The 57,671-nt window shown below is 68.1% G+C and carries 50 protein-coding genes, 2 pseudogenes and 2 CRISPR repeat arrays (1 of these 54 running past the window's edge); of the genes and pseudogenes, 32 read left to right on the top strand and 20 right to left on the bottom strand.

Features of this window, described 5'->3' with window-relative positions:
- The 4 genes from JQN83_RS27025 to JQN83_RS27010 form a co-directional block, all read left to right on the top strand.
- On the top strand, positions 1–237 hold the final stretch of the coding sequence (locus tag JQN83_RS27025) for a Gfo/Idh/MocA family protein (RefSeq protein ID WP_208569973.1). It extends 879 nt beyond the left edge of the window; only the last 237 of its 1,116 coding nucleotides appear in the window; its start codon lies off the left edge, out of view; its stop codon occupies positions 235–237.
- Entirely contained in the window at positions 234–1,160 is a 927-nt protein-coding gene (locus JQN83_RS27020) for a DUF6807 domain-containing protein (RefSeq protein ID WP_208569972.1), read from the top strand. The genes JQN83_RS27025 and JQN83_RS27020 overlap by 4 nt, the downstream gene beginning before the upstream one ends.
- Positions 1,154–1,867, top strand: a complete 714-nt coding sequence (locus JQN83_RS27015) for a cupin domain-containing protein (RefSeq protein ID WP_208569971.1) — start codon at positions 1,154–1,156, stop codon at positions 1,865–1,867. The genes JQN83_RS27020 and JQN83_RS27015 overlap by 7 nt, the downstream gene beginning before the upstream one ends.
- A gap of 199 nt (positions 1,868–2,066) precedes the next feature.
- Positions 2,067–3,812, top strand: a complete 1,746-nt coding sequence (locus tag JQN83_RS27010; protein WP_208569970.1) for a hypothetical protein — start codon at positions 2,067–2,069, stop codon at positions 3,810–3,812.
- 330 nt (positions 3,813–4,142) lie between these two features.
- Here JQN83_RS27010 and JQN83_RS27005 read toward each other — a convergent pair whose 3' ends face one another.
- The 3 genes from JQN83_RS27005 to JQN83_RS26995 form a co-directional block, all read right to left on the bottom strand.
- On the bottom strand, positions 4,143–4,493 hold the full coding sequence (locus JQN83_RS27005; protein WP_208569969.1) for a hypothetical protein: 351 nt from the start codon (positions 4,491–4,493) through the stop codon (positions 4,143–4,145).
- Between the two features lie 215 nt (positions 4,494–4,708).
- Positions 4,709–5,551: an ABC transporter permease gene (locus JQN83_RS27000; RefSeq protein ID WP_244253306.1), complete on the bottom strand. Its 843-nt coding sequence runs from the start codon at positions 5,549–5,551 to the stop codon at positions 4,709–4,711.
- Positions 5,548–6,459 (bottom strand): ABC transporter ATP-binding protein, encoded by a 912-nt coding sequence (locus tag JQN83_RS26995; protein WP_208569968.1) that lies wholly within the window; start codon positions 6,457–6,459, stop codon positions 5,548–5,550. Before JQN83_RS26995 ends, JQN83_RS27000 begins: the two co-directional genes overlap by 4 nt.
- Before the next feature lie 131 nt (positions 6,460–6,590).
- Here JQN83_RS26995 and JQN83_RS26990 point away from each other — a divergent pair, with 131 nt between their 5' ends.
- From JQN83_RS26990 to JQN83_RS26965, 6 genes are all read left to right on the top strand, one after another.
- A complete protein-coding gene (locus JQN83_RS26990) occupies positions 6,591–7,802 on the top strand; it encodes a sensor histidine kinase (RefSeq protein ID WP_208569967.1) in 1,212 nt (403 codons plus the stop codon).
- The gene (locus tag JQN83_RS26985; RefSeq protein WP_208569966.1) at positions 7,799–8,455 is read left to right on the top strand and encodes a response regulator transcription factor; all 657 of its coding nucleotides are present in this window, start codon (positions 7,799–7,801) and stop codon (positions 8,453–8,455) included. The genes JQN83_RS26990 and JQN83_RS26985 overlap by 4 nt, the downstream gene beginning before the upstream one ends.
- A gap of 306 nt (positions 8,456–8,761) precedes the next feature.
- Positions 8,762–9,930 (top strand): IS3 family transposase gene (locus tag JQN83_RS26980; protein WP_208569994.1). Its coding sequence is split into 2 segments (ribosomal slippage): positions 8,762–9,046 and positions 9,049–9,930, totalling 1,167 coding nucleotides; the frame shifts between segments, so codons are not numbered across the junction.
- Positions 9,931–10,099: 169 nt separating this feature from the next.
- On the top strand, positions 10,100–10,666 hold the full coding sequence (locus JQN83_RS26975) for a hypothetical protein (protein ID WP_244253305.1): 567 nt from the start codon (positions 10,100–10,102) through the stop codon (positions 10,664–10,666).
- Between the two features lie 136 nt (positions 10,667–10,802).
- Entirely contained in the window at positions 10,803–11,210 is a 408-nt protein-coding gene (locus tag JQN83_RS26970; protein WP_208569965.1) for a hypothetical protein, read from the top strand.
- A complete protein-coding gene (locus tag JQN83_RS26965; RefSeq protein ID WP_208569964.1) occupies positions 11,207–12,721 on the top strand; it encodes a hypothetical protein in 1,515 nt (504 codons plus the stop codon). Before JQN83_RS26970 ends, JQN83_RS26965 begins: the two co-directional genes overlap by 4 nt.
- A gap of 68 nt (positions 12,722–12,789) precedes the next feature.
- Here the strand turns inward: JQN83_RS26965 and JQN83_RS26960 are convergent, their stop codons facing one another.
- A complete protein-coding gene (locus tag JQN83_RS26960; RefSeq protein WP_208569963.1) occupies positions 12,790–13,620 on the bottom strand; it encodes an SAM-dependent methyltransferase in 831 nt (276 codons plus the stop codon).
- A 180-nt stretch (positions 13,621–13,800) separates the two neighbouring features.
- Between JQN83_RS26960 and JQN83_RS26955 the strand changes: the two genes are divergently transcribed.
- Positions 13,801–14,721, top strand: coding sequence for a DUF6545 domain-containing protein (locus tag JQN83_RS26955; protein WP_208569962.1), 921 nt, complete (start codon positions 13,801–13,803; stop codon positions 14,719–14,721).
- Positions 14,722–14,766: 45 nt separating this feature from the next.
- On the opposite strand, the gene JQN83_RS26950 is transcribed toward JQN83_RS26955, so the two are convergent.
- The 5 genes from JQN83_RS26950 to JQN83_RS33920 all read right to left on the bottom strand — a co-directional run bounded on the left by JQN83_RS26950 (position 14,767) and on the right by JQN83_RS33920 (position 21,520).
- Positions 14,767–17,220 carry an EAL domain-containing protein gene (locus JQN83_RS26950; RefSeq protein WP_208569961.1) on the bottom strand — a complete coding sequence of 818 codons (2,454 nt, stop codon included), beginning with the start codon at positions 17,218–17,220 and terminating at the stop codon, positions 14,767–14,769.
- A gap of 728 nt (positions 17,221–17,948) precedes the next feature.
- On the bottom strand, positions 17,949–18,146 hold the full coding sequence (locus JQN83_RS26945; RefSeq protein WP_208569960.1) for a hypothetical protein: 198 nt from the start codon (positions 18,144–18,146) through the stop codon (positions 17,949–17,951).
- A gap of 290 nt (positions 18,147–18,436) precedes the next feature.
- Positions 18,437–20,887 carry a tetratricopeptide repeat protein gene (locus JQN83_RS26940; RefSeq protein ID WP_208569959.1) on the bottom strand — a complete coding sequence of 817 codons (2,451 nt, stop codon included), beginning with the start codon at positions 20,885–20,887 and terminating at the stop codon, positions 18,437–18,439.
- On the bottom strand, positions 20,884–21,279 hold the full coding sequence (locus tag JQN83_RS26935; protein ID WP_208569958.1) for a hypothetical protein: 396 nt from the start codon (positions 21,277–21,279) through the stop codon (positions 20,884–20,886). Before JQN83_RS26935 ends, JQN83_RS26940 begins: the two co-directional genes overlap by 4 nt.
- Before the next feature lie 112 nt (positions 21,280–21,391).
- Positions 21,392–21,520, bottom strand: a complete 129-nt coding sequence (locus tag JQN83_RS33920; protein ID WP_279632884.1) for a hypothetical protein — start codon at positions 21,518–21,520, stop codon at positions 21,392–21,394.
- 152 nt (positions 21,521–21,672) lie between these two features.
- Here JQN83_RS33920 and JQN83_RS26930 point away from each other — a divergent pair, with 152 nt between their 5' ends.
- Entirely contained in the window at positions 21,673–22,023 is a 351-nt protein-coding gene (locus JQN83_RS26930) for an RNA polymerase sigma factor (protein ID WP_208569957.1), read from the top strand.
- Positions 22,020–22,997: a hypothetical protein gene (locus JQN83_RS26925; RefSeq protein WP_208569956.1), complete on the top strand. Its 978-nt coding sequence runs from the start codon at positions 22,020–22,022 to the stop codon at positions 22,995–22,997. The genes JQN83_RS26930 and JQN83_RS26925 overlap by 4 nt, the downstream gene beginning before the upstream one ends.
- 127 nt (positions 22,998–23,124) lie before the next feature.
- On the opposite strand, the gene JQN83_RS26920 is transcribed toward JQN83_RS26925, so the two are convergent.
- From JQN83_RS26920 to JQN83_RS26910, 3 genes are all read right to left on the bottom strand, one after another.
- Positions 23,125–23,799, bottom strand: coding sequence for an HNH endonuclease family protein (locus tag JQN83_RS26920; protein ID WP_208569955.1), 675 nt, complete (start codon positions 23,797–23,799; stop codon positions 23,125–23,127).
- 298 nt (positions 23,800–24,097) lie between these two features.
- Positions 24,098–24,551: direct repeats of the CRISPR family, unit length 28 nt; unit sequence CTGCTCCCCGCGCATGCGGGGGTGATCC.
- Positions 24,552–24,840: 289 nt separating this feature from the next.
- The gene (locus JQN83_RS26915; protein WP_208569954.1) at positions 24,841–25,380 is read right to left on the bottom strand and encodes an NUDIX hydrolase; all 540 of its coding nucleotides are present in this window, start codon (positions 25,378–25,380) and stop codon (positions 24,841–24,843) included.
- Complete coding sequence (locus JQN83_RS26910; protein WP_208569953.1) at positions 25,380–26,717, bottom strand: NsdA family TPR-like regulatory protein; 1,338 nt, start codon at positions 26,715–26,717, stop codon at positions 25,380–25,382. The genes JQN83_RS26915 and JQN83_RS26910 overlap by 1 nt, the downstream gene beginning before the upstream one ends.
- A 209-nt stretch (positions 26,718–26,926) precedes the next feature.
- On the opposite strand from JQN83_RS26910, the gene JQN83_RS26905 reads away from it, so the two are divergent.
- On the top strand, positions 26,927–27,529 hold the full coding sequence (locus tag JQN83_RS26905; protein WP_244253304.1) for a hypothetical protein: 603 nt from the start codon (positions 26,927–26,929) through the stop codon (positions 27,527–27,529).
- Between the two features lie 7 nt (positions 27,530–27,536).
- Here the strand turns inward: JQN83_RS26905 and JQN83_RS26900 are convergent, their stop codons facing one another.
- Positions 27,537–27,986: a hypothetical protein gene (locus JQN83_RS26900; protein ID WP_208569952.1), complete on the bottom strand. Its 450-nt coding sequence runs from the start codon at positions 27,984–27,986 to the stop codon at positions 27,537–27,539.
- A gap of 33 nt (positions 27,987–28,019) precedes the next feature.
- Between JQN83_RS26900 and JQN83_RS26895 the strand changes: the two genes are divergently transcribed.
- The 6 genes and pseudogenes from JQN83_RS26895 (at position 28,020) to JQN83_RS26870 (ending at position 37,015) form a co-directional block, all read left to right on the top strand.
- A complete protein-coding gene (locus JQN83_RS26895) occupies positions 28,020–28,616 on the top strand; it encodes a metal-dependent phosphohydrolase (RefSeq protein WP_208569951.1) in 597 nt (198 codons plus the stop codon).
- Positions 28,613–29,557 (top strand): protein kinase family protein, encoded by a 945-nt coding sequence (locus JQN83_RS26890; protein WP_208569950.1) that lies wholly within the window; start codon positions 28,613–28,615, stop codon positions 29,555–29,557. Before JQN83_RS26895 ends, JQN83_RS26890 begins: the two co-directional genes overlap by 4 nt.
- A gap of 907 nt (positions 29,558–30,464) precedes the next feature.
- Positions 30,465–34,301: an NACHT domain-containing protein gene (locus JQN83_RS26885; RefSeq protein ID WP_208569949.1), complete on the top strand. Its 3,837-nt coding sequence runs from the start codon at positions 30,465–30,467 to the stop codon at positions 34,299–34,301.
- A gap of 1,321 nt (positions 34,302–35,622) precedes the next feature.
- A pseudogene (locus JQN83_RS34405) lies at positions 35,623–36,078 on the top strand (DUF6244 family protein); the annotation flags it as partial.
- A 119-nt stretch (positions 36,079–36,197) separates the two neighbouring features.
- Positions 36,198–36,608, top strand: a pseudogene (locus tag JQN83_RS34400) (DddA-like double-stranded DNA deaminase toxin); the annotation flags it as partial.
- Positions 36,605–37,015: an Imm1 family immunity protein gene (locus JQN83_RS26870; RefSeq protein ID WP_208569947.1), complete on the top strand. Its 411-nt coding sequence runs from the start codon at positions 36,605–36,607 to the stop codon at positions 37,013–37,015. The pseudogene JQN83_RS34400 and the gene JQN83_RS26870, both read left to right, overlap by 4 nt.
- 366 nt (positions 37,016–37,381) lie before the next feature.
- Positions 37,382–37,775: a CRISPR direct-repeat array (repeat unit 28 nt; unit sequence CTGCTCCCCGCGCACGCGGGGGTGATCC).
- A gap of 162 nt (positions 37,776–37,937) precedes the next feature.
- On the opposite strand, the gene JQN83_RS26865 is transcribed toward JQN83_RS26870, so the two are convergent.
- From JQN83_RS26865 to JQN83_RS26840, 7 genes are all read right to left on the bottom strand, one after another.
- Positions 37,938–38,330, bottom strand: a complete 393-nt coding sequence (locus JQN83_RS26865; protein WP_372444145.1) for an Imm1 family immunity protein — start codon at positions 38,328–38,330, stop codon at positions 37,938–37,940.
- A gap of 913 nt (positions 38,331–39,243) precedes the next feature.
- Positions 39,244–39,759 (bottom strand): Pycsar system effector family protein, encoded by a 516-nt coding sequence (locus JQN83_RS26860; protein WP_208569945.1) that lies wholly within the window; start codon positions 39,757–39,759, stop codon positions 39,244–39,246.
- Entirely contained in the window at positions 39,752–40,117 is a 366-nt protein-coding gene (locus JQN83_RS34480; RefSeq protein WP_504739809.1) for a type II CBASS E2 protein, read from the bottom strand. Before JQN83_RS34480 ends, JQN83_RS26860 begins: the two co-directional genes overlap by 8 nt.
- Before the next feature lie 246 nt (positions 40,118–40,363).
- Entirely contained in the window at positions 40,364–41,041 is a 678-nt protein-coding gene (locus tag JQN83_RS26855) for an adenylate/guanylate cyclase domain-containing protein (RefSeq protein WP_208569944.1), read from the bottom strand.
- Between the two features lie 266 nt (positions 41,042–41,307).
- Positions 41,308–42,000: a hypothetical protein gene (locus JQN83_RS26850; RefSeq protein WP_244253303.1), complete on the bottom strand. Its 693-nt coding sequence runs from the start codon at positions 41,998–42,000 to the stop codon at positions 41,308–41,310.
- A 158-nt stretch (positions 42,001–42,158) separates the two neighbouring features.
- The gene (locus JQN83_RS26845; protein WP_208569943.1) at positions 42,159–43,100 is read right to left on the bottom strand and encodes an inositol monophosphatase family protein; all 942 of its coding nucleotides are present in this window, start codon (positions 43,098–43,100) and stop codon (positions 42,159–42,161) included.
- A gap of 14 nt (positions 43,101–43,114) precedes the next feature.
- A complete protein-coding gene (locus JQN83_RS26840; RefSeq protein WP_208569942.1) occupies positions 43,115–44,242 on the bottom strand; it encodes a hypothetical protein in 1,128 nt (375 codons plus the stop codon).
- A gap of 336 nt (positions 44,243–44,578) precedes the next feature.
- Here JQN83_RS26840 and JQN83_RS26835 point away from each other — a divergent pair, with 336 nt between their 5' ends.
- The 12 genes from JQN83_RS26835 to JQN83_RS26780 all read left to right on the top strand — a co-directional run bounded on the left by JQN83_RS26835 (position 44,579) and on the right by JQN83_RS26780 (position 57,635).
- Positions 44,579–46,858 (top strand): sensor histidine kinase, encoded by a 2,280-nt coding sequence (locus tag JQN83_RS26835; protein ID WP_208569941.1) that lies wholly within the window; start codon positions 44,579–44,581, stop codon positions 46,856–46,858.
- The gene (locus JQN83_RS26830; RefSeq protein ID WP_208569940.1) at positions 46,858–47,262 is read left to right on the top strand and encodes a roadblock/LC7 domain-containing protein; all 405 of its coding nucleotides are present in this window, start codon (positions 46,858–46,860) and stop codon (positions 47,260–47,262) included. Before JQN83_RS26835 ends, JQN83_RS26830 begins: the two co-directional genes overlap by 1 nt.
- Positions 47,259–47,864, top strand: a complete 606-nt coding sequence (locus JQN83_RS26825; protein WP_208569939.1) for a GTP-binding protein — start codon at positions 47,259–47,261, stop codon at positions 47,862–47,864. The genes JQN83_RS26830 and JQN83_RS26825 overlap by 4 nt, the downstream gene beginning before the upstream one ends.
- Positions 47,861–49,075 carry an ABC transporter substrate-binding protein gene (locus tag JQN83_RS26820; RefSeq protein ID WP_208569938.1) on the top strand — a complete coding sequence of 405 codons (1,215 nt, stop codon included), beginning with the start codon at positions 47,861–47,863 and terminating at the stop codon, positions 49,073–49,075. The genes JQN83_RS26825 and JQN83_RS26820 overlap by 4 nt, the downstream gene beginning before the upstream one ends.
- A gap of 14 nt (positions 49,076–49,089) precedes the next feature.
- Positions 49,090–49,950 carry a branched-chain amino acid ABC transporter permease gene (locus JQN83_RS26815; RefSeq protein WP_244253302.1) on the top strand — a complete coding sequence of 287 codons (861 nt, stop codon included), beginning with the start codon at positions 49,090–49,092 and terminating at the stop codon, positions 49,948–49,950.
- Positions 49,947–50,975 carry a branched-chain amino acid ABC transporter permease gene (locus tag JQN83_RS26810; protein ID WP_208569936.1) on the top strand — a complete coding sequence of 343 codons (1,029 nt, stop codon included), beginning with the start codon at positions 49,947–49,949 and terminating at the stop codon, positions 50,973–50,975. Before JQN83_RS26815 ends, JQN83_RS26810 begins: the two co-directional genes overlap by 4 nt.
- A complete protein-coding gene (locus JQN83_RS26805) occupies positions 50,972–51,772 on the top strand; it encodes an ABC transporter ATP-binding protein (protein WP_208569935.1) in 801 nt (266 codons plus the stop codon). Before JQN83_RS26810 ends, JQN83_RS26805 begins: the two co-directional genes overlap by 4 nt.
- The gene (locus JQN83_RS26800; protein WP_208569934.1) at positions 51,756–52,466 is read left to right on the top strand and encodes an ABC transporter ATP-binding protein; all 711 of its coding nucleotides are present in this window, start codon (positions 51,756–51,758) and stop codon (positions 52,464–52,466) included. The genes JQN83_RS26805 and JQN83_RS26800 overlap by 17 nt, the downstream gene beginning before the upstream one ends.
- 155 nt (positions 52,467–52,621) lie before the next feature.
- On the top strand, positions 52,622–53,425 hold the full coding sequence (locus tag JQN83_RS26795; protein WP_208569933.1) for a class I SAM-dependent methyltransferase: 804 nt from the start codon (positions 52,622–52,624) through the stop codon (positions 53,423–53,425).
- A gap of 135 nt (positions 53,426–53,560) precedes the next feature.
- Positions 53,561–54,646, top strand: a complete 1,086-nt coding sequence (locus tag JQN83_RS26790; RefSeq protein WP_208569932.1) for a hypothetical protein — start codon at positions 53,561–53,563, stop codon at positions 54,644–54,646.
- Positions 54,647–54,849: 203 nt separating this feature from the next.
- On the top strand, positions 54,850–55,950 hold the full coding sequence (locus JQN83_RS26785; protein ID WP_208569931.1) for a transposase: 1,101 nt from the start codon (positions 54,850–54,852) through the stop codon (positions 55,948–55,950).
- A 26-nt stretch (positions 55,951–55,976) separates the two neighbouring features.
- Positions 55,977–57,635, top strand: coding sequence for a DEAD/DEAH box helicase (locus tag JQN83_RS26780; RefSeq protein WP_208569930.1), 1,659 nt, complete (start codon positions 55,977–55,979; stop codon positions 57,633–57,635).
- Positions 57,636–57,671: the final 36 nt, after the last annotated feature.

Genomic DNA, 57,671 nt, shown 5'->3' with positions numbered 1-57,671 from the left:
GTGCCCAGTTCGCACGCCGCCCAGTTTCCGCTGCTCCTGGCGGCGTTGCGGGCCGGTACGCGTCCACCGGCCAGCGGAGCCGGTGTCCGGAGCACCCTCGAACTCGTCACCGCCCTGTACCAGTCGGCCCTGACCGGTCGGGCGGTACGGCGCACCGAACTCGTCCCGCAGAGCCCCTTCTACCACGCCCTGCATGGCGACACGGCCGGCTGGGCGCCGGCAAGGAGCAACGCATGAACCGCAACATCCCGGCCGACGTGGCTCTGCGGGTCCGGCACGACGTCGGTACGGCCGTCACCGTCAGCATCCGCGACCAGGAACTGGTGTCCTACGTGTACGGGGCCGAGACCGACCCGTGGGAATGCCCGGCGCCCTTCTTCCACCCGGTACGCACCACCGCCGGCAATCTCGTCTCGGCACACCGCCCGCACGACCACCGCTGGCACAAGGGTGTCGCCATGACGATCTCCCATCTGTCGGGGGAGAACTTCTGGGGCGGCTACAGCTACGTGCGTGACGAGGGCTACCAGCGGCTCGACAACGTCGGGTCACTACGCCACCAGGCGTTCTCCCGGTTCGACGTCGGCGTCGACCGACTCGACCTCACCGAGCAGGTGCACTGGCACAACGCCCGGGGCCGGCCCTGGATCGAGGAACACCGGGACATCGCCGTACACGGCGTAGACGAGGTGGCGGGCATCTGGGAGCTCACCATCGCCAGCGCGCTGACCAACGTGAGCGGGGACGCGCTGGAGATCGGCAGCCCCACCGTCCTCGGCCGGGAGGCGGCCGGCTACAGCGGCCTGTTCTGGCGTGGGCCACGGGATCTGACCGGCGGCACCATCCTCGCCGCCGGTGGTCTGGAGGGACCCAGTGTGATGGGACAGCGGGCGGCGTGGCTCGCGTACACCGGCCCGCACGATGTCGTGGACGCGGCCTCGACCCTGGTCGTTGTTCCCGACCCGTCCGCCGAGGACAGCCCGCCCGTCTGGTTCGTGCGCAACGAGCCCTTCGCGGCGGTCAATCCGTCGTTGGCGTTCGCGGAGGAGGTGGTCCTGCCGGCCGGGACGACCCTGTGGCGTCGGTACCGCGTCGTCATCGCCGACGGCGTCTGGACTGCCGGTCGCGTCGAGCGGTACCTGGAGGACCACCCGTGGTGAACCTACCCAACGGCATCGGTGTCTCCGGGCTCGAGGTCTATCCCTGGGCGGCATCCGACGGCTGCCACGGCGGCTCACCACACCTGCACACGGCGTGCACCGAGGCGTACGTGGTGGTCGGTGGGCGCGGCGAGTTGCACACCCTGACCCTCGCCGGCCCCGCCACCACACCGCTGCTGCCGGGGACCGTCGTCTGCTTCACGCCGGGCACCGTGCACCGGGCGGTCAATCTCGGCGACCTCAGGGTGGTGGTCATCATGGAGAACTGCGGGCTACCGGAGGCCGGAGACGCCGTACTCACGTTTCCGCCGGAGGTCCTCGCGGACCCGGCCGCATACGCCGAGGCTGCCGATCTCGGACCGGAACCCACCCACTCCCCCGCGGCGGGGCGTCGCGCCCGCCGTCGCCGCGATCTCGCAGTGCAGGGCTACCTCGCGATCCAGCGGGACCTGGCTAGCGGTGACACCTCCTCGCTGCGGGCCCTGTACGACGCCGCAGTGTCCCTGACCAGTGCCCGGACCACCCAGTGGCATCGCATTCTCGACGCCGGTCCGGCCGCCTCCCTCGCTGAGGTACGACGCCGCCTGCGCTCGCTGGCCGAGGGCTCCGGCACCCATCTGGCCGAGGCCAAGGTCCACTCGCAGGCGGCGCCCGAGCCCGACCGGCGTCCGTTCGGCATGTGTGGCCGGCTCAGCCCCTACCGGTGACGTGAACGCCGGGCCGGTCAGCCACTCCACCACCGGTGCAGGCTTCCCGCCCGAACCACGCACCGCGCACCGCCGCACCACGCACCGCGCACCGCCGCACGGTGCGCGCTCCGACCGCCCGTCGACCTCCGACGGGCACCTCCCGTCCCCGGATCTCTCCAGGAGGAGACCGATGTTCTTTTCCCGTACAGGACGACCGGTGACCGCTGCGGCCGTCGGTGTCCTGGTGGCCGCCGGCATGGTCACGGTCACCACCGACGCCGCCTCGGCGGCAGCCACCACCACGATCACCGTCGACTACGGTTCCGACCGGGGAGCGGCCACCCAGATCGCCAGCGGCTTCCTGCACGGCATCTCGGCGTCCGCGCCCGCGCAGTATCTCGTCGACGGTGTCAGGGTCAGGTCGCAGCGCGGTGCCGACCACCACCCGAACCTGCCGAGCCTCTACGACCCCGCCACCTACCGACGGGTCTCGGCAACCGGCGCGAACCTGCGGGTCGGCCTCTACTACTACTCGGCGAACCCGAACAGTCCGTACCGCAACTACCGCCCCGGTGACAACGGCAACTTCAGCACGTGGACGACCATCGTCAACGGGGTGATGTCCGAAGCGGAGCAGAAAGGCTACCGGGTCAACGCCTGGATCCCCTGGAACGAGCCGGAAGCGCAGTGGGGAAACCTCTACACCACCACCTACTTCCAGGCACACAAGGTGGCCTACGACGCGGTGAAGGCACGCAACTCGTCGTACCGGGTCGAGGCACCGGAGCTCAGCGCCTACAACTTCACCAAGCTCCAGCAGTTCCTCACCTACTGCCGCGACAACCGCTGCCTGCCCGACGTCCTGTCCTGGCACGAGCTGAGCCCGGCCCCGACGGACGTGCCCGGACACACGGCGCAGATCAGAAGCTGGATGCAGGCCAACGGCATCACCCCGATGCCGATCGCGATCACCGAATACCAGGGCAGCAGCTACGGCAACGCGGACGCCTGGGCGGCGGGGCCGAACGTCCGCTGGCTGGCACAGTTCGAGCGCAGCGTCCCCAACGGTCTGGAAGACGCGTTGGCCTCGGACTGGGACTACATCGGCAGCGACGGCAACTTCATCGCCACCCTGGGAAACTCCGCCGACAAGGCGACCGGCACGCTACCCAAGGGTGTCTGGTGGAGCTACAACACCTACAAGACGATGACCGGCCGGATGGTCACCGTCACCTCGTCGTCCGCGACCACTGTCGACGCGCTGGGGTCGTTGGACACCGGCCAGCGCCGCGGTGTCCTGCTCATCGGCAACCAGACCACCGGTGACCAGGGGGTCTCGCTACGGCTGAACAACGCGTCGGCGCTGGCGTTGTCCAACGTCGTGCACGTACGGGCGGAGCGGGTGGCCAACACGCCGACGCTGTCCACACCGACGGTCGTGCTCGACGCGGACGTGGCCCTGTCCTCGGGCGGCGTCACCCTCGCGCTCGGCACGCTGCCCACCAACGCCGTGTACAAGGTGCTCGTCACCCCGGCCACGGCGAGCGCGCCGGTCACCAGGTACGAGGCGGAGTCGCTGTCGACCGCCGCCTCGCCCGGCCTGACCAGCCGGGTCTTCACCGAGGCCGGCGCCAGCGGTGGCGCGGCCACCGCCCTGGACGGGACCGCAGGGGGTCAGTATCTCCAGTTCACGCTCCCGGTGAGCACGTCCGGGGTGTACGACCTGCGTGCAATCCTCAAGAGCAACGCCAACCGGGCGTTCCAGGCCCTCTACCTCGACGGCGTCATGGTCGGTCCGCCGCAGGACGAGTACGGGAACGCCGCCTACTATGCGGCCGACTACGGCACGCTGTCGTTGTCCGCGGGCAACCACACCCTGCGGGCCGTGGCGGTGGGCAGGAACCCGGCATCCAGCGGTTACAGCATGGTCTACGACCGGTTCGACCTGGTGCGGGTCGGCTGACACCGCAACGGCGGGCGGAGTGCCGCGCCGTCGGTGGCGGCAGGTCCGGGCCTGGTGTCGGCGGTGTCCGCGTCGTCGGGACCAGGCTCGTTCCGTGCTGGGCCGTGGTCCGTGGTCCGTCGTGCGGTGGGTGTGGTGGAGAGGCTCGGGACCGGTCGGGGTACACCTGGTTCCGGCCGGTCGGGTAGGTCGTCCGGTTCATGCCGCCGCACGACCCGGGCCAGGATCGCCGGACCGCTCAACGTGGCCGGCCCTGCGCCTGGCTGTCGGTGTCGCAGGCGAGTTCCACGAGGCCGCCGAGCTCGGCCGGCAGCTTCGGTTAGAGCGGGGTCAGATCGAAGCCGGAGGCGCTGGTGCGCAGCAGTTCCTGCTCATCGGCGATCGCTTGGGCGAACCGCAGCACGTCGGCCGGTCGCGGTTGATCGAGTCGAGCAGGTACCGCAGCTCGCCGGCCCTGTCCTCCCGGATGTTGATGAAGTAGCCGCCGCGCAGGTCCGGGTTCGCGCTTGCCTCGACGTGAGGCTGCGGCGACTGCAGATATGACTCCAGAAGCGGCTTGTGCAGGAATGCGAGACTCATCGCCGCCTGCACCGGTGAGATTGTGTGCGGCTGGGCGACGAAACGGTCGACCAGACCCTCGATGATTATCTTCGGACGGAGAACGAGATTCTCATCAGCCATCCGCAACCCTTCCGTCAAGAGCTCATACGTTGATCGTTCGCCGGAAAGCAGGGCGACAGTGCCGTGTAGCGAAAAACTGGCTCATCGGACAGCGCCCGAAACAGAGGCTGTCCCGAAAGCAACTTGCGACCAATAGAAACGACCGCGCCGGCCCGGAAAGCCGCGGGCCGGCGCGGTCAAGTGGGTAGTTCCAGCAGTTGTACGGTGCTCGCCGGTCAGTGGTCCCGGCGCTTCACGACCACCACCGTGAGGATCACCGCGACGATCGCCCAGACGGCGCAGACGGTCCACGCGCCGGAGACCGGCCACGGGTGGGGCTGACTGCCGAACTCGATGTCGGCGATGCGCATCCACGCACGGTAGGGCGTCAGGTGGCCGAGCACGGCGGTGGCGTATGTCTGCCCGCTGAGCGAGATCGGTACGAGCAGGTAAGCGACCACGAACACGCTGATCGTAGCGATGCTGTGCCGCAGGAGGACACCGACGGCCATGGCCACCAGCGGGGCGAGCGGCGCCATCAGCACGGAGGCGAGCACCCGTTCCGCCACGCCCGGATCGGTGATCGACAGACCCACGTCCTTCCGATCGAGGATCGCCTGGGTGGCGAAGAAGGACCCACCGATGACCACCAGGCCGTACGACGACGACACCGCGGTGACGACGACCAGCTTCGCCGCCATCACCGCGCCACGCGCCGGTACCGCCGTGAAGGTGGACCGGATCAGCCCGGTGCTGTACTCACCGACCACGACGTTCACGCCCAGTGCGCCGAGCGCCAGCATGAGCGCGAGGAACGACGAGGGGGTGAAGGCGTCGGACATCGCATACCTGGTGAAGTCCGCGCGGGCGGCTGCCGAGAAGCCCTCCAGATTGGCATAGTCTCCGTACGCCGCGTAACCGTTGAAGGCGAGAATTGCAACGCCGCTCATCACCAGCGTCCAGGTCGTCGAACGCAACGACCAGAACTTGATCCACTCGGCTGCCAGCAGATCCCGGAAACTCGCCAGAGCACCGGTGTTGGCACTGCCCGGCACCGCTGCGGTCGTCGACCCGGTCATTGCCTCCTTCCCGCCCGGTACTCGACGCTGCCACCGGTCATCTTCATGAATGCCTCCTCGAGGGAAGGGACCTGCGGACTCAGTTCGTGCAGTGGTATGAATCTCGCCAGAGCCAGGTCGCCGATGTCACGGGCGCTCATCTGCTGCACCGCAAGCGCCCCGTCGGCCTGGGTGGTGACCTTCGCACCGGCCTCGGCCAGCGCCGCGGACAGCGCCGTAGGGTCGGGAGTCCGCACCGTCACCGACGGCATCCTGCCGCGGGCGGCGAACTCGACAAGCGTTTCGGCCGCGATCAGCCGCCCTCGGCCGACGACGACCAGGTCGATCGCGGTGTGTTCCATCTCCGACATGAGATGGCTGGAGACCAGTACCGTGCGGCCTTCGTGGGCCTTCCGGTGGAAGAGCCCACGCACCCACCGCACGCCCTCGGGATCGAGACCGTTGAGAGGCTCGTCGAACAGCAGCACGGGCGGGTCTCCGAGCAGGGCGGCGGCGATTCCCAGGCGCTGTTTCATGCCCAGCGAGTAGGTCCCCACGCGCCGCGCCGCGACGTCGGCCAGGCCCACCTCCTCCAGCACCTGCCGCACCCGGTTGCAGCCGAGGCCGTTGCTGCGGGCGAGCGCGGTGAGGTGGTCATGCCCGGTGCGGCCGCCGTGCACGTCACGGGCGTCCAGCAAGGCTCCCACGTACCGCAGGCCCCGAGGGTGGGTGTCGAACGGCACCCCGTCGATGGTGGCCGTGCCGCGGGTCGGCCTGCTCAGCCCGACCAGGAGGCTCAGGGTAGTCGTCTTGCCCGCACCGTTGGGACCGAGGAATCCGGTCACCCGCCCCGGCCGTACGGTGAAGGACAGGTCATCGACGGCCGTGGTCTCGCCGTAGCGTTTCGTCAGTTGCTTCACTTCGATCACGAGAACTACCGTGCCGATTCGGGCGGCCCGACGCGTCCGTCCGGGGCTGACACTTCGGCCAGTGCATGTCATCCCAGGTTGTACAGCCGTGGTCCGATGTCCCCGGAAAGCCCGGCGGCTAGATTTGCGTCGTGCATGCGGTGCCGAACGTCATCCTCACCCGGCTCGGATCGTTGCAACTGGTCGCCCCGCTGATCTTCCTTTCATGGCTGTTGACGGCATACCCGTGGGCCTGGTTCCTGACTGACCCACCCGAGGAACGCTGGTCGTCGCTGTTCCCGCCGGGCATCCTCGCCGCCACCGTGGCCCAGGTGGTCCTACTGGTGGCCACCGCCGCAGCGCTGGCCGGCAGCACCCGGTTGTGCCGGTTGCCCCTGCCCGCCTTCGGGCTACTACTGGTCAGTATCGCAATCCCCACCCTGGCGTGGCAGCGGCCGGAGATCTGGGCGCCGCAGATCATCCCGATCGACATCGCCCTGGCGGCCCTCACGCTGTACTCCACACCCCGGGTGACGCTGACCGCGGCCAGCCTGGCGCTGGGTCTGCTCGTCACCTGCCTGATCACACGCTGGGTACTGCTCGGGGAAGGCGGCACCCCGTCGGAACCGGGCATGGCACTCACGTTGGGAACGGCCGTCCTCATCGGAACGGTGATCCGGCAGCGACGGGCCCACGCCGCAGCCACGCTCAGACAGGCCTCCGCCGAGGCGGTCAACGCGGAACGGCTCCGCATCGCCCGCGATCTTCACGACATGGTGGCGCACAGCCTCGGCGTCATCGCACTGCAGGCAGGGGCGGCGCGCCGGGTCATGCGCACGCAACCGGAAGCCGCCCGGGAAGCGGTCCACAACATCGAGAAGGTCGGCCAGGAGACGCTGTCCGGCCTGCGCCGGGTCGTCTCCTCGCTGCGCGACGTCGACCCCGACCGGCCGGACCTCCCCACGGCGCTGCCCTCGCTGACCACCCTCGACGAACTCGTCGCCACCACCCGGGCGGCAGGTGTCGACATCGACGTGAGCCGGCAGGGCGAGCCGCAGGCCCTGCCCATGGAGATCGATGCTGCCGCGTATCGCATCGTTCAGGAGGCTGTGGCCAACGTGATCCGTCATGCCGAGACCGACGCCTGCCGGATCATGATCAGTTTCCGCGAAGGCGGGTTGTTCGTGGAGGTGGTCGACGACGGAACCGGTCGCGGCCGGCGGCCCAGGGCCGGGTTCGGGTTCGGGCTGACCGGTATGCGGGAGCGGGTCGAGATGCTCAACGGCACGATCGTCACCGGCCCACGTCCGGAGGGCGGCTTCCGGGTGGCGGCCCACCTACCCATCCCGGCGGACGCCCGATGACCATCGGGGTTCTGCTCGTCGACGACCAGCCGCTGGTCCGGTCAGCCCTGCGCATGGTGGTGGCGGAGGTCGACGACATGGCGATCGCCGGTGAGGCGGAAACCGGCGAGGAAGCAGTCCGGCTGACCCGCGAACTGCAACCGGACGTCGTCCTGATGGATCTGCGGATGCCCGGGATGGGCGGCATCGAGGCCACCGGACAGATCGTCAGCCTGTCACCCGAGACACGGGTGCTGATCCTGACCACCTTCGACGAGGACGACCACGTGTTCGGGGCGTTACAGGCCGGCGCCGCCGGGTTCTTGATCAAGGACATGCCGCTGGACGACATCCTCGACGCCATCCGCACCGTGGCGCACGGCGACGGCCTTCTCTCCCCGAGCGTCACCCGTCGCCTGATCAAGCATGTCGTCGACACCCCCACCGCGCCCGCTGTCCCCCGCCGACTGCTCTCCGGCATCACCGGACGAGAACGAGAAGTGCTCACCCTGGTGGGGCGGGGCATGTCCAACTCCGAGATCGCCGACGAGCTACGGCTGAGCCACGCCACCGTCAAGACCTACATCACCCGACTGCTGAGCAAGCTGGGTGCCCGCGACCGGGTTCATCTGGTCATCGCCGCCTACGAGGCGGGCCTGATCACGGTGGCCTGATCGGAGGACCCGGCATTGAGTATGCAGCTCTCGATGGCCAGGAAGGGATACGAGCCCTTCACGCAACGTAGGCCCGCCGGGACTGCAAGGAGTTGATGGGGCAGGGCTGGTGTCCGCAGAGCCGGTTGGGCGCGAGCGCACGCAGCCGGCCACGTCATCACGGCGAGCTACGGCGTGGTGCAGATTGTTGACGGCCAGCCTCGAATTCATACGCGAGTCGAGGCAGGAGCCGACGATCGGGTCTGCTGCACCGATAGGTGACATCTGAGATGGCTTGCCCTGGTGGCGGGCTGGAAGGATGTCGCTGTGCCCAAGCCTTACCCCCGAGAGTTCCGTGATGACGTCGTGCGGGTGGCCCGCGACCGCGAGCCAGGTGTGACGGTCGAGCAGATCGCGAAGGACTTCGGGGTCCACCCGATGACGTTGTTCAAGTGGCTGCGCCAAGCCGACGTTGATGCTGGCGCGAAGCCCGGCACGACCGGTGGCGAGTCAGCCGAGCTGCGCGAGGCCCGCAAGCGGATCCGGTTGTTGGAGCAGGAGAACGAGGTCCTGCGGCGGGCCGCGGCGTACTTGTCGCAGGCGCATCTGCCGGGAAAAGGCTCTACCCGCTCGTGAGCGAGCTGGCCGCCGACGGCATCCCCGTCGCGGTGACGTGCCGGGTACTGAACATCGCTCGTCAGCCCTACTACCGGTGGCTCGCCCGGCCTGTCCGCGACGCCGAACTCGTCGCTGCTTACCGCGCGAATGCCCTGGTCGACGCCCACCGCGATGACCCGGAGTTCGGCTACCGGTTCCTGATCGATGAGGCCCGCGCCGCCGGAGAGTCGATGGCAGAGCGCACCGGATGGAAGATCTGCTCGGACAACGGCTGGTGGAGCGCCTTCAGCAAGCGCAGGAAGCCCGGCAAGGGCGGCAAGGCCGGTCCACCGGTTCACGACGACCTCGTCAAGCGAGACTTCACCGCCGACGGCCCGAACCGGTTGTGGCTGGCCGACATCACCGAGCACCGCGCCGGTGAGGGCAAGCTCTACCTGTGCGCGATCAAGGACGTGTGGTCGAACCGGATCGTCGGCTACTCCATCGACTCACGGATGAAGTCCCGCCTGGCCGTCACCGCGTTGCACAACGCCGCAGCCCGCCGTGGTGACGTGGCCGGCTGCGTGCTGCACACCGACCGCGGGTCGCAATTCCGCAGCCGAAAATTCGTCCACGCCCTAAACCAGCACGACGTGACCGGGTCGATGGGCAGAGTCGGCGCCGCCGGCGACAACGCCGCCATGGAATCGTTCTTCGGCCTGCTGCAGAACAACGTCCTCGACCGCCGAACCTGGACGACCCGGCAGCAGCTCAGGACCGCGATCGTGACCTGGATCGAACGGACCTACCACCGCCGCCGACGCCAACGATCCCTGTCCCGGTTGACCCCTATCGAGTACGAGACCATCATGACCCCACCGGCCAGTCAGGCCGCGTGACTGAAACTGTCACCTATCGGTGCAGCAGACCCCCTCGTCCAGCGCTGGGCGAGTTGCGGGGAGGTCGAGGCTACGGCCTCGCTTGGCCTACCTCGGCCTTACGCTGGCGGCGGTTGTCGCGCTCGTAGCTGGTGCTGCGCTTGTCAGAGTCGCGTGGCCGGGCGATTCAGTGCCCCATCGGACGGCACCCGCTCCGATCTCTTCGAGTGCAGAACACACCACCAAGGCCGGCGGGGCGTTCGGGCAGCGCCAGGCTGCCGCCAACCGGTCCCGGTTCCGGGATCAGGCGGCCAGCGAGTTCGCCGGGCCCTGGTTGAGCCGAGTCGGCGACTGCACCGCCGTCACCGGTGTCGGCGGGCCGCGACCCGGGGCGGGCGAGGCGAGCCGCACCCGCTGCGCAGCCGGCATCATCACCACCTACTGGATCTCGTACCGCAGCATCGCCGACCGCGAGCACGCATTGGCTCACTACCGGAAGCAGTCTGCCGAGGCATGGCGGTTGACGCCCGGCGCCGGCTCGTCCCCCGACGGGGAAACCTCGGGCGCCTCCGCTGGTACGCACTACGTGGAGTACGCCTACGTGGTTCCGAGTGGTCAGCGGGCGGGTCAGGTCGTCGCTGCCATCTGGTACAGCGATCCCGTCCAGCCTGTCGCCGGGATTTTCCTGGCCTACTGGTCCGACGGTCTGGGCTCCTCGTGGGAGCCGCTGCGCGACTTCTGGAGGCAGCGAGGTTGAGACGACCGAGCGTGCCAACCGCTGCCCTACCACGCGCACCAGCCTCGACAACCGCCGCCTGTGGACAGGGGATCGACGTCCACAGCTGCTACCCGTTGACCGATCCGCCCGCTGAAGACGAGGCAGGGTAACCACCATGACCGAAGACGTTCTCCGTGCCGCTCATCGGGTCCTCTCGCTGGGACCGGATCCGGACGGCGTCGAAGCCCGTGCGGCTCTGCGTCTCGCCTGTCGTACGGCGGATGCCGCCGCCGACGACGCGACGACCAATCAGGACCGGTGGACCTTCGCCAGCCTGAGCATCGCCGAAGGCATCGACCGCCTCGCCGAGGGCCTTCCTGACGAACCGCTCCCTGACACCGACCCACCGGATCTGGCAGGGGTTGCCGAAGCTGCCGTCCGCGAACCACTCCGAGCGCTTCTCACGAGCCTTTCCGCCCTCTATGCCACCGCCGCCGATCGTCCCGGCGGGCCGCCGTGGCGGCAACTGGCCTGGGCTGCCGTCACACAGCATCTGGACCGTGCCCTGCGGGAACTGCCGTGACCTACGGTCACCACCTCACCCGGGCGGCTACCGCGCTCGCCGCCGCGCACCTCGCGCTCCGCCAGCCCGAGGCGGGCAGGATCACCGACCATGCCGCAGCGGCAGTAGCGCGCACGCACATTTACCGGGCACTTCAGCGGCAGGTGGCGCGGCTCGGCGGTGGAAGCGATCAGGAGGGGGATCGGCTGCTCGGACGCGCCACCGAGAAGACCACGTCTGATCTTCCGCTGCCGCCACCGTCCCACCACCCCGTCGCCGTGGCGTTACGACGGGCCGCCGATGCGCTCCGCGCTGCCGGTGAGATCGTGGACAGCCAGTTCGACCCGTCAAGCGGACGTCCCCGGTCTTCGCAGGGTTACGCGATCCTCGCCGGAGTCGACAGGTCCCAGAACCTCATGCAACTCGCCCGGCTCGCCCGCGCGGCCGGCGAGGTTGATCGTCCGCTCGCCCGGTGGCTGGCAGTCGGATATGGCCAAGGCAGCCAGCAGTCCGTCGTCCGGACGACGATCGAGGACGCGCGCACCGCTCGCGCCGTTCTCTATCCCGCTGTGCGTGCCGTCAGTGCCGGGCCGCTCGCGCAGAGCCCTCTGCGTGATCTTGAGCCGCCGCTGCTCACTGACAGTGCCGGCCGCTGGACCACTATCAGTTCACCCGTCGATTGCGTCATCGCCCTGGATGTCACGCGCACCTGGCTCGTGCAACACCCACGCGACCTCACCGCCGCCGACCTGAGGGTGCTCACCCGCAGCAGCCTGGCGTTGACCTATGAGACCGGGTACCTGCTCACCCAAACTGCTGGCCGGGATGTGCCAGCCGGCGCGATCGATTCTCTCGCCGCGGGGTGGCGGATCGCCTCGCGAGCAGCAACCGATTTGCAGAGCCTCACCACCTCCGTACCGGGAGTGGGGCCGGCCGTGCTCGCTGCCGCCGAACTCTGGCTCCGCGAGCAACTCCGACCCGACGGCGGGTGGCGTGACCCCGATCAACTCCGTGTCAGCGCCGATGCCGACGGTTGGCGAGGCATCGGCGTCGCACTTGCCGGACGGTTGCCGGATCTCGTCACCCTGGTGCATCGCGCCGCGAGGGCCGCCCTGCACCGCGGTGATCTCCTCGAGCCCACATCCCACCGACTCGCCGAGGCCAGCGCGGCCGTCGGGCGGTCACGATGGATCAGGGCCACCATCGGCAGTCCCCGGGGCGTTCAGCTTCTCAGCGCCACCAGCCAGTTACGTCGCAGCGCCGGCAGGATCGCCCGTGAGGCCGGCATCAGGGTTTTGCCAGGCATCCATGAGTACGACCCGCAGAACACGACGAACCGCGCACGCCGTCACCCTGCGGCTGCCCCGGTGGCCTCCGTTGTTCCTCAGCAGGAGCTACCAGCCACGTCGTACCGCAATCCGCTGCAGACCCGGCAGCCAGGGAATCATCAGCAGGCCCGAGGTAGGCGCCAGCCTGAAGAAGCGCAGGAGGCTGCTGCTCCAGTCCGGGATCGGGAGATCCTCAGCCCGTAGGGACGGGCGGTGAAGCTGGCTCGCCGGCACGAACACCGGAGGCCGGGTGCTCGGGTCTGCGACCGCCGTCAGCGGGTGGCCACGCCGCCGAGCATCGGGGAGCTGGTCCCGGCGATGGCGTAAGGGTCGGGTTCGCTGAGTTCCGCGCGCCAATGGGTGAGCGAAACCAGGCCCGGCGGCAGCAGTGTGAGGTCACCGAACAGGGCGGCGAGCTGGTCGCTGGTGCGAGGGATGATCTCGGTGGCGGCTTGGGTGCGGTAGACGTTCTTGGCCTTCGCGACACCGGTCGCGCCGTAGGCCTCGGTGACCGTCGTGCTCAGGTGCGAGATGACCATCGCGCTACCGGGGGCGAGTCGGTCGCGGATGGGGGCGATGACGGCGTCGATCTGCTCGTCGGGGACCTGCTGCAGGACGGAGCAGTACAGCAGGGCGGTGGGCTGGTCGAGATCGATCACCGTGGCGAGGTCGCTGTCATCGAGCGCGCCGACGATCTGTGTGGGACGGGTGAAGTCCCCCTCGATGGCCCGGCACCCCGGGCTGCCCATGAGAATCTCGTTGGAGGCGACGACCGCCACGGGGTCGATGTCGACGTAGAGCACTCGGGTGGCGGGATTGATGGCCTGCGCGATCTCGTGGACGTTGCCCTGGGTGGGGATGCCGGAGCCCAGGTCGAGGAACTGCGTGATGCCCGCTTCAGCGAGCACTCGGACCACCCGACGCAGGAACAGGCGGTTTGACAGGGCCACGTTGGCGGCGTCCGGCACGACCTGGAGGAGCTGCCGGGCGGCCTCGCGGTCGGCGGGGAAGTTCTGCTTGCCGCCGAGGAGGTAGTCATAGATCCGGGCGACGGTAGCTCGCCCTCCGCCTGCGCCGTCCCCATCGTGCTTCTGGTCGACCATTGCTCACCCCGTCCCGGTGGATGCACTGCCAGCCATCGGTGGCGTCCATTGAAGAGAGGCAGCCTAGTCGATCAGGCGTTCCGGCGAGGTCCCCAAGATTTCGGGCATCCACGGCCGACCATTCGGACGCTACACTCTGATCTTTAGTCGGGCACTGACCGTAGTGTCGCGGAGGTGGGGATGCCCTGGGCTCGGCTTCGTCTCGCGCGACGGCTCCGCAAGCTCGGTGTGCCGCCGCCGCCCGCTCCGTACACCGTGGACGCCTGGTGCGAGGCGATCGGCCAACGTCGAGGCACTCCCCTGGAGATCCGCGAGTTGCAGCTCGAGGCAGAGATGCCGCCCAGCCTGCTCGTCCAGGCCGAGTGGGCCGACTTCATCATCGTCGACGCCGCCCTACCGACACTGGCGCGTACGCAGGCGGTGCTGCACGAGGTCGCGCACCTGGTGCTCGATCACAGCGGCGACGTGCTGCACCAGGACGTCGAGGTCGATGCCGCGATCGAGGCGGAGGCCGAGCTCGCCGCCGACCTGCTGTACGAGCAGATGAACCGTGCCGCCGCCTCCGCCAGCCGCGGTGCACCCGAGGCGAGGGCGACCAGGCGGTCGGACATGTGGTGGAGGGATCGCAGCGCCGACTGGCACGTCAACCAGCTGTGGCTGACCCTGCGGGAGGGAATGCCCGACGCGAAGATCGTCAGCATCAACGCCGGAGGTCAGGTGCCGGTGGAGGTCGGTGGCCGCCGGCACCGGCACCGCCGGGTCGTCGAGGTCCACGATGCGCTGCGGCGGTTACGCCCCTGGTACAGCGAGCCGGTGTACGCCAGCGCGGAGCGGCGGGCCGTACGCTATCGGCTCGATCCTGGTTCCGTGGCCGCCGTCGCTGAGGCCGCCGCTGTCGCCGTCGCCCTACGCCGCCGCCAGGCCAACCTGTTTCACGCCGAGGAGGAGACGCAACACTCAGCCCAGTCCCCCGATCTGCCGGACGTGCGCGCAGAGACCCGCCGCCTCGCCCGGATCTCCCGGGCCCTGCACGACTCGCCCCTCGTCCGCGCCGAGGTCGCCCGCTGGGTCCCCGTCACCGTCGTGGGCGACGCCGGGTAGCCCGTCCCGCCAGCAGGGCTTGCCGTTGGCCCGCCCACCGTGTCGTCAGCGGGGCGGGCCGGCAGTCGTGCCGGCCCGGTGTAGCCGCGGGATCGGCGCCCGGATGGGCAGCACGTCCGGCTGCCACAGCGTGGCGTGGCCACGGACCTGGCTGGGGAACATCTCTCCGCCGAACAGCGGGCCGCTACCCAGCGGGCAGCCGAGGGCTGCCAACTCCCGTCGCTCGTCCTCGACGGTGATGCCCGGGGCGATGACCGACAGCTCCAGGTCGATGGCGAGGTCGATCGCCGCGCGGATGACCGATCGCGCCGGTCGCCATCCCGCGTCCAGCGCGTACGCCGGATGCAGACGCAGGAAGCTCCAGTTGGCGGCGTTGAGCGATTCGATGCTGCCCTGGATGCTGCCGTAGTTGTCCAGCAGCAGGCGTACGCCGTGCCGCTGGAGCACGTCCGTGGTTCCCCGGCTGGGCAGGCCGGTGGGTTCCGCAATCCCCAGCACCAACGACGAGCCTGTCACCCCGTGCGTAAGCAGCAGGTCCTGCAGCGCCGCGACGAAGTCGGGTGTGATGGCGCGGCCGGGCACCGGCACGATCAGCCCGGCCCGGGGAAGCACCTCTCGCCAGGTTGCCGCAGCCGTCAATGATCGAAAAATGATCTTGTGGGCGAGAGCCTCCAGGCCACCCTGGTCGGCCACGAGCTGATAGACATGCTCGTCGGCGACCAGCACGTCATGCCGGGAGTAGAGCACGCGCGGGACGGACTGCACCATTATGATCTGGCCGGTGGTCAGGTCCACGATCGGCTCGACCGAGATCGACATCCGCGCTTCCACCAGCTCGTCGACGAGCGAGCTGCTGTGCACGGGGGCGGGTTGGTAGGAGACCAGACGGTCGTGACCGCCCCGGATGGCCTGCCACATCACCCGCTCCGCAGCAGCGAGCAGATTCGCGACGTCGTCGGCGCTGCCGGAGGTCATTCCTGCGCTCGCCCGCACGCCCAGAGCCTGTCCGTTGACGGTGACCGGCCGGCGTAACGCCGCCACCGCCCAGCACGCTCGCTGATAGGCGGCTTCCTTCGGGACTCCCCGCAGGACGAGGGTGAATTCGGCGTCGCCGACGCGTCCGACCACCGAGGCCCGGTCCCTTGCGGCATAGCAGAGCCGCGCGGCGAGCTCGTTGATCAGTAGCAGGGCGCGGTCCCGGCCGATGGAGTCGGCTACGAGGTGGTAGTTCTCCAGGCGGATGGCGACCACGTGACACACCGTGTCGTCGTTCGTCTCGACGATGTGCGAGAGCAGCGCGGGTCGATTGCGCAGGCCGGTCTCGGGGTCCTGGGTGGCCGCCAGCTGATGCCGCCGCGCCTCCTGCGCCAGCAGGTCGTACGCGCGGGCGTTGTCGACGCTCGTCGACAGCGTCGCCGCAAAGGCCCGCAAGGTGGCCTGCTCCCGCACCGACAGGACGTCGCTCCTCCCGGCCAGGTGTAGCCGCATGGCGCCTTGCAGCCCGGCCGCGTCTCCCCCGATCTCGTGCCGCACCACGCTCCGCGAGCCGGCAGCATCGCCGACACCGTCGGCCGGACCGTCGTAGACGACCCGGGTATCACCGACGGCGCCAACTGCGCGCACCAGCCGCCTTCCACCATCGATCTCGATGTCCGCCGCGCGGGCGCTGAACAGGTCGACCGCGCCGGCGGCAGCGGTACGCAGGACTACATCCAGGTCGCGGGCGGACAGGGCGTCGCTCAGCGCCGCCAGGTGCTCCCAGGCACGCCGTTCCTCCCGAATCCGCAACCGGTGGGTCACTGTGAAGTACAGGATGAGCATCACCACGGGCAGTGCGATCAGCGCCCGCCTGTCGATCACGGCGATGACCGCGACGATTCCGGCAGTGACGATCTCCCCGACAGCGACGATCAGGCGGATCCGCCACAGGTACCGCGCTACGACGCTGAACGGTCGCCTCGTCTCCAGGGTCACCGCTGCAGCGGTCGTCAACTCCTCCAGAACCAGCACCGTCACGGCGGCCAGGAGGAAGGCGACCAACTGGCGGAGCAGACCCGGACCGTCCAGGTCGGGCTCGGTCAGGACGGGCCGGAGACCGAAGGCGAACATCACCAGCCCCGCCACCGCTGAGGTGACGACGTCCATGCTCGTGTTGTGGACGGCCTTGTGCAGGCCCGAGGAACGTGGATAGCGCGTCACGAGCCGCGCCAGGGTGACTCCGACCGCCGTGCAGAGGATCAACCAGGGCACTGGCAACGCGGAGGCGCAGACCAGGCAGGCGGTGGGTGTCAGCGTGATCCGCACCGGCATGCGCGAGGGCAGCGGGGCCGGAAGCACCGCGCCCAGCGCCATGAGCGCCACGCCCATCAACGGATACAGGGGATGGAGAGGCGCCGGCTGCCCGACATGGACCACGGCCCACACCAGGCATGCCAGCGCCGCAGCGAAGATCACGGAGGTCAACAGGCCCAGCGCCCATTTGTCACGCTGGATTGGCATTGATCAGGCCCCCGCTGTCATCGGCTCCAGCCCTTCCGAAGAGATCGACCACAGTAGCAGCCCAGAACGATCATTCAGTTCCACTCGATGCCCTTGCGCATGGCGACACCTCCCCGACGTATCGACATCACACTGAACTTATTGCCGCGCATAGTCGGCTATCAACCATAAAGTGTCGTTTTGGCCTTCCAGTGCGCACTGCGACGCATCACCATGACCGAACGTAGGCGAACGCGGCGCAAGAAGAATGACAGAGGTGCACGCGCAGCAGCGATGACCCACTGGAGATCATCCAGTGACTGAATGTGCCAACACAGCAACCCACGGCACTTCCCTCGCCTCGACGAGTAGCCGCTATGCCGACTACACAGCAGCCCCACCCGGCAGCAGGCTGGACACGGAGGACGGCACTCCGCACACAAACCGAGAAGCAGCCAACATCAATCACGAGACGAGTGCTCGCGCCATCATCCGGGCGAGGGTGCCCGGAGGAGACGGTCAACCATCGCCTGAGCCTGAGACCGAGAGTCGAACTCCCCGCGGAGGACTCGGCCGGCGTCGCTGTCGCCGCCGACCCGGGCGACCACCTTCCAGCGGGTCTGGCGAACCAGCCAGACGTCGCGACGCGCCAGGTGCCCCCAGACGCCGTTCCACCACCCAACCACCTCGTTCACGACCGGAGTCGTAAACACGTCCAATCGTGCTGAACCTTTGAGCAGGAGAACCGATCATTCGCAACGATCCTCAGCGCCACGGCCGTGAACCTCGCAGCAGTCGGCGCGGTGCCGGTACACCCGCAGGTCCACTCCCTGCCGGCAGGAACGCTCGGTCGTCAGCTCGTACAGGCAGGCCCGCCAGGCGACGGTTTCCCCACCGCCGGACACCACCTGCCCGTCACCGGGCCCACCGCGCAGCAGCACCCTCATGATGACGACGCTACGCACCACTCCACGCGCCCGTCACCGCATCGCGCTTCAGGACCGCCACCTCACCCGACGCGGCCCGCCTGGGCCCTGGCGTAGATGACGGCACCGGGAGCGACCCCCTATCTCACGGCGGAGGGCGAGGAGCCAGGATCTTCCGTGACCGCCGACAGTGAAACAAAAACACTGGTAACCCATTACATGATCGACCCCACACTTCGTTCGACCAGCAATTCCTTCATATCTCGGTACGAGAGGTTAAACCGCTGCTGTGCCCCGGACGTCGAGGAGCATCAGCGTGAACGACGCCTACTCTCGCCCCGCCAATGGGCGAGAGTGATTCGGGTGGCCGCAGTGATCGGGTGGTCGGAACCGAGGATCCGCAGACAGTCCACGAGGAGTTCCTCGCAGGCGGCAGCGGCACCGGCCGGATCGCCGGCTAGGCCGCGCCAAACGGCGAGATTGTTGCGGGTGCCCAAGGTGTTCCGGTGGTCGGGGCCGAGGATCCGCACTGCGTCCGCGAGGAGCTCTTCGTAGGCGGCAGCGGCACCGGCCGGATCGCCGGCCTCGCCGCGCCGGCGGGCAATTTTGCTACGGGTAGCCAGGATGTCCCCGGCCTCATCGCGCCAGTGGGCGAGGTTGCTGCGGGTTTGCAGAGTAACGGGGTGCTCGGGGCCAAGGATCCGCTCAATGTCCCCGAGGGCGTCCTTCAATGCGGTGGCGGCACCGATTACGTCCCCGGCCTCGCCGCGCCGCAGGGCGAGGTTGTTGCGGGTTTGCAGGGTGAGGGGGTGCTCGGGGCCGAGGATCCGCTGCATGTCCCCGAGGGCGTCCTTCAATGCGGTGGCGGCACCGATTACGTCCCCGGCCTCGCCGCGCCAGTGGGCGAGGTTGTTGCGGGTGCCGAGAGTATGGGGGTGCTCGGGGCCGAGGATCCGCTGCATGTCCTCGAGGAGTTCCTTGAACGCGGTGGCGGCACCGGCCGGATCGCCGGCGTCCCCCTGTGCGGCGGCGAGGTTGCTGCGGATGGCTAGGCGGGCTTGGTCATCGAGGCCGACGGTCGCCAGCGAATCCGCGAGGAGTTCCTCCAGGACAGCGGCAGTGTGGGCTCCGTCCCCGGCCTCGCGGCGCCAGATGGCGAGGTTGCCGCGGATGCTCAGCGTCTGAGGGTGGTCGGGGCCGAGGATTCGCACGGCGTCCACGAGGAGTTCTTCATAGGCGTCAGCGGCGCCGGCGTAGTCCCCGGCCTCGCCACGCCAGTGGGCGAGTCTGTCGCGCAGACTAAGGATCAACGGGTGGTCGGGACCGACGTGCTCGATAGCGGTGGTGTGCAGGGTGTGGAAATGGTCGATGGCTGCGGTGACCTGGCCGGTTGCGCCGAGACTGTTGCCGGCGGTGAACAGGACCTGGTGGTTTCCGAGGGTGCGATCCCATAGCAGTGGTTCGGCATGGGAGCGCAGGACGGCGGTGTTGGCGCGGAGAGCCTGGGCGTGTTCTTGGCCGCGTTCGATCTGTGGCCAGATGTGGTTCAGTGCGTCGGCGGCGGTAAGCGCCAGCCAGAGGGCGTGGTCGGTGAAAGTGGCCTCCCGGACCACGCGTTGCAGGAGGCCGTGCACCGCGACAGTGCCGCTGGCAGGGTCGATGATGACGAGACTGAGTCGGGCGAGGTTGTCCAGTGCATCGGTGACATCGTCGTCTTCGACATGCCTGCCGGTGCGGGTGCCTAGGTACAACAGGACGGTAGGGGTGGTGAACACCGTCAAGGGCATGCCGTTTGGGTCGAGCAGGGCGGCTAGTTCCAGTACCGGCCGGGCCAAGCCCGCAGGGAGAAACGTGTCGGCGCGGTCGATGGACAACGACCAGGTCACGGCGACCGGATACGGGTAGTCGTCCGGTAGCACCCGGGGAGCCAGGGCCGCCAACTGCCGCCGCCGGTCAGCCAACCGGCGGCGGTAGCTGGCGCATGTCATGTTCGCGCGGTCGAGAATGTAGGCGGCAGCTTGAGACAATGCCAGAGGAAGATGCCCGAGATCCTCAGCCAGATCGGAGGCCTGGTCTAGCCGGTCCCGATCACCACCGAGTTTCGCAGTCAGGTAGGCGAGCGACTCGGCCGAGGTGAACACGCTTACGTTGATGCGTTGCCTGCCGGCGGTCAGGGCGTTGTCCGTGCTGCGGGTGGTGACCACCGTCCGCCCTGTCCCAGTCGCCGGCGGCCACAGGCGTTGCAGGTCGTTGGGGTCGGTCACATCGTCGAAGACGACCAGCCAACGTCGGGTCGTGGTAGCGAGCCAGGCCAGGAACCGTCCGGAAGCCTGGTCCGCGTCGGTGTCCTCGACGCCAGTGACGTCCAGGGAGGCCTGAGCAAAAGCGGTGACCACCGCCGAACGGGAAGTCGCCGACACCCAAACCAGCAGATCCAGCTCCCTGCGGTTCCACAGCCGGTGCGTCAGAGCTGCGGCGAGTTGGGTCTTGCCGACCCCACCGAGCCCAGCCGTCACCTGACACAGCACCACACCGCCCCCGGCTACCGCAGCATCGAGAGCCTGGTCAGCAGCGCGTTCCTGCCGACAGTGAGCCAGCGGTGGTACTACACCGACCTGATGCGGCCAGGTCACTTGCCGTGGCTGATGGAGATGAACCGTCGCGTTGACTGGACCGCGCGCGTCGCCGCCGATGGCAATGGAGGCCGGAGCGGAGGCGTTTACCGGCCTGGGCTGGTCGGGCTTTCGGCGGCCGAAGATCATGCGGTATCGCCCCTGCCGGAAACAGAGGTACGGATCGGTGCGGTGCTGTCGCCGCCGATCGCCACCGACCCGGCACCACTAGCGCACACCCCATACGGAACTGGCGGATAAACTGGGGGAACATCTGATACATCCAACACATTGACCTCTATCTCGCCACGACTGTCGCCGCCGATCGCCACCGCCCCGGAACCGCTGGCGTTTACCGGCTGCAGCGCGGCCCCGGTCTGGCTCTGACGCCAGGTAAGCCAGCCCAGCACAAGCCCCGCTGCGGAAAGGACTACCGACCCGGATCCCACGACCACAGACACCCACTTCTCCGCCCGGTCCAACCCCTGCCCTGCCAACACCACGACGATCCCGGCCGCACCGACCCCGACCGCTACGGCCATCATGATCACCCTTAGCCGGAGCACCCACACATGATCACCACTAGGACTCACACTCCCAGTATCGATGCTTGGCCCTAACTCATCCAGAAACAGGCCGAAGAACTCCCACGGCTCATCCGTCGCAGGTGAAGCGGAAGCGGGTGGTGGGCCGGAGCTTCGCGCGGATGTCGAACCAGCGCCACAGCCAGCGCTCGGCGGTCCATCCGTCGGCAATGCGGTCCGCCGCGAGCCTGCCAATCACTCGTCACGGGCTCGACGAGCGGCGGCGCGGACTATGTTCCGACCGCACCGCCCAGACGATCATCGCCGGCATGCCTTCGCTCAGAACCTCCGACACGGACACTACGAACTCGCCGGTGATACTGGGGCCGCTACTCGCGGCCCGAGATCCTGATGTACCGGTTGGCACGCCAGCAGCTCGCCCGGCGCAATGCCGTACCGGTGCAGATGGACTCACTGGAACAACACCACGACACCGAGGAACACACCGCTGATCCTGGCCGTGACCTGGATCAGAAACTGGACCTGCTCGCCGCATTGCGTCGGCTGCCGACCCGACAACGGGAAGCCGTGGTGCTGACTGAAGTCTGTGACCTCGACCAGTCCACCGCCGCGGAAATCCTCGGTATCAGCGTGTCGGCCCTCAAGACCCACAAAGCCCGAGGACTGCGCACCCTGTACGAGCGGCTGGCTGGACGAATGGCCGGCGCGAGACCCGACCTCGACGGAGGGAACCTCACGTGAGCATTGCCGACGAACTAAAACATGCCGTAGACACCTGCCTGGGTCCCCGGTCGACCCGCAACACCTCGGTCGAGGCCCGGCGGGTCCTGCACCTGCACGCACGCCGGGCGGCCAACCCGAAGCAGCGCCGACAGATGGACGACACCATCGCCGACGTCGAACTCGGCCATGCCGCCTACCTGCTCGGTGTGCACTACCAAATCCATGGGCAACGAGACCTCGCCGAGCACTGGCTCCACATCGCCGCGGTCCGCGATGTCGCCGACGCCGCCGTACGCCTGGCGATGCTGCTCGAATATCGCTCCGTGCTCACCGCCAACACCAGCATCGACACCACCCCGAGACCCGACGACGACCTGGCCCGGGCCCGCCGGTGGTACCAAGTCGCCGCGAAGGCCGGCTACCGCCCCCACGACGACGGCGACCCCGCTCCCCTGTCGCCGCTGACCGCCGACTGTTGCCCCGCAGTCGAACACGCCGCCGGCGTCGAAACCACCGACGAGATCATCAGCAGTGCCCGACGTCAGGCCAGCGCACTGCTCCGCCAAGCCCGTGCCGACGTCAAGGTGATCATCGACGCCGCCCGACACGAGGTCGACGATCTTGCCCGGCAGCGCGCCGAGGTCGAGAGGCAGATGCGGCTCTTGCAGCACATCGTCACAGAGATCGCCGCCGTCGAGACCCAGCCCCGACAGCGCTGCCGACGGTTCTTCGCCACGGCCCGCGTCGCCACTCCCAGCAGCGAGTCGGACGCCTGGCAGAAAATGCGTGAGCACCTCCGCGCACACGACGGCACGCCCCGACGACGGGCGGTTCGCCGATTCCTGATCACCCGGATCTTGACCCTGCTCAAACTCGGCGACTCTGCAGAACTGGACATCCTCGACCTCGACGTCGAATCCAAGGAAGCAGTCCCCACACGCCGCTCCACCTGGACGCGACCAGAGGCATCTATGCGGGCCCGCGCAGGGTGAGCATCACCGGGCCGGACGACTTCCCGGAGATTTGCAGAGTCCACTGGCCGCCGGCCCATGTGCCCGCTGGCAGGCCGGTGCCAGCTGACGCTCGGCGAGCTTTGGTCGGCCGATCCAACTGTCAGTCTCAGGAGCAGGTGTTGAGCATGCTCTGTAGGGCGGACTTCTCCGATGACTGCAGACGTAGGCCCCAGGTGTACTTCACTGTGATCCACATCTTGCTGTAGGTGCACCGGTACGACGACAGCGGTGGCTGCCACGTCGACGGGTCCTGGTCGCTCTTGGACTGGTTGACGTTGTCGGTCACCGCGATCAGTTGCGGGCCGGACAGGTCGTTGGCGAAGCTCTGCCGGCGGCTGGTCGTCCAGGAACTCGCCCCGGAACGCCACGCCTCCACCAAAGGGACCACGTGGTCGATGTCGACGTCCGACGCGGCGGTCCAGGTCGCCCCGTCGTACGGGCTGTACCACCGCCCCGACGTGGCCTGGCACGAAGAGTTGACCACGACCGAGGTGCCGTCACGCTTGAGGACCTGTTCACGGGTGTCGCAGCTGCCGCTGACGGTGATCCAGTGCGGGAACAGATCCCGGGAGTAGCCACTGGTGGAACCCTCGGCGGCGACGGTGAGGGCATTGAGCTGCGACTGCGCCGTCGCCTTCGACGGGATCCCCGGCGGCGTCGCCGCCGCCGTCCCCGCAATGCCCACCGAGAGGGCTGCGCCGACGAGCATGGCGAGTGCCAGCGTCACGGCGCGCACCCGGGGTCGGGCCAGCCCGGACGTCTTCGTGGTCAGTCCTGACATGCCATGCCTCCAGGTCACCATCAACAGCAGATGCAACCATCATCTTCGATGTAGGTGACGGTGGGATGGCATGCCCGTGAAGAGCCGCAAAGCCAAGTCACAACGCGTACGCCCCTACGGACTCTGCCCGGTATGTCCACGATAGCCACCGCCACCGCCGACTTCGCGTTGGCTACCATCCCCTGTGCATGAGCCGCGAGCCTCAACCAGCGGAACAAGGACCGACCACATGAATAGGCCGCCAGTCAAAGTGAAGAAAAACAGCGTAGTTGATCTTTAGCGCCCCAGGTCAAGAAGTCTGCTCCCCGCGCATGCGGGGGTGATCCCATGCCGCCGTACCACGACGCCCCGACGGCCAGCTGCTCCCCGCGCATGCGGGGGTGATCCCGCGGCGAACAAGGCGTACGACGAGCACATCGCCTGCTCCCCGCGCATGCGGGGGTGATCCCGACCGAGGGATCTCCCGGCCGGTCGGCGCGGGCTGCTCCCCGCGCATGCGGGGTGATCCCGGCGGACCAGGAGGGGGCCCGCCGCCGGTTCCCTGCTCCCCGCGCATGCGGGGGTGATCCCGCCGGCGCCGTGCGGGAGACGATGGACTTCCTCTGCTCCCCGCGCATGCGGGGGTGATCCGCACCGCGTCGGCCGCCCCTACCGCAGAGCACGCTGCTCCCCGCGCATGCGGGGGTGATCCGGCGGCGCACCGGGCGGCGGTGCTGAAGGTCATCTGCTCCCCGCGCATGCGGGGGTGGTCCCAGCTGAGCCAGCTCTTCGGCCCTACCCGGCACCTGCTCCCCGCACATGCGGGGGGTGATCCAGGCCGGGAGATCGTGACCGGGTACCGGGTGGTCTGCTCCCCGCGCATGCGGGGGTGATCCCACGGGCGACGTCTCGACCCGACTCGGCTTCCGCTGCTCCTCGCACATGCGGGGAAATTTCGTGGGAATGTGGCGGCCAGCACCGGAGTGCTTCCCCCGCCCGCATGCACGGAGGTGGCCCGGCTGAAGCCGCCCCCCTTTGCCTGCGCGCACAGAGTTGCCGGCGTCAGCCCGTGGCGGGGTGGCCAACGAGCAGGTAGAGCAGTGCGACGAGGGTCGTTCCCGCGACGATCTGCCGTTTGTTGATGAGCTCTGGGATGTCGGCAAGTGGCACCCATTCCACCTTGTCGCTCTCGAAGCTGTCCTTGGGTGGGCCAACGTGGGTGGCGGCGTTAGCGGTGAAGATGTGGTGTTCGCTGGTCATGAGGCCGGGCGAGGGTTGGCTGTAGACGAGTGGGCGGATCGGTCGCTCGGGTCGCCAGCCGGTCTCCTCCTCGGCTTCCCGGGCGGCCGCGTCGGCGGGGTCTTCGCCGGGGCGGATGCTGCCGTGGGGGATTTCCCAGCCCCAGGTGTCGGTGATGAACCGGTGCCGCCAGATGAGGAGCACCTTGTTGTCGGTGACGACGGCGAGGCCGGCTCCGGGTGCTGCGGTGCGGATGATCCGGTGGTCGAGGTGCCGGCCGTCGGGTAGCTCGACGTCGGCGCTGGCGACGTGGACCCACTGGTCGCGGTAGAGGTCGCGTTCGGAGTGAACTGTCCAGCGCATCAGGTTCCCATCGGTGGTAGGTGCGGGTGTGCACGGTCGAGGAGGTCGGCTACGGCGGGGTGGGCGGCGTGGGGGCGTAGGGCGGTGATGACCTGGGTTACCCGGTCGTGCAGGCGTCCGGATTCCATGCCGGTGACCCGGTCGAGCATGTGGGCGGCGGTGTGCGCGCTGCGGTCGAGGTCGCCTCGCGCGGTCAGGATGAGTGACAGTCCCGCGTACCGGTGGGCCTGGCCACGTAGGTGGGTGATGGTGCTGGTCCGTACGGATTCCTCGGCGTAGGTCTGCGCGGCGGTGAGATCGCCGAGCCTGCGGAGGGCCTCAGCGATCTGGGTTTCAACCAGGCCTGGTTGCACGTACGACACCTCGACTGGGCTTCCTGCGTGGGGGATGCGGCCGGCGAGGGTCTCGGCGTGCCGGAGGTGCGGGTGGCTGCCGGTCGCGTCGCCCATGCGTGCGTACGCCTTGCCGGCGAGGGCGTGCAGGTCTGCGGTCAGGGCCGGGGAGATGGTGGTGCCGGCAGCGCGGAGGGCTGCTTGGGCGTACTGCACGACGAGCCGATGTTCGTCCAGGTAGAGCGCCTGGTTGGCCATCAGTGCCACGACGTAGGCGCCGAACGCCCGGTCACCGGAGGCTTTAGCCAGCCGCAGCGCGGTCAGCAGGTGTCGTTGTGCCAGGGGTTGTTGGTCGGCGTCGTAGGCGCAGACGCCGGCCAGGGCAGCGAGTCCGCCCACGGCCCGGTACAGCTCGCGCCCCCGGGCGTTGTCGTAGGACGCGCGCAGCAAGGGTGTGGCCTGGGCGGTGAGGGTTGCCACGACGCGGGCCTTGACCGGTACTCCGCCGACCCGCCGGTACATCTCCTGGTAGCGGGCTCGCGCGTTTCGTAGTCCGGCGATGTCGGTGGGGTCGATCCGCCGGTGCCCGAGGTGCGACACGTCTTCGTCTTCGGGTGGGTTCTCCCACTCCCATACCGGTGCTATCGCCTGCGACCCGTTGACGGTCGACCTTCGTGTGTGACCCTTCTGGTCGCTGCGCCACAGCGCGGCAGCCCGGTCCACCACCTGCGGGAGGCCGGGCGGATCGGCATAGTCGCCGTTCCTGGTCATGCCGATGTCGGCCAGGGTCAGGGGGATACCGAGCCGGCCGCCGACGATGCGGCAGATCATCACCGGCACCGGCACCGGGTCCCGGGGGATCGCATGGTCCCGGATCCACCGGGCGACGGATGCGTGGTCGTAGCGCAGTCGACCGTCGAAGGTGTTGAGTTGCTTGGCCAGGCCGGCGTGGGACAGCCCGGCGCGTTCGAGGAGGGCATCGAGCAGGATGTTCGCCTCGGCCACCCCGCCAGCCTATGGCCAACCGGGCGACGATCGAAGTGTTTCGCCGCGTTCACACGGGGTGTGAACGTGGCGCGTCTACGCCCGACAACACACTCTCCATCGACGCCCGCCAGCGCCCATACCGTCGTTGGTAACGGGTGCGGTGGTCGACGCAAAGCAGTGCTCGGCCCCCGCGCCCTTCACCCCCAACGTACGGGAAGGGACAGGCCATGACGGTGACGACGACGCGGATGCCGGCTCCGGAGGCGGTCGGGCGACGGGCGGCGCAGATCCTGGACGCGATGCGGGAGCACCCCGGCTGGGAGCGGCTCAACGGTTCCTCGATGCGGTACTCGTCCTGCTGGGCCACGTTCACCGGCTACCCGACGGTGAGCGAGTGGTCGCTGGAGCGGGACGCGGGGCCGCTGCTGGTGGAGGCGCTGCGGGTCCTCGCGCTGAAAGCGGCGGTGTACGAGCTGACCGGAGGTGACGAGGAGAAGGCGGAGCTGCTGGTTGCGGCGCCGGTGGACGAGATGGTCCACGCCGTGCTCGCGCAGTTCACCCTGATGAGCCGGATGCAGGCCGACCTCCAGGTGGTGTTCCCCCACGCCACCGAGCTGGAGGACTTCGGCTACACCCGAGGATGCGTGACCGACGACTACTACGCGGCGGCCGGATGGGGTGAGCAACCGCTGCGGTACTGGCTCGACGCGGCCGAGGTCAGCCGCCGGCTGGGCATCCTCGACGCCCACTACGGACCCGCCGGGTTCGGCCGGGGAGAGCGAAGCCACACCATCACCTTCGACACCCAGCCCACCCCCGCGGCGGTCTGACCCCCGTCTACCGGTTGGCGAGTTCGACGGAGAGCACCCGGCGTAGGGTCTGCACGACCGCGCCGGGTGCGAACCGTTCGCCGGCCTGCCGTTCCGCCCGCGCGACCGCGGCGAACAGCTGCTCGGGTGCCGCGACCCGCAGCGTGGCGACCAACCACCCCTCCAGGTCATCCACCTCGGTCGGCAACTCCAGCGCCGCCGGGGTCGGCGTCGGGACCGCCACGTTCGGCTCCGGCAACGGCACACCGGCCGAGGCGTACCGGCCCGGCGGCATACCGACGCGGTACGGGTGCACACACACCGGATGCCCGTCCGGGTCGACCCGCCAACCCACTGCCCGGTCGTACGCGAAATCAGGGCCCGGCCGGTCGACCACGTCGAACCGGCCCGGACCCAACTCCTGCGCCGGACACACCACACAGGTGCGCTCACACCACTCGGGCAGCGGACCATCCACCCACCCATGCTATGACCAGGAAGGGCACCGACAGTGACCACTCTCGCCGCGCCACGGCACCCACTCGTCCGCCACGCCCTCACCGACGCCCGCACCTGGTGCGCCGGACAGACCATCGACGAACGACCGGCCCTCGTCCACGCCGTCCGGGTCGCGGTCACCCTCACCCGACACCTACCCGACGCATCCCCGGAGCTGACCGCCGCCACGCTCCTGCACGACGCCCCGGAATTCGCCCCGCCCGACGTGGACCTCGACACCATCCTCACCGCTGCATACGGGCCAGAGGTGCCACGAATCATCCGAGCGTTACAGGTCGAACACCACGCCCTCGACCAGCCCGACCCACCGATCGTCACCGACGACCGGCCCGTCCTGCTCGCCTCCACCGCTGACAAGATCGTCGCCCTCGACTCGCTACGACGACGCGCCCACTCCAGCGGCAACCCGGACGCCTTCTTCACCGCCCGACCCGACCTCCTCAGACTCCTGCCGCACTTCCAGGACTTTCACCAGGCCGCAACCGGTCGGGTGCCTACCAGCATGAGCAGCCAGCTCGGACACGTCCTGGCTCTGCTTCAGCAAGACGCGGCTACCGCCCGGGCCCGGCTCCAGGAGTCCGGCCCGTGATCACCGAACAGGTCACGAGCGCACTCCTGGCCGCCCTGACCCATGCCGCCGACATTGAGGTCGTCCGCCGCGAACCGATACGGATCTGGCAGCTCAGCGGCGTCGAACGCCTCCACCTGACCGACGACACCACCATCGTCTTCAAGTACGCCACCAGCCCGTTCACCAACGAAGACCACACACTGCGACACCTGGCCACCCACAGCATCCCCGTGCCGCAGGTCCACAACTCCGTCACCATCGACGACACCCTCGGCATGCTCATCGAGGACCTCGGACCGGCCACCCGCAACGCCAGCGAGAACGACGCCGCCATCGCCGCCGCCAGGCTGCATGCCCTCGATCCCGCCCCAAGACTCACGACCCTCGACGACACCGCCCTACGCGCCCTACCAGCACGAAGCCTGGCGTACGTAGAACGCCTCACCGACACCGGCCGACTCACCGGCGAACACCACCTCGCCCCGCTGTTCCAGGCCCTCGACCACGCCACCGCACAGCGAACAGCAGACGCTGAAATCCCACCGTTCGGCATCTGCCACTCCGAACTACACCCCACCTCGCTGCACACCACCCACCACAGATGGCACCTCCTCGACGTCGCCAACGCCTTCAACGGCCCCGGCATCCTCGACCTCGCCACCTGGCACGGCACCCGCAACCCACCCAACCCACCCCGACTACGCCGCCTCCTCAACCACTACATCCACGCCGGCGGCCACCCCCACGCCCTCCGCAACCGCGCCGGCCTACCCGCCGAAACCTGGGCACTCGCCTGGCACCGAATCTGGGCAGCGGAAACCCTGCTCCACCAAACCACCCTCACCACCGACAACCCCAGCACCGAGACGCTTGACGCGATCCATCGCCAGGCCACCACCGCCCTCGAACTCCTCGGCACCAGATCACGCAGTTCCATCTCTTCGACCAACAGACCATGATCAAGTTCTATGAGAGAAGCGGTGGCTCACGACGCCACCGCCGGGGTATGCGTTGGCTACCATGCTCTGTGGCATCCGGCTGCGGCCTCCACCAGCAGAAGCAGAACGGGCTGTCAGCCAAAGTGAATGAAAACAGCGTAGTTGATCTTTAGCGTCCCAGGTCAAGAAGTCTGCTCCCCGCGGATGCGGGGGTGATCCCCTGTTCCACAGCCCGCCGGAGTTAGAGGGCCCCTGCTCCCCGCGGATGCGGGGGTGATCCCTGGCCATGAAAGGCCGGTCGGCGATCCGCTGGCTGCTCCCCGCGGATGCGGGGGTGATCCCGCGGCCACGGTGGCATTCAAGGAGGATGCCCCCTGCTCCCCGCGGATGCGGGGGTGATCCGCCGGGCGATCGTGTCAGCATCATCGGGCCAAGCTGCTCCCCGCGCATGCGGGGGTGATCCCGACGCCCACCCGGTCGGCACCCCCGTCCGCTACCGCTCCCCGCGCACGCGGGGGTGATCCCAGGTGCCGGGCCAGCCGGTCCCGGGCGTCCGGCTGCTCCCCGCGCATGCGGGGGTAATCCCGTCTTGACGGCCCGCCCCAGAGCCTGCTTCCACTGCTCGCCGCACATGCGGGGGTGGTCCCCCGAGGTAGCGCATGACGACGCGTGCGTTCGTCTGCTCCCCGCGCATGCGGGGGTAATCCCTGGAGGCCGGCGGCCCGTGGGTGCGACGCCTACTGCTCCCCGCGCACGACGGGGGTGATCCCAGAACCCGAGCCGCTCCACCGCCACACCCACACTGCTCCCCGCGGCGACGCTCGCGGGGCTTGGCGGTGCACCACAGGACGACCTGACGGCGTAACCTCACCATGGCCCCTTCGTCCGTTGATCTTGCATCCCGGTAACACAGGAGTTGTCGTCGCCTATGCCGATTCGTCTGAGCGGAAGTTCGGAGCGGTACCTGTACGAGCGGCTCCCAGAAAAACGCTTCCAGCAATTGATCAGCGCCTTGCTTGCATTTCAGGATCCTAACGTTACCTGCTTTCCCGTTGGCCAGAGAGATGGGGGGCGAGATGCGGTCCTGAAGAGGAATGGAAAACCCTTCACGATATATCAAGTCAAGTGGGCAAAGGCCTCAACCAAGAATCCTGTCACCTGGCTCACCGCGACCGTCAACGAGGAGAAAGAAAACATTGAACGCCTCGTGTCCGAGGGCGCTCAATCCTACATACTAGTAACGTGCATCGAGGGAACCAGCGCGCCAGGCACGGGCAGCATGGACAAACTCGACGAGAAATTGGCGACATACTCGGAGCAGTTCGGCATTCCAATGACCTGCTGGTGGCGTGCAGACTTGGACGCACGCGTCGACAGTGCCCCCCGAGAGCTAATCTGGTCTTACCCCGAGATGCTCGCTGGCCAGGATGCAGTCCGATATCTAATCGAAGCCGACGAGGCCGCCACCAAACAGCAGGCGCTTCGCACACTGCTGCTTCAAGTGATCGCGACGCAGTGGGAGGAAGATGCGAAAGTCAAATTCCGACAAGTCGAACTAGATACTTACAACTTGCTAGACCTTTTCGTCGATGTGGAGGCCATCCGCATCGCCAGGCCACTCGAAAGGACTTCCCATCCCCTGAGAGGTGCCACGTCGCACAGGCCACCATATCGGTCCATGCCAGTCGATCCCCGGAATCCGCGCCATGAGTTGAAGGAAGAGACGAGGCTCGGGGGGGCCGCTCAGCATCTCCTTAACAGCGCCCACCCACTGACGCTAGTGCGAGGCGAACCCGGGCAGGGCAAGTCGACGCTTGCGCAGTACCTCTGTCAGATTCACCGCGCAGCCTTCCTCCCGGGGGGCCAACACTTCGCCGGCCCGCGCCCGGATTTTGCCGTGGACACGCCCAGGCTGCCCATGCGAGTGGATCTGCGCGACTACGCCCGATGGCGCGCCGGGGAGGATCCCTTTGCCGAAGACGACGCACCGTCGGTCCGCGCACGACGTCTGTGGCCTTCGCTCGAGAAGTTCATCGCACATCTGTTGACCTCACGGGGTCCAGGTCTAGAGGTCTCCGTCGACCTCGTCACCGACGTGATCCAGCGGTTCCCAATGCTCATTGTCCTAGACGGGCTCGACGAGGTGGCCCACCAGGAAACCAGAGCTCGCGTAGTGAAGGATATCAACGAGCTCGCGGCGCGCCTAGGCATAGGCACAACGGCGCCACAGTTGATTGTGACCACTCGCCCAAATGCTTCAGGTTTGGCGGAGCCATCCGCGGACAAGTTTGAGACGATCGCGCTAACTCCCCTTAGCCCCGAACTCCGTACCGCGTATCTCCGCAAATGGGCGGACGCTCGCGGTTTGCGCGGTGCGCCACGTCGCGCCCTAGAGGGCACCTTCCGCCAGCGATCGATCGAGCCGCATATTGAGCAGCTTGCTGACAACCCTATGCAGCTGACGATCTTGCTCTATCTCATTCAAAAGCGGGGTGATTCAGTCCCTGACGGGCGAACCCAGCTCTTCAGAGCCTATATGGAAACCTTCCTCGATCGCGAGTCAGAAAAGAGCCCGTCGGTGCACGAACACCGCGAGGATCTCGAAGAGGTCACGGCGTTCCTCGGCTGGCACCTGCAGGCAAATGCCGAGACGGACCCCGCGGCCGGCCGAGTTCCAACAAAGGCCGTCCGGAAGGCTATCCTCAACTATCTGGACGATGTCGAGAAGGATACGGCCCTCGTCGATGATCTCTTCACTGCGGTAACCGACCGCGTCTGGGCGCTGACCAGTAAGGTACAAGGCACATTTGAGTTCGATGTCCAGACGATGCGGGAGTTTTTCGCTGCAGCGTATCTGTGGGGATTCGCTGGTGCCGAGCTACGGGCTTTCGACAAGTCTACGATCTTGGGGGAGCTTGCTCGACGTTCTTTCTGGCTAAACGCATGCCGCTTCTTTGCCGGCTTCGCCGATCCCAATGAGCTATCCGGCTTGGTTGACGTCCTGGAAGAGGAGTTCGAGAGTCACTCGCATCCAATGCAGGTCCGACTCGCCGCTTGGACGCTGTTATCCGATGGCGTTTTCGCCCGTCAGAGACGAGCGCTGAAGCGAGCTACTAAACTATTCGCCGACGCCCTCAGCGTTCGCCTGATTCTGTTTGAACTGGATCGAGGACAGGGTACGCCGCTGCACACACGGACCGCCAGGCCACTGGCCTATGACCGCGGGGCGGAACACCTAACCTCAGCGCTGATGCAACAGATTGAGGCAGCCCCAGGAGACAGCATGAGTCGGGAGCAGCTAGACCTGGCCCTGCGGCTCGGCGGCGTCACGGCCGATTGGTGGACCCCCCGCATGGCTGCGGCAGCAGGGACCGAGCAGGAGACGGCCTGGCTTCGTCTCGGCGTCCCGCTGCGGGGCGGAGCCACGATGGACGCTGGTCAAGTCGGAAGGCTCAAGATTGGCTCCGGGGAAGCCGCTGAACTGGCCTTAGCCGCAGGCGTAAAGGCCACCCCCGGTTCCGTCCTCGAGCGGCAGCTGGTCAGAGCCGTACTCGACGGGCAGTGTTCCGACGTGCAGCTGGACGCCGTTAGCGGTGCCGCAGGTGACTTGGTTCGGGTTCTCGCGCCTAGGCGTTTCCTGGCCAAGGCGGTTAAAGATGCACGAAATCCGTTAGCCTCGGACAAGTTGCTGTCGTCTGAAGGACAGCAAGTCGACCGTACGCGCAGGGATGCCCAGCGGCGTCTTCAGGAGCAAGAGCCCCGCTTCTCCCGAATCGTCCAGGCAATGCGAACCGGCCGTGGCCAGACTGGCACAACGTCCATCTGGAGCGACACGGCACGAGAAATTGCCGCTCTCTACGGTCCCTGCTGGCTCGCCGCCGAGGTTGCCGTGATCGGCGCCGCAGTCTCGGACAGGGAGTGGACCACCGGCGGCACGATCACCAAGGGAGCCCAGCCCTTCGGCCTCAACCCGGACTACGGAAAGCTGCTCCAAGAATCTCGATTTAGCCGATCCGACCCTGATTGGTGGAGCTGGCAGTTCGATACACACACGGATCCACTGTCGCGGGCGACTTGGTGCCTCGCCATCATCTGCGTCGGCAACGCCAACATTGTAGTCGACAATATCGACTACATTGATGCCGCCGCTCGCACCCTGCCAGCCGACCTCCAGCGAGCTCTCAGCTACAGCTCCAGCCGTATTGGCCAATCACGACTCGCCCGACAACTCCCTGGTTATCTCCTACGTGGGGCGACACCTGACGACGAGGACGACCCGGATGCCGACCAAGACGTGCTAGCGGACCACGCTCATCGAAGCCAAATAGCCGTTTTAGAGCCGCTCGGCGGCCTCCTGGACAGGACCGAACCCCTCCACACACTTACAGCGCTGCTCGTAGCACATCATCAACCGGACCTCGGTGGCCAGCTGGCTGGCCTTCCTGACGAGCAGCTCGGAGATATGGGACGGTTCGATCACGCCGGATGGCCAGGTGTTCGCGACTTGACTTGCCGCATGCTGGAGCGCCCCTCAAAGATGCTCCTTGACGGCATCAAGGCGCACGGACATAAGGCGGTCGTAAGTGTGAGCGGTGATATGATTGACCATGTTCCTACAGCCCTGCTTGAGACGATTCTAGATAATGCTGGAGAGTATCCCCTTGGCTGGGTCATCGCTGCCGAGAGAGCTATCTCGCGAAAGCACCACGATGCGCCACTTGCCCAAGTAGCGCAGTCCAGGCGCTGGTTCCCGGGAACAGCCTGATGAGGCATCGGTGGCTAGGGTGTCTCCATCGAACCCGGTGCGGACACGCCGCAGCGTCGCTGCTCCCGCGCATGCGGGGGTGATCCGAAGCTCGGCCGTTTCGCGACGCTGACCTTCCCCTGCTCCCCGCGCATGCGGGGGTGATCCCTCGGCGTTCGCGGGTTGGGCGGAGCCGGACACCTGCTCCCCGCGCATGCGGGGGTGATCCCGTGGCGGCGTCGATCGTGCGGGCCGGCTCGGTCTGCTCCCCGCGCATGCCGGGGTGATCCCGGTGAAGGCCACTCGCACGGCTGGTCAATCGACCTGCTCCCCGCGCATGCGGGGGGTGATCCCCGGATCGCGGGGCGGTTGAGGTGTAGCCCCTGCGGCTCCCCGCGCATGCGGGGGTGATCCGCTGCCCAGATCAGGAGATGACCATGGCGGATCTGCTCCCCCCGCATGCGGGGATGATCCCGACATCTCGTCGACCAGCCCGGTGCGCAACTTCTGCTCCCCGCGCATGCGGGGGTGGTCCGGTGGCTCGGGACCCGGTCGCTCGTCGTCGTCTACTCCCCGCGCATGCGGGGGTGATCCCCCGACGGTGTCGCCGGCGATACGGCGCATCGCCTGCTTCCCGCGCATGCGGGGGTGATCCGTTGTGCTGGTTCCAGACTGCCCCGGTCTACCGCTGTTCCCCGCGCATGCGGGGGGGTGATCCCTCGGTGAGCGGGATGCGCGGGAACAGGGCGTCCTGCTCCCCGCGCATGCAGGGGTGATCCCAGGACGCTCTGCCACTGGGCGCGCGGTTTGGGCTGCTCCCCGCGCATGCGGGGGGTGATCCCCGGACCTGCCTGAACTGGTGGTGCGGCGCTCTGCTGCCCGCGCATGCGGGGGGCGGTGGTCGACGCAAAGCGGTGCTCGGCCCCCGTGTCTCACGCCCAACGTACGGGAAGGGAAGGCCGCGACGGTGACGACGAAGCGGATGCCGGCTCCGGAGGCAGTCGGGCGACGGGCGGCACAGATCCCGGACGCGATGCGGAAGCACCCCGGCTGGGAGCGGCCCAACGGGGCTCCTCGATGCGGTACTCGTCCTGCTGGATCGGCTGCGGGACCAGGTCCGTGCAGCTCGCGTCGTGCCGGGGCGTACAGCACCCACAGCATGGGCATGCGGGCGGCCTCAACGAGACCGGGGGAAGCGAGAGATGTCGTACCGGACTGGGCTGCGTGTCGGCCGAAGCGCGGCGCGGTACCGAGAGCGTAGAACGGTGGTACGGCTGACCTGGTGTCCATACGCTTCGATGAACCGGCAGGTGCCGATCGTCGGTCGCGGGAAGGGCTGGACATGCCACTTACCGATAGCATCAGCGGCGAGCTGCAGTCGATGGCGGCGGGGACCGCACGAGCCGTCGAGACCGCAGCGGCGGCTGCGACAGCGGCCGAGCAGGTGGCCGCCCGTTCAGCCGCCGCCGGCTTCACTGTGATCGCTCAGCGTATGCGCGCGGTTCAGACCGGGACTCAGGAGATCCGGGTCCGCGTGGCGTCGGTTGGCGGCCACATCGCGCAGGCGCGAAGCGCGGTTGGTGCCGCCGCGAGCCAGGAGTCGCCGCAGCAGACGATCGCCGTGTTGACTCAGGTCGTGGCCACCTTGGACGCGGCCATCGCCGCGGTCGCGGCCGCCATCGCCACGCTCGGCGAGGTTCAGCATCTCACCGCCGCCGTGCTGCAGGGCGGGCAGCAGGGTCCGATGCTGTCCCAACTGGCGACGATCAAGCAGGTCCTCGAACAGGTAGGGCAGCGTGGCCATGCTGCGAAGCACCTCGTCGACGGCGCGTTGGGCGAGGCGCGGGCAGCCGGTGACGCGGGAAAAGGACCGCGGGTGGCGACGTACCCGGGCAGGGATCGCCGTCACCCCAGCCACCCGCACACATCGAAGAAACCGGTCGGAGTCTGCCGGTCCGCAACAAGCGGACGGACCCGACCACTGGGGTATTCAACGGCGAAACCATTGTCAGCCGGGACGATGACGCCTCTGTCGCGGACCTGCACCCGTTTCGGGGCGGCGGATGGCCACGCGTCCTGGTCAGCCACGTCGAGAGCCACGTCGCGGCGCGGATGCGCCGCGACGAACTCGACGAGGGTGAGCTGGTGCTGAACAACACCACATGCGGAAGTCGGGATTTCGACCGGGACTGGCCGCTGACCTGCGACAAACTCCTCCCCCCGATCCTGCCCGCCGGCGCCCGCCTGACCGTGTGGGCGACACAGGACGGCGGACGAACCTGGTGGACCACAACCTACACAGGCACGGGTGAGAGGATCAGGTCATGACATACCGCGTGGTGTTCGACATCTGCGAGCAGGAGCTACCTGACGCGGAGGCCGCCCGGGTGTTCCTCGACAAACAGACGCTGATGATCGGACCGCACGGCACCCGGGCGCACGCGTTCTGGTTCGCACCGAGCGGGGCTGACGACGTCCTGCGCCTCGACATCGACTACGACAACGCAAGGGCCGCGCTGCGTTGGCTGCCCGATGGCGGTCACGCGGTGGAACAGCCGCCGGCCGAACCGATCGTGGTTCTGGAGTCGTCTGACTCCCCCTTGGTCACCATCCCCGCCGAGTTGGCCGTGCTGTCGGTGGAAACCGCCCACCGGGCAGTCATTGAGTACATCGCGACCGGTCAACGCCCATCGCTCGTCCGATGGGCAGACGACGCGACCTCGCGTAAGAAGTAGCGCGGGCGCGGATCCCGGGCGGACAGCCGATGACACACCCAGTCACGTACGGCAGAGTCACAGCCCCACGTGATCGGAAGAGGATCACCCGTGGACACTGCCGCCTGCGCAACAACCACGGTCAACCCGCTGAGCTGACCGACGCCGAGGACACAGGACGGCACTTCGACGAGCAGACCGAGACGAGCCTGCAACCATCACGACCAAGAAGCCGCTCACGACGCCATCGACAGGCTCCGCGTTCGCTACCATCCTCCACACAACTGCGGACCCCACCAGCGAAGCAGGACCGACCACATGAACGGACTGTCAGCCAAAGTGAAGGAAAACGACGTAATTGATCTTTAGCGCCCCAGGTCAAGAAGTCTGCTCCCCGCGCACGCGGGGGTGATCCGTTTGCTGCGGATGTTCGCGAGATCCTCGTACCCTGCTCCCCGCGCACGCGGGGGTGATCCCGTCAGGTGAGACGCAAGGCTCGGGTGTCACTGCTGCTCCCCGCGCACGCGGGGGTGATCCGCTCCGCTAGGGGGCGGGCGCTGGCTAGCCCGCCTGCTCCCCGCGCACGCGGGGGTGATCCCCCGCGGGCCAAGTTCCACCGTCGGTACGCCTGCTGCTCCCCGCGCACGCGGGGGTGATCCCCAGCGCCGCGCGGACCTCACCATCGTCGGCCTCTGCTCCCCGCGCACGCGGGGGTGATCCCGGTGCCCCGCATGCCTGCGGCACCCCGTAGGACTACTCCCCGCGCACGCGGGGGTGATCCTTCCGCTTGTCGGGGCCCTCTAACTCCGGCGGGCTGCTCCCTGCGCACGCGGGGACCACCAACCCCAGATGCACGAGCCTGCGCCGCTCGCCGCGCATGCCCGGGGCGGCTCTGTCGTCCCGGGATGGGTCAACGGCCTGCGCTACGGCTTCGTCGGTGCGGCTACTGCTTCCCGTGCTGCCAGCGCATGCTGATGGGGCATTGGCCGGTGGTGGCGTACTCGACGACTGCGGTCCGGGCGGCGGCTGGGGCCACTCGCGCGATGCCGGCAGAGATTTCCACCAGGCCGACGTCTGGCGACTCGTACACGGTGATGGGTTTGTCGGCTTGCCGCTCGGCGGCGTAGCTGCCGTCAGACAGCCAACGCACCGCCGCCCGGTCCGCATCAATGTCCATGTCGATACGGAGGGCGGGTTGATCGTGGGTGCCGACGGTGAAGGTCTGCCCGCAGCCCCCGTACGGCACGATCGTCTCGATCTGCTCATCGAAACGACGTCCCGCACCCTCGGCGTCGGCCAACTCGAAGGCATGGCCGTGGTAGTCGCGCAACAGCACCGTCAACAGGTGATCCTCTCTCCGGTACCGGTACAGACACCGTGCCACCATGTGGTTCCGCCGTCGCGGGTGACCACACACCTCAGCCGGCTACCCTGCGGCAGGACAGTGGGAAGCATCTCGCCGCAGGCCCAGAGGAAGGCCCGGTCCCGATCATCGCTGCCACAGACCATGATGTCGACGGCCAGACCGCTTGGACAGTGCCGGTGCGACCGACCCGCATGAGGCCGACGCCGCCGGACCGGCATTGACTACCATCCCCTGTACGGCAACCGCCGGCCACAACCAGCAGCAACCAGACCGACCCCAAGAACAGGCCGCCAACCAAAGTGAACAAAAACAGCAAAGTTGATCTATAGCGTCCCAGGTCAAGAAGTCTGCTCCCCGCGCACGCGGGGGTGGTCCCCTCCTGTGTCAGGGCCGTTCACCCCGTGTCCCCTGCTCCCCGCGCACGCGGGGGTGATCCGCACATCGCCTGATCGATGCGGAGGTAGCCCGCCTGCTCCCCGCGCACGCGGGGGGTCCCGTGGCTTCGTTCGTGGCGGCCTGACCCAGGTTCTGCTCCCCGCGCACGCGGGGGTGATCCGATGCCGACCAGCACCACCACTTTCCAGTCGAGCTGCTCCCGCGCAGGCGGGGGTGATCCGTCCTTAATCCGGTCGATCCACTCGCGGATCTTCTGCTCCCCGCGCATGCGGGGGTGATCCCGGGCGGCTCCCCTCCCCGCTGGCCGCGTCGGCCTGCTCCCCGCGCATGCGGGGGTGATTCCCCGCTTGGCGTCATGCACACTGATCATCCCGCAGCCCTTGACTCTGATCTTCTTCTCTAGACAGGAACAATGATCAACCAAGGGCTGCGGCCATAATCAGCCATGGTCGATACCAACCGACCACAGGCTGAGGATCAAGTTAAGTCAACGGATCAAAATTGCAGCAATTCCAAGAGTTGGCGCAGACACCACGAAGGCGTAGAGGCCTCTCCGAAAGAAGGTGAACTTCTTCATTGCGATAAGAGACAACGCCCGCGCCTGAATCCAGGCTTCCTCTCGCTGCTTATCGGCATCGAGAGCTGGAACGAACCCTGGAGGCTGGGTCGCGAGCGACGGGTATGCATAGCGACTAAAACCAACGGGCGCTGCCGTGCGAGGGGTAAGAGCTGCCACCAAAAAGACCGCACCCACCGCGATCCCGGCAAGCGCCATCAAGGTCATGAACCCCGCAAACAAGTCACGCCATCCATCGAATGGAGCACTCTCGATGAACTTCCGCAACTGAACGAATCCCGCCGCACCGAGCGCCGTCAGACCAGTCGCAAGAAAACCAATTTTGGTATCGGCATCAATAATCCAGTTACCATAAAACGAGATGGCAGAAATTCCATCATTTCGGTCCGGCTGCACCATCGGAACGCTTGCCTGTCGCTTAAACACCACGAGGCTCGTAGCCGTCCGCAGGCCAAACTCCGTTCATCCTCCAAGCGGAATAGCAGGCTAGCCAATGCGCCGCCCATACGCCTGCGACGCTAGTTTGGTAGCCCTTCCCGTCCCAGTCGGAACGGTCGGCAATACAAAGCGCCCCACTGAGGTAGAGGTGCGGAGCGGCGCGAAATCTTCTACCCTCATTCCGTCCTAGCCGCTTAGGCTTCACGGCGATAACGCTAGGCAGTGACCCATCGACCTGAGGAAGGATGAGCACCTCATACTTGCCGCAGCCGGTATCGAGCGCAACCCCGTACGCGAGGTCGGTGCCGTCGTCAATCACCATTACTTCTGCGAAATGTTCCCGCATGTCAGCAATGTCTTTGACCTTGTTTTCTGGAGACTCGACCCACCAGGCGCTTTCCATGTTATCGCGCGCCGGAGCGGGGTCATCACCTCCGTGGAATCGATGAGGGCGCATCATTGTGAGAGATGAGGTAGAGCTGACTGACTGCATCTGTCGTTCTCCTAAGACTACAGTACCAGCGATCGAAACCCCGCGTGGGACGTGAATTCCTACCTTACGTAGCAGCGACGGAAGTGTCACAGTTGGCTCCTAAAAAATCTCGATCGCAGAAGTAGGATTGCCGGCGATGTGCTCAGTCACACCATCCAGCTCGGGCAGCAGCTTACGCCAACGGACATCGTAAAACCTGTACCGCTTGGTCTCGTAATTCCGCGTATATCGCTTCGGCGAATCAACGTGCTCCGAGAACAGCCCCACATCTTCTAGTGCCAAGAGATCTCTAAACTTCTCTCCAACGACGCACTCCCAGGAGTTCGCGTACTTCTCGCACTTGGCAGCGAAGTTGGCGGCGAAGCCGACCACGTTAATTTCACTGACATCATTGGTTCCAATACGCACGAAGTCCAGACGGCCGAAATCGGCGCCCACGCGAACTTGCACCGGTTCCATCCTGTAACCCTGCAACATGGGGTTGAGAGTCGACTGCACTGCGTCCATGATCTGGGCTCCGGAGGCGAGTGCAATGGCTGCGTCTACAGCTGGATCGCTTCCCGAGCAACCGAAGCAGGCAAAAAGTCCGTCGCCGCGGAGCCCAAGGACATGGCCTCCATTCTGGACCACCGTACGAGAAACTTCGGCTAGCACGGCGTGCGCGAGCAGTACCATCTCGTGCGGTGGATCCCAGAAAGTCCGCTGCGTAAACTGCTCCAAATCAATGAAGACCGCGACAGCCTCGCAGAAACCTGATCCACCGAGCGGTAGCGTCATGAAATCCGGGTGGCCCGTAGTGACTGCGCTTACTCCTGACGGTTGACCGTGCGAGAGTTCGACGCCTTCTTTCGTCGAAGCTTGCACGCTTCTGAATCGCCCTATGTTGCCTATCACTCGACTCGCGAAGACTCGACTGTCGAAGGGTTCACCCCTCACGTCTGACCCCTCCGCTCCCTCCGCATCGCGACCTGGCGTCGCTCGACCAAGTCTATAGACGGGGTGCGACATAACCCCTGCGGCAGGGTCTCCCAAAGACCGATAGGTCAGGCTGCTGCGTCATCAAGCGGAGATCCCGCCGGCCCAAGCTCAGATGGCCCCTGCTCCTGCGGGCCGAACTTCCACCGCCAGTCGAGGCGGTGACGGCCGAAGGTGCGGCGTTCGCCCTTGAACCCGGCGTGTAGGAGTTTGATGTCGGCGGCGAGGCGGATGATCTCCCGCTTGACCGGGATGTCGTCGCCCAGGTCCTGCCGCGCCTGCACCGCTTGGTCACCGATGCGCCCGCGCAGCACGGCGGGGCTCCCGGCGCCGGCGGCACGTTGCTCGTGCTCGGCGATCTGCGCGAGGAGGCCTTTCTCGGCGCGGGCGTAGGCGATCGCGGTGACCTCGCCCTCCTCACCGAGCTTGCGCCAGTCCTCCAACTCGCCACGCAGCCGTTGCGCCTCTGCGCGGGCGTGGGCGACTTCGTCGTCGGTGGCGCTGGCGGCGGTGAGGAAGTCGTACACCTTGGGGCGCGACAGCCACACCACCATCATGCGCTGCACGTACTCGTCGAGGAACTCAGCCTTCAGGGCAGCGCACCGCTTGCGCAGGCAGGAGTACACCTGCCCGGTCCAGCCGTGTCGGTTCACCTTCTGCGACGACAGCGGCCCGTCGCAGACTCCGCAGCGCACCAGGTACGGCAGCAGATGCACCGCGCGGGCAGGACGGGTCGTGGTCCGCGACAGATCGCCCAGCATCCGCACCACTGACCGGTACGTCTCCTCTCTTCAATTCCCGTCACCCCGGCCGTCTGTCTACCCGGCATCTCGTCTACCCAACTGGCAGGCCAGACAATTCCTTTTTCTAGGCTGCGACCTAGATATAGACAGTTCCCTACCCGGATCGAAGTCAATTATCATCTGCGCGGATGCGTGTCGAGATGACGCAACACCTCGTGCGCCAGTTCATAACTTCCGGCGGCGATGAACTGCTGCCTTCGATCCATCGCCTTGGCGATGTCCGGCAGAGATTGCAAGTGGTAGTCGAGGGAAACCGGCTGACCGTCAAGGTCAATGACAGCTCCGCCTGCGGCATGGAGAATGTAGTGACCCGGCGCCAAATCCCAAATGGCAAAGCCCTTCGCGAACTCCAACACACCCTCAGTGAAACCTGCGGCTACATGACACAGGCTCACAGAGCCAAAGTCGACCCCGATCCTTCCGCGACTCTTGCCATGCTTGTCTGGCTCATCAAGGGCGCTCATCAGCCGCTCTTGGGAAGCCAAGGGAACCAGTCGCTCACCCGGCTTCATCAGAAAGTTGGTGAGAAGCGACTCCGATAGGCGTTTGTGCGGCCGTTGCCTAAGCGGACGAGACTGGCCATCGGCGGTGAAGGCGTAGGCCCAGTCCTTGCCGTCTTCGTGCCGTGCCGCCACATAGAGCCGAACATGGTGGTAAATGTCGCCCACCACCGAAACGATTGGACGAGCGAGTGCTCGCGAATAGATCATGACGTGCGTATACCCAAGCAGTCCACGTACTGCTAGTTCACTGGTATCGAGTGGGTCAACGAGCACGCAGAGATCCGGGTCTTCTTCCGATCCGATAACCTGCGGTTCATCCTCCTCTGAGGCATAAACGAAAGAGTCGAGGTGACGACTCATCAATTCGCGGTAGCGCTCATGCATCCACATGTCGTGAACCGACAAAAAATTGTCGGAGTGTCGGAGGTTCTCACTTTCACCTACTTTGCCCGAGAAGGCGGCTTGCATGAGCTTGGGACGGATTTCGAGCATGAGGGTGTCAACTACTTCCGCCGTCTTACCAGCAAGCTCGGGCAAACGATTCGCGTCATTCATTGCACCTCCGAGTGCTACCGTAGTTCGAGGGGCGGTTCGATACCAGGTGGACCCATTGTCGCAGCCATGAATACTGCCGAGAAGTCTGCGGCACGCATAATTTGGGCTCCGGTCAGATCATCGAAGCTGCCGACTTCTAGGTCCACTTCTTTGGTCATTGCTCCAAAGACGGCGAAATAAAGGAGGGCTTGAGGGTATCTACGCCGGATTTCGCTAGCGAGGAAGCCGACGACGTCCGCCTGCTTGACCTCGAAGTCGCAGATGAGGATCGAGGGGGCCCCGCCGACCTCTGGGTAGAAGGAAGTCGGCGCGAGTGTGACGCTGTCTCTTACCTTGTTGCAGCGGAGGTACCCGATAGCACACCGGGAGAACTGGGCGGACGCCAAGAATGTGGCCATAGTAAGACCAGCCTCGTTTACACCGAAGCAGATATCGATATCAAGACGCCAGCCCATATTTTTGATCTGACGAATCAAGCGCTCGATTCCAAAGCCAAAGGTTTCCCAGCTGAGATGGAGCAGATTTCCTGGCCGAGAATTAGGCAGCGAGAAAACGCATATCTCGGGATTTGCGTAACCAATCGTCGGCACCGTCAGATTAAAGTCCGGCCCTACTTTGAGTTGATCGGCGTCTTGTTGATCCGACATCCCGATCGAGCTGAGGAAAGCTCGGTTCGAGCGAGGACCCGGCTTACCTGACCATCTTCTGAGCGAGAGTTGATCTTCTGCGGGTAGTCGCTCATATGCCTCCGCGACTAAATCACCTGGTGACACGTCTTCGACTGTGACTCCGAGCGGCCCTCGCCCGTAGGCTTCAGCAAGGATGAGCAGGCTGGAGAATGGTGGCGGCGAACCTGCTCCTCGACTACGCGCCCAGGTTTCCCATGCGTTGATGGTGGTTCCCCCGAGGCTGGTCTGATGCTCGGTCACCTCGTTATATCGCATGGCTGCCTGGTCCTGCGAGAGTCCCGCTGCATAACGGAACGCCTGAATGCTGGGGACGTCCGGATTCCGGCTGATCAACTCGGCTGCCACAGCCTTGACTGATGCCAACTGCCGCCACAGCTGCTTGCCCTGCCGAGCCAACTCCCGGCCCCGCGCCTGCGGACTCATGCTCTGGCCAGCGGATGTTGAGATGCCCATGATGCCCCCTCGGCAGGTCGGGCGCCAGACGCTGTGATGGACGGCGATCGGAACACCATACCCATCCGAATGGGCATCGGTGACACCGCGACACGTTTTGCCTGTTCAAGCCTGCCCACCGGCCCGGCCATCTACGGCCGTGATGGCAGGTGCGTCCTCATGGCCCATCCGGGCAGTCTTCTCTTGGAAGCGACGCCTGCGGTATCTGCTCGGGCGCTCAAGGTCGGTGTACGTGTCTGGCGCGCTGGGGTCAGAGCGGTCGCCGGCTCCCGTGAATGTGCCCCTGATTCGACTGAAGGTGAAAGCGCTTCGCAAAGACGATTGGAGTGAACTGCTGTGCCTGTTGTCAGGCGGCTTGCGTTGTTGTTGGTGGTGCCGCTGGTGGCGACCGTGCTGTTTGCGGCGTGGGGGGTGGCGTCGACGGGGCAGCGGGCGCGTGCTGCTGATCGGCTTCAGGCGTTGGTGGCGGTGTCGGCCGTGTCGGGCGAGGTGGTCGACGAGTTGAGCCGGGAGCGGCTGGTCGCGGCGCAGTTCCTGACGAGTTCGTCCGCGAGCGTCGACCCGTTGTTGGCGCAGGTGGCCCGGACCGATCGGATCATCGCCGACTACCGGCAGCGGCGCGGCCGGTTCGGTGCCGTGGATGTCGAGGCGGGCCGGTTGTTCGCGGCCTTCGATGGGCAGCTCGGGCAGTTGTCGGCGTTGCGGGATCAGGTGCGGGGTCGGTCGGTGTCGTTGTCGACGGTGTTGGTGCGTTACCGGGTGGCGGTGTCGCAGGGGTTGGCCGTACGGGAGGCCGTGGGGCAGGTCGGTGGCGCGGACGCGGAGATCGCGGGGCAGCTTCGGGTGGCGGCGGCGTTGTCGCGGGCGTCGGAGTACGCGGGTGTCCAGCAGACGGCGGTGCTGGCCGGTGGTGGTGTGGTGTTGACCCAGGCGGCCCAGCGGGAGCTTGCCGCCGCCCGTGCTGGTTACGAGGAAGCGCTGCTGACGGTTGCCAACGGATCGTCGGGGCGGTGGCGGTCGTGGTTGGACCAGGCGTTGACCGGGCCGGGCGTGCTCACCGCCCAGCGCTTCGACGACGAGGTTTCCCGGGCGCGGGTGGGGTCGCGGTTGCGGGTCGACGCCGCCGACTGGGTGCAGGCCACCGGGGAGCTGCGCGACCGGCTGCACGGTGTGCAGACCCGGGTGGATGCCGACATCGCCGCCGAGGTGTCCCGGCGGCGGGCCGCGCAGTGGACGACGACGGCGGTGCTGACCGGGGCCGCGCTGGCGTTGGTGGCCGTCGCGGGGGTGTTGACGCTGTGGCAGGGGCGGGCGTTGGCGCGGCGGTTGCGGCGGGTCCGCGACGCGGTGACCCGGGTGGCGTCGCGGGACCTGCCCGACCTGGTGCGGCGGATCTCCGCCACCGATCCGGGTGACCCGTCGGCGATGCCGGCGGCCCCGCCCGCGCTCGCCCCGACCGGTCGTAGCCGGGACGAGATCGACGAGGTCACCGCCGCGTTCGACGCCCTGGCCCTGACCGTGTACGAGACGGCCGCCGATCTGGCGCGGCAGCGGTTGGTCGCTGCGGGTGCGGTGGAGGCGGTGGGTCGGCGGTGTCAGGGAATGGCGCACCTGCTGATGCGGGAGTTGGACCGGGCGGAACGCGACGAGGCCGATGAGAAGACGTTGGCGACGTTGTTCGCGGTGGACAACCTCGCCGCGCAGTTGCTGCACGCGACGCAGAGTCTGCTGGTGTTGTCGGGTCGCGCCCTCGGCTCGGTGCACCCGGAGCCGGTGGCGTTGGTGACGGTGGCGCAGGCGGCGTTGAGCCGCATCCGGGAGTACCGGCGGGTGGTGGTGGGGTCGGTCGACGGGCGGGTGTCGGTGCCACCGGCGTTGATCGACGACCTGGTGCACCTGCTGGCCTCGCTGCTGGACAACGCCACCCGCTACAGCCCCGGCGAGACGGTCATCAGCGGGCATCTGCTCGGCGACCAGGTGGTCGTGCAGGTCATCGACACCGGTGCGGGCATCACCCCCGATCTGATGGCCCGGTTGAACGCGGAGCTGGCCGCGCCGGCACCGATGATCGCCGTGGAGCACATTCGCCGGCAGGGCGTGGCGACGGTGGCGATGTTGGCCGCCGTTCACGGGCTGCGGGTGCGGCTGGTGGCGGGCCAACCGCAGGGGACGGTCGCGGTGGTGGAGATCCCCGTCAGCGCGGTCCTGATCGCCGCACCACCGCCACCGGTGGTGCCGGCGTTGCCGGCCCGCCGCCCGCACAGCCACGCCGTGGACGCCCCGACGCAGGCGCTGCCGCTGATCCCGGCCCCCCGCCCGCCCCTGGATCGGCAGTCGACCCCCGTCTACGAGGCGACGACCCGGCAGTCACCCGTCTCACCGTGGTTCGTCGAGGGCGCCACCGTCCATCTCCCGCCCGCCGGGCCGACTCCCTACGGCGGTGCCGCGACGACCGTGAACGGCCTGCCCAAGCGGCAGCCGATGCGCACCCCCTACGCCCCGCCCCCCGTGTCCGCCAGGCCGCCCAGTCGCCGCCCCGACGGATTGGCGGGCACCGCGCGGGCCTACCAGCGGGGCCTGGGCCACCGATTTCCCCAGCCGAAGGAAGGCCAGTAATGAGTAGCGATCTGAGTTATCTGCTGTCGAACAACCTGACCCGGGTGCCCGGCGTCAGCCAGGCCGTCGCGGTGTCCGTCGACGGGTTGTTGCTGGCCCGCACCGAAGGGCTCAACCGGGCCGCCGCGGAACGACTCGCGGCGGTGGCCGCCGGGCTGCGCAGCCTGCTCAACGGAGCGGCCCGGGACTTCGGCGCGGGCGGGGTGCAGGGCACCATCGTCGACCTGGCCAGCGGCTACCTGCTGTTGACCGCGCTCAGCGGCGGGGCGTCACTGCTGACCCTGGTCACCCGCGAGGCGGACCTGGCGTTCGTGACCGAGGAACTGCACCGCTTCGCCGACCAGGTCGGCGACCAGCTCACCCCCGGCTTCCACACCACCCTGGTCGGGGCAGGGCACCGATGACACCCACACCCACCCTCCCCCGCCCTGCCCCTGCGGCGGCACCGCCGCAGGGGGTGAAGATCGTGCTGACCGGCCCGTTCGGGGTGGGCAAGACGACGCTGGTCGGCGCGGTGTCCGACATCGCCCCGGTCACCACCGAGGTCCCCATGTCGGCAGCCGCCGCCGAGGACGTCTCCCACACCCCGGCCAAGACCACCACGACAGTGGCGATGGACTTCGGCCGCCTCGACGTCAACGGGGTGACCGTCTACGTCTACGGCACCCCAGGCCAGGAACGGTTCTGGTTCATGTGGGACGCCATCGTCCGGGGCGCCGCCGGGTCGGTGGTCCTGGTCGACACCCGCCGGCTGGCCGACTCGTTCCGCCACCTCGACTACGTCGAACACGCCCGGCTGCCGTTCGTGGTGGCCGTCAACGACTTCACCGACGCCGACACCTACCCGCTCTCGGCCATCCGCGACGCCCTGACCCTCGGGCCGGACGTGCCGATCGTCGACATCGACGCCCGGGACCGCGACAGCGTCCGCCGGCTGCTCATCACCCTCATCGAACACGTCCTCACCCACACCCGGCCCGTCCTTTCTGAAGGAGCACCACGATGACCCGACTCTGTTGTCGGCTTCGACGCGGACTCGTCTCGGCGACCGCCGCCGCCGCTCTGCTGACCGCCACCGCCTGTGCCAGCACCCCTGCCGACCCCGACGCCGTCCGTATTGGACTGCTGGTGTCGCTGTCCGGCACCTACGCCACCGTCGGGCAGGACATGCAGGCCGGCTTCCGCCTCTACCTCGACTCCCACGGCGGCCAGCTCGGCGGCCGGAAGATCGACCTGGTGGTGGGCGACGAGGGTGACGGCCCGGCCACCGCCGTCCCGGCCGCGCAGAAACTCCTCGAACGCGACCGGGTGCTCGCCCTGACCGGCCTCGTCGGTGGGGCGACCGTCGACAAGGTGCAGGTTCTCACCACCGCCCGGAAGATCCCCCTGCTCGGCGCGAACGCCCGCCCCGCCTTCACCTCCGAGGGCGGCAAGCCCCGCGACCTCACCTACACCTGGCACACCTCCTACAACTCCGACGAGCCGGGCATCGCCATCGCCGACCATGTCAAGGCGCAGGTCGGCGACGGTGCCGTCTACGCGATCGGCCCCGACTACCAGGGCGGCTGGGACGAGCTGCGCGGCTTCACCGACACGTTCACCCGCCTCGGTGGGAAACTCGCCAACCCCGACGGGAAGGCACTGTTCACACCGTTCCCAGCCACGGAGAACTTCCTGCCCTACCTCAACAAGGCCGCCGCAACGAACCCGGAAGCCGTCTACACCTTCTACGCCGGGGCGGCGGCGGTGGCGTTCGTCAAGCAGTACGCCCAGTCCGACCTCAAGGACGTGCCGCTCTACGCCGCCGGGTTCCTCACCGAAGGATCGGTCCTCACCGCCCAGGGCCCAGCCGCCACCGGCATCCGCAACGTCCTCAACTACAGCCCCACCCTCTCCAACGCCGCCAACCAGGCGTTCATCGCCGCCTGGTCCGCCGCCGGCAACTCCAACCCACCGACCACCTTCGCGATGGCCTCCTACGACGCCGCCGCCGTCCTCGACCGCGCCCTCGCCGCAGTCGCCGGGAACGTGACCGGCCCGAAACTCAACGAGGCGATCGGGAAGGTCGGACGAGTCACCAGCCCACGCGGGGACTGGCAGTTCGAACCGACCGAACACCGACCGGTGCAGCGCTGGTACCTGCGCGAGGTCCGCGCCGACGGCCCGGTGCTGTCCAACGTGCTCGTGCAGGACCTCACCACCCTGCCCGCCACCTGAGGGCAATGGTTCGCATGGACACCTACCTGATCCCCGGCCTCGACGGCATCGCCTACGGGCTGCTCCTGGCCATCGCCGCCGCCGGCCTCACCCTCGCCTTCGGCGCAGGCGGCGTACTCAACCTCGCCCACGGCACCCTCATCGCCGCCGGCGGCTACGTCGCCGCCACCACCAGCACCGGCACCTGGCCCAGCCTCGCCGCCGCCGTCACCGCCGCCACGGCCCTCGGCGCGGCCGGCGGCGGTGTGCTCGCCGCCGCCACCGCCCGGCTGCGCGGCCGAGGCCACCTCGACCAGGCGCTGCTCACCTTCGGCATCGCCCTCATCGGCGCAGACCTACTCACCACCGTCTTCGGCGCGGACATCCGACGCCCCCGACTACCCGCCGCCCTGGACACCACCCTGACCATCGCCGGCCACCCCTACCCCGCCGACCGACTCGCGGCCCTCACCGCCGCCGTCATCATCACCACCATCGGGTACGCGGTGCTGCACCGCACCCGCGCCGGACGGCTCATCCGCGCCACCGTCGACGACCGGCACATGGTCGCCGGCATCGGCGTCGACCCCCGCACCGTCGACACCACCGTCCTGATCGCCTCCGGTGCCCTCGCCGGCCTCGCCGGCGCCCTGTGCACGCCGATCCTCGGCGTCGGACCCGCCACCGCACCGACGACACTGCTGCTGTCCCTGGTCATCGTCGTCTGCGGCGGCCTCGGCTCAGTCCCCGGCGCGATGGTCGCCGCGACCGGCGTCGGCCTGATCCAGACCATCGGCGTGATCACCATCCCCGCGCTCGCCCCGTACCTGCTGCTCGGCGCGATGGCCCTGCTCCTGCTCACCCGCCGCCGGCCCCTACCCGGGATGTCCGGATGACCGCCCGCCTCCCGCTCCCCCACAGCTGGGACGACCTGCGGCGATGGGTGCCCTGGCTGCTCCCCCTCGGCGCGGCCACCACCCTCGCCGCGGCGTCGGACGGCTACTGGCCCGCCACCGTCGCCCGGATGCTGCCCCTGGCCCTGCTCGCGGTCAGCGTCGCCACCGTCACCAGCGCGGCCGGGCTGCCCACCCTCGGGCAGGTCGCCCCCTACGCCGCCGGCGCCTACACCACCGCCCGCCTCGCCCTGGCCGGCCACACCCTCGCCCCCGTGCAGCTCGTCGCCGCCGCGCTGGTCGGCGCGGTCACCGCCGGCCTGCTCGGCATGCTGCTGGTCCGGCACCGCACCACCGTGGTGTTGATGCTCAGCCTCGCCGTAGCAGAACTGACCACGATCACCGCCGCACGGTGGCGCACGGTCAGCGGCGGCACCGACGGTCTCGCCGGCATCCCCGCTCCCCGCCTGCTGCCCGGCACACCAGCGTTGACCGGCGACCGACCCATGCTGCTCTACGCCACCGCGGTCACCGTCGCCGCTACCGCCGCCACGATGCAGGTGCTGTACCGACACCACCTGCTCCTCACCGCCGTACGCGGCAACGAATCCCGGGCCGCCGCCAGCGGACACCCCGTCACCACCTACCTGTGGCTCGTGCACACCGGCGCGGGGGCCATCGCCGGAACCGCCGGGGCGCTCCTCATCCACACCCACCGGTGGATCACCCCCGCCGACGTCGGCTTCGACACCGCCGCCCTGGCCCTGCTCGCCGCCGTCATCGGCGGCGCGCACTCCCCGCCCGGAGCCGCCGTCGCTGCGGTGCTCGTCCTCGGCGTGCGGGACGTGGCCGCCGCCGACTGGCCCGGCCACGCCCCGCTCCTCCTCGGTGCCCTGTTCGTCGCCGCGGTCTACCTGCTCCCCGGTGGCCTGACCGCCGTCCCCACCCGCCTCCGCACCGAGATCCGACGGGTCCGGGCGACCCGGCGACCCGAACCGCTGCCCGCTGTCTCCCGGAGAACCCCGTGACCACTCAACACGTCGACGCCGTCGACCACATCCCCTCCCGCCGCGACCCCGCCGACATCCAACGCGCCCACGACACCGGTCTGGTCGCCACCGGCCTGTACCACGCCTACCAGCGGCTGACCGTCCTCGACCTCGACTCCTTCGCCATCGCACCAGGCGACCGGCACGCGGTCATCGGCCCCAACGGCGCCGGCAAGTCCACCCTGCTCCACCTCCTCGCCGGCAGCACCCGGGCACAGACCGGCACCATCACCTACCAGGGGCAGACCATCACCCGCCGGGGCACCGCCTGGCGGGCACGCGCCGGCATCGGCCGTACCTTCCAACACCCCACCGTCTACCCCGGCCTGACCGTCCTGGACTGCGTACGGATGGGCGGCTGGCACCACCGCCACCACCCGGATCGCAAACCTCTGGAGCTGCTGGAGCTGGTCGGCCTCACCAACCGGGCCGACGATCCGGCCGCCACCCTGCCGCACGGACACCGTCGGATGCTCGACCTCGCCGTCGCCCTCGCCGGACAACCCCGGGTGCTGCTCCTCGACGAACCCGCCGGCGGACTCACCGACACCGATCTCACCCGACTCCTCGACATCCTCGGCACCCTGCCCGGATGGATGGCGGTGATCCTCGTCGAACACCACATGGACGTCGTCGCCGCCCTCGCCGACTGGATCACCGTGCTGCACCACGGCCGCCGGTACTTCGACGGACCCGCAGACCACGTCCGCGCCGACCCCACCGTGCGCGCCCTCTACCTCGGCACCACGCAGGCCGGTCATGCTGCACGTCCGTGACCTGACCGCCGGCCACCGCTCGGACACCCCGGTCGTCCGGTCGGTGTCTTTCCACCTGCCCACCCCCGGCGTGTACGCGATCGTCGGCCCCAACGGCGCCGGGAAGACCGCCCTGCTGCACACCCTCGCCGGGCACCTCCGCGCCACCACCGGGCAGATCGTGCTCGACGGACGGGACCTCACCGGACTACTCCCCCACCACCTCGCCCGCGCCGGCGTCGCACTCGCCCCACAGGGACGCCGGCTGTGGCCGTCATTGACCGTCCGCGACCACCTCACCGTCACCCGACCCACCACCGGCGGCGGCTTCAGCGTCGACGACCTGTTCGACCTGTTCCCGCCGCTGGCCGCTCGACGGCGGCACCACGGCCATCAACTCTCCGGTGGCGAACAGCAGATGCTCACGATCGCCCGCGCCCTCCGCACCAACCCGCGGTTGCTGCTGGCCGACGAACCCACCGAAGGGCTCTCCCCCCACATCGCCGGCCAGGTCACCGCCGTACTCCGGGATCTACCCGACCGGGGCGTCACCGTGCTCGTCACCCTCCCGCACACCCACGCCGCCACCGCACTCGCCGACCGCGTGTACGTCCTGGCCGCCGGCCGGCTCAGCGACCCGCTCGACCCCCACGACGGGCAGGCCGACCTGAAGCTCCGTCACCACCTCACCCTCACCGCCAACCACCCGGAGTAGGCAACATGCCCGCCCATCCCCAGCTCGTCGTGCTCACGCCGACCACCCCCGGCGGGAACAACACCAAGCCGGCGACCACCCGCCCGGCACCGCCCCGCAACCGGTAGATGGTCCCCACCACGCCACCCCGCCCTGATCACGGAAGCGAGCCCACCATGACCACCACCAGCCAGCGCTACCAGTTCCGCAACAGCCCCCACCAGCTCCACCCCCTCCAGGACGTCCTCGACCCGCACACCATCCGAGGGTTGGCCCGGGTCGGGGTAAAACCCGGTATGCGGGCCCTCGACCTCGGTGCCGGCGCCGGCTCCATCACCCGCCACCTCGCCGGCCTCGTCGGACCCGACGGCAACGTCACCGCCGTCGACCTCGACACCCAACTCCTGAACCCCACCAGCGTGGTCGACGTCTACCAGCGCGACCTGCGCAGCCAGCCCATCCCCACCACCCCCGGCGGCTATGACGTCATCAACGCCCGCTGCCTGCTCGAACACCTACCGAACCGGGTCGACCTGCTCCGGCAGATGATCGACCTGCTGCGCCCCGGCGGATGGCTGGTCCTGGGAGAGATCACCTACTCCCAGATCATGGTTCACCGTGCCCCCGCCGAACCCGACGCAAGCCTGATCACCAGGGCCGTCCACGGCATCCTCGACACCCTCGCCGACCGCAGCGTCGACCTGCACTGGGGCGAGAACACCCCCGCGCTGCTGCTCGCCGCCGGCATGAACCACGTCCAGGCCCACAGCGTCACCGAAACCTGGACCGGCGGCGGGCCGGGCTGCGCCCTCTACGCCAACAACGCCCACCAGCTCCACGACCAGCTCATCGACACCGGCCTCACCGTCACGGACCTCGCCCGGTTCACCGAGCTGATGGCCGACCCGTACGTCGTGGTTTCCAGCTACCAGTTCGCCTCCGTGCACGCCCAGAAACCCGGGCCCACCCCACCACTCTGAGCCTCCTCATCTGACCGGCCCAGTGGTTGGTGCCTGTCACCACCACACCAAGCGAGGTCAGGCGTCTCTCTGACGCCGTTCCACGACCGCCTCATCCCCCTTCCGCCCACACGTGCCACGGCCCTTGGACAACCCATGACCCTCATCCCTACCGCTTCTACGGTCTGGTTCCTCACCCGCGAGACCAACTGCCCCGGCTCACCGCCCGCCCTGGACAAGGAAACCCCACAACAGCGCTCATCCACCCTCACCGTCCGCTACTCCCCGAGGTCCACGGTTGACACGACACGGGCGACGATGACCCGAACCCGCACCGGCACAACGCTGCTCGCCGCAGCGCTTCTCCTCGCGGCCTGCGCCGGACCGTCCTCCGACGAGAACCCCGGCCCTCCGCCGCCGACATCGTCTCCGAGTAGCGCGCCGCCGGTGCCGGCCGGACCGGTCCTGACCCGCCTGGCCGCCACCCTCACCGATGCGCCCGCCGACACCACCCGTGGTGGTTACCAGTACGTCGAGCGCCGCACCTGGTATCGGAAGCTCATCGGTCCGCCCGGCCCCACCGGGTGGCCCGAACGGGTCCGCGTTGACCAGCTGTGGCGCACCGACGATGCCGCCAAGGGCCGGCTCGTCAGCGTGCACCTCGAAACCCGCGGCTGCATCCCCGACGACGGCGGAAGCGGCAGCTGGGCTGGCCGGACCGGGGACCGGTTCGACCAACCCCCACCGAGACAACCCGACGCCCTGCGCACCCACCTGCTCATCGCGGGCGGTCCTGGGGAAAGCCGTCCGCAGGACATCGTCGGCGGGGTCGCGATGCTCTACGAACGCCATGCGCTCACCCGTCCGGTCCGGGCCGCGGTCCTGCGGCTCCTCGCGCAGCAGCCCGGTCTCCTGGCACAGGCCGGCGTCACCGACCGCGTCCAACGGCCCGGCATGGACCTCATCCTCCCGTACACCGACCGCTCCGGTGTGCCGCGAAGCGACATCCTCACCATCGACGCACGCAGCGGGGTCCTGCTCGCCGCCCGCAGCGCTATTACCGGCCCCATCCCGCCCCTGGATCCGCGCCTGGGACCCCACTTCCCGGCGCTGATCGTCGCCGAGGCGGCCAGCTACCGGCTCTACGTCGACAGCCGCCGCACCCCGAACGCCCACACACCGGCAGCTGGCTGCCAGCAGCCCACCCTCCGGCCGACGCAGAGCAACACCTCGCCGCGGTGAGCGGTAACAAACGCCACGCGGATCCTCAGCCGCTGGCGACTCCTCGCATCCCCGACGGACCGCCGTACGCCTCTGACCATCACCTCGTCACCGTCGAGATCGACATCTGAGGCGCCGCAACCCATCCGACCGCCCAGACGATTGCTCTGGCGGGCCAACATCTCATCGCCCCCGATCCCCAGCCTGTCGAGGACCAACCTCCTGTGGCCAAGCCCCGCAAGTACACCTCCGACGTCATCGCCGACGCAGTACGCCAGGTTGAGGCTGCCCGCGCGACGGGACGACGCGGCCCGATCAGCACCGTCGCCCGGGAACTCCAGCTCGACCGTCGACTACTCCAGACTTGGGTGACCAAAGCCCGCGCCCGAGCAACCACCGCAGTACCGCGTGCCGATGTCGGCGATGACCTGGTTGTGCTGCCGGACGGCCTGCTCCACTGCCTGTTCTGCCAGCAGCCCATGACCGCAGCCTTCACTGCCGTCGGGCTCGTCTACGACTGTCCGCCACCGTGCCGCCGTCCCCCGCTGAACGCAGTGGCCGTCGCCGAGGCCGTCGGGCAAGTGGTGCTGCAGCACGCCGCCCGTCTCGTGCCCGCCCTCACTCACCCCAAGCGCGCGGTTATCGCCGCTGTACACGCCCACCGGCTCATCGCCCGGATCACCGCCGGCGGGCATCCCACCGATCTGCGTATCACCTGGCCCGCCACCGCCCGACCCCGCCATGCTCTGACCGAGGAGCTTCGCCTCGCCCGCCAACTCGCCACCACCGAACCGGCGCGCGCTCACCGCCTCCTGCAGAGCATCCTCGCCGGCGTCGATCCCGCCGCTACCGCCATCAGCACCCTCCACGCCGAAGCCGCCCACCTGCTCGCCACGCTCCTGCACGGCATTGCGGCGATCCGTTGGGCGGACTACGCCCATCGCAGCCTCACCCACCTCCAGGGCCCTACCGCCCCGCCCACTCTGACCGCCGCACATACCCTCGCCACCGCCCACCGCCAAGCCGGCCATCACCAGCGGGCGTATCGCCTCTACGGGCAGCTCGCCGACCACTTGGCCGTCACCGTCGGACCCGACGCGCACCAGACCCTCGCCGTGCGGGCCACCAGCGCCCTCGTCCTGCACGACCTGGGCCATCACGACGCCGCTCGAACGCTGCTCGCCGACATCATCAGCCGTCATCGCCGTGTTCACCCCGGGCATCCCGCCACTGCCCGCATGACCGACCATCTCGACCGTCTGCGGCACCAGCAGACTGCTTCATCCCCGGCCTTGGTCGGTTCTGTCCTCGGGGGTCGGGCATGACGGGCCCGGAAGCGGTTGGGGGCCGGGTGCCATCGGAGGCGCGGCGGGAGGTTACGGGAACGGAGTCCCCGCCGACGCCCGCGTTGCCGCTGCTGCGCGGGTACCAGCGGGAAGCGGTCGATGCGATCGTGCAGGGCCAGGCCGACGGCGGACGCGGGCAGGTCCGTGCGGCGTGCGGCACCGGCAAAACGATCGTGTCCCTACACGCCGCCCGACGCATGTGCCCCGACGGTCTTGTGGTGGTGGCGTGCCCGTCCCTGCCGCTACTCGCGCAGACGTTGAAGGTGTGGGCGGCGACTGGCACCGTCACACAGGTCCTCGCGGTCTGTGGTGACGAATCGATCGTCCCCGCGGGTGGTGCCAGCGCTCTGGCATGCCCGGTCACCACCCGACCCGAAGAGATCAGCGCGTGGCTGCACGGTGTTCCTACCGGGCAACCACGCCTGATCCTGGTCACGCACGTCTCCGCCGGGCTACTCGGCGACGGCCTCACCCAGGCCGGCGCGGTCGCGGACCTGCTGATCGTGGACGAGGCACACCACACCGCCGGCTGGGGCGGGAAACACAACAACCTCCTTCACGACGACGACCGACTCCCCGCCCACCGGCGGTTGTACCTGTCAGCGACGCCTCGGGTGCTGACCAGACGCCGCCCCGGCGACGAAGATCTGCTGTCGATGGATGACTCCCGGGTGTTCGGGCCGGTCCGCTACCAGTACCCATTCGCCCGCGCCATCGCCGACGGTTGGCTCGACGACTACCGCATCCTCGTCATCGGCGTCACCTCCCACGAGGCGTTGTCGATCCTGCGGGACACCGACACCCACGCCGTCACCGACCTGCACAGCGCGCCGCTGCGGACCACCGCGATTCAGACCGCCCTCATCCGCGCCGCCACCGAGTTCGGCCTACGCCGGATCCTGGTGTTCACGTCCCGCATCGCCCAGTCCCGGGCGTTCGCCACGACCCTGCCCCGCACCCTCACCGCCACCCCCGAACATCACCGGCCCAAGGGCCAGTTGACGACGGGGCACGTCGACGGCACGCAGAACGCCGCCCAACGTGACATCCACCTGTCCCACCTCGCCCGCCCCCCGCAGGACGGGTGGACGGTCATCTGCAACGCCCGTTGCCTGTCCGAAGGCGTCGATGTTCCCGCCGTCGACGCCGTCGTGTTCACCTCACCGAAGGAGTCCGAGGTCGACGTCGCCCAAGCCGTCGGCCGGGCGCTTCGCCGCAACCCCGACGGGTCCGGCATCGCCACCGTCCTCGTCCCTGTCCTCCTACCCGACGACCCCACCGACGACCCGGGCGTCCTCGCCGAATGGGACACCCTGCTCAGGGTTTTACGGGCGTTACGCGCCCACGACGAAGACCTCGCCACTGACCTCGACGCCCAACGCAGCACCCTGTCGACCAGCAGCGGCAACGGTACGGTGCTGCCGGAACGGGTCATCATCCGGCTACCCGATGGCTACGCCACCGACGACCTGCTCCGCCACATCACCATCCGCGTCCTCGAAGGGACCACCTCCGACTGGTGGGCCGGATACGGGGCCCTCCAGGAATACGCTCGCGAACACGGCCACCTGAGGACCCCCCCCCGTTACCTTTTTGATCGTCCCCAGCCGGGGACCCTCGGTCGCCCGGCCCGGTATGACTTTCTGCCCCTGTCGTTTGCATGATCCGGGGGGTGTTGTCGCCGGGTCGGGTGGCGTCGG

Source organism: Micromonospora antibiotica (genome assembly GCF_017599305.1).
GTDB lineage: Bacteria > Actinomycetota > Actinomycetes > Mycobacteriales > Micromonosporaceae > Micromonospora > Micromonospora antibiotica.
The sequence above is the reverse complement of the archived record's forward strand: the minus strand, read 5'-3'. Positions and strand labels throughout refer to the sequence as shown.

Bases quoted from the DNA above. Each gene is read 5' to 3' on its own strand.
- JQN83_RS27020 (WP_208569972.1), top strand. From the start codon at position 234: ATGAACCGCAACATCCCGGCCGACGTGGCTCTGCGGGTCCGGCACGAC.
- JQN83_RS27005 (WP_208569969.1), bottom strand. From the start codon at position 4,493: ATGGCTGATGAGAATCTCGTTCTCCGTCCGAAGATAATCATCGAGGGT.
- JQN83_RS27000 (WP_244253306.1), bottom strand. From the start codon at position 5,551: ATGACCGGGTCGACGACCGCAGCGGTGCCGGGCAGTGCCAACACCGGT.
- JQN83_RS26985 (WP_208569966.1), top strand. From the start codon at position 7,799: ATGACCATCGGGGTTCTGCTCGTCGACGACCAGCCGCTGGTCCGGTCA.
- JQN83_RS26970 (WP_208569965.1), top strand. From the start codon at position 10,803: ATGACCGAAGACGTTCTCCGTGCCGCTCATCGGGTCCTCTCGCTGGGA.
- JQN83_RS26960 (WP_208569963.1), bottom strand. From the start codon at position 13,620: ATGGTCGACCAGAAGCACGATGGGGACGGCGCAGGCGGAGGGCGAGCT.
- JQN83_RS26955 (WP_208569962.1), top strand. From the start codon at position 13,801: ATGCCCTGGGCTCGGCTTCGTCTCGCGCGACGGCTCCGCAAGCTCGGT.
- JQN83_RS26950 (WP_208569961.1), bottom strand. From the start codon at position 17,220: ATGCCAATCCAGCGTGACAAATGGGCGCTGGGCCTGTTGACCTCCGTG.
- JQN83_RS26945 (WP_208569960.1), bottom strand. From the start codon at position 18,146: ATGAGGGTGCTGCTGCGCGGTGGGCCCGGTGACGGGCAGGTGGTGTCC.
- JQN83_RS26940 (WP_208569959.1), bottom strand. From the start codon at position 20,887: ATGATCTTCGGCCGCCGAAAGCCCGACCAGCCCAGGCCGGTAAACGCC.
- JQN83_RS26935 (WP_208569958.1), bottom strand. From the start codon at position 21,279: ATGGCCGTAGCGGTCGGGGTCGGTGCGGCCGGGATCGTCGTGGTGTTG.
- JQN83_RS26930 (WP_208569957.1), top strand. From the start codon at position 21,673: ATGTACCGGTTGGCACGCCAGCAGCTCGCCCGGCGCAATGCCGTACCG.
- JQN83_RS26920 (WP_208569955.1), bottom strand. From the start codon at position 23,799: ATGTCAGGACTGACCACGAAGACGTCCGGGCTGGCCCGACCCCGGGTG.
- JQN83_RS26915 (WP_208569954.1), bottom strand. From the start codon at position 25,380: ATGCGCTGGACAGTTCACTCCGAACGCGACCTCTACCGCGACCAGTGG.
- JQN83_RS26905 (WP_244253304.1), top strand. From the start codon at position 26,927: ATGACGGTGACGACGACGCGGATGCCGGCTCCGGAGGCGGTCGGGCGA.
- JQN83_RS26885 (WP_208569949.1), top strand. From the start codon at position 30,465: ATGCCGATTCGTCTGAGCGGAAGTTCGGAGCGGTACCTGTACGAGCGG.
- JQN83_RS26870 (WP_208569947.1), top strand. From the start codon at position 36,605: ATGACATACCGCGTGGTGTTCGACATCTGCGAGCAGGAGCTACCTGAC.
- JQN83_RS34480 (WP_504739809.1), bottom strand. From the start codon at position 40,117: ATGCGGGAACATTTCGCAGAAGTAATGGTGATTGACGACGGCACCGAC.
- JQN83_RS26855 (WP_208569944.1), bottom strand. From the start codon at position 41,041: ATGACGCTACCGCTCGGTGGATCAGGTTTCTGCGAGGCTGTCGCGGTC.
- JQN83_RS26850 (WP_244253303.1), bottom strand. From the start codon at position 42,000: ATGCTGGGCGATCTGTCGCGGACCACGACCCGTCCTGCCCGCGCGGTG.
- JQN83_RS26845 (WP_208569943.1), bottom strand. From the start codon at position 43,100: ATGAATGACGCGAATCGTTTGCCCGAGCTTGCTGGTAAGACGGCGGAA.
- JQN83_RS26840 (WP_208569942.1), bottom strand. From the start codon at position 44,242: ATGGGCATCTCAACATCCGCTGGCCAGAGCATGAGTCCGCAGGCGCGG.
- JQN83_RS26830 (WP_208569940.1), top strand. From the start codon at position 46,858: ATGAGTAGCGATCTGAGTTATCTGCTGTCGAACAACCTGACCCGGGTG.
- JQN83_RS26825 (WP_208569939.1), top strand. From the start codon at position 47,259: ATGACACCCACACCCACCCTCCCCCGCCCTGCCCCTGCGGCGGCACCG.
- JQN83_RS26820 (WP_208569938.1), top strand. From the start codon at position 47,861: ATGACCCGACTCTGTTGTCGGCTTCGACGCGGACTCGTCTCGGCGACC.
- JQN83_RS26815 (WP_244253302.1), top strand. From the start codon at position 49,090: ATGGACACCTACCTGATCCCCGGCCTCGACGGCATCGCCTACGGGCTG.
- JQN83_RS26810 (WP_208569936.1), top strand. From the start codon at position 49,947: ATGACCGCCCGCCTCCCGCTCCCCCACAGCTGGGACGACCTGCGGCGA.
- JQN83_RS26800 (WP_208569934.1), top strand. From the start codon at position 51,756: ATGCTGCACGTCCGTGACCTGACCGCCGGCCACCGCTCGGACACCCCG.
- JQN83_RS26795 (WP_208569933.1), top strand. From the start codon at position 52,622: ATGACCACCACCAGCCAGCGCTACCAGTTCCGCAACAGCCCCCACCAG.
- JQN83_RS26790 (WP_208569932.1), top strand. From the start codon at position 53,561: ATGACCCTCATCCCTACCGCTTCTACGGTCTGGTTCCTCACCCGCGAG.